General features: G+C 71.3%; 53 protein-coding genes (1 of these 53 running past the window's edge). 34 read left to right on the top strand and 19 right to left on the bottom strand.

All coding sequences use genetic code 11. The features are described 5' to 3' along the window. On the bottom strand, positions 1-958 hold the 5' portion of the coding sequence (locus ABZ642_RS35995) for a phosphatidylglycerol lysyltransferase domain-containing protein (RefSeq protein WP_360492225.1). It extends 854 nt beyond the left edge of the window; only the first 958 of its 1,812 coding nucleotides appear in the window; the start codon lies at positions 956-958; its stop codon lies beyond the left edge, outside the window. Positions 959-1,182: 224 nt separating this feature from the next. On the opposite strand from ABZ642_RS35995, the gene ABZ642_RS35990 reads away from it, so the two are divergent. Together ABZ642_RS35990 and ABZ642_RS35985 are read left to right on the top strand one after the other, a co-directional pair. Then, positions 1,183-2,310 (top strand): alpha/beta hydrolase-fold protein, encoded by a 1,128-nt coding sequence (locus ABZ642_RS35990; protein ID WP_360492222.1) that lies wholly within the window; start codon positions 1,183-1,185, stop codon positions 2,308-2,310. A 97-nt stretch (positions 2,311-2,407) separates the two neighbouring features. Then, positions 2,408-3,586 carry a hypothetical protein gene (locus ABZ642_RS35985; RefSeq protein ID WP_360492219.1) on the top strand — a complete coding sequence of 393 codons (1,179 nt, stop codon included), beginning with the start codon at positions 2,408-2,410 and terminating at the stop codon, positions 3,584-3,586. A 130-nt stretch (positions 3,587-3,716) separates the two neighbouring features. Here the strand turns inward: ABZ642_RS35985 and ABZ642_RS35980 are convergent, their stop codons facing one another. Both ABZ642_RS35980 and ABZ642_RS35975 read right to left on the bottom strand, forming a co-directional pair. Then, entirely contained in the window at positions 3,717-5,045 is a 1,329-nt protein-coding gene (locus tag ABZ642_RS35980; protein ID WP_360492216.1) for a PH domain-containing protein, read from the bottom strand. Then, positions 5,042-5,545, bottom strand: coding sequence for a PH domain-containing protein (locus ABZ642_RS35975; RefSeq protein ID WP_360492213.1), 504 nt, complete (start codon positions 5,543-5,545; stop codon positions 5,042-5,044). Before ABZ642_RS35975 ends, ABZ642_RS35980 begins: the two co-directional genes overlap by 4 nt. A 31-nt stretch (positions 5,546-5,576) precedes the next feature. Between ABZ642_RS35975 and ABZ642_RS35970 the strand changes: the two genes are divergently transcribed. After that, positions 5,577-6,728, top strand: a complete 1,152-nt coding sequence (locus tag ABZ642_RS35970) for an NADH-quinone oxidoreductase subunit D (protein WP_360492210.1) — start codon at positions 5,577-5,579, stop codon at positions 6,726-6,728. Between the two features lie 106 nt (positions 6,729-6,834). Here the strand turns inward: ABZ642_RS35970 and ABZ642_RS35965 are convergent, their stop codons facing one another. After that, entirely contained in the window at positions 6,835-7,857 is a 1,023-nt protein-coding gene (locus ABZ642_RS35965; RefSeq protein WP_360492207.1) for an SAM-dependent methyltransferase, read from the bottom strand. A gap of 118 nt (positions 7,858-7,975) precedes the next feature. On the opposite strand from ABZ642_RS35965, the gene ABZ642_RS35960 reads away from it, so the two are divergent. Next, a complete protein-coding gene (locus ABZ642_RS35960) occupies positions 7,976-9,181 on the top strand; it encodes a sensor histidine kinase (protein WP_360492204.1) in 1,206 nt (401 codons plus the stop codon). An 88-nt stretch (positions 9,182-9,269) separates the two neighbouring features. Continuing rightward, on the top strand, positions 9,270-9,944 hold the full coding sequence (locus tag ABZ642_RS35955; protein WP_351712146.1) for a response regulator transcription factor: 675 nt from the start codon (positions 9,270-9,272) through the stop codon (positions 9,942-9,944). A gap of 53 nt (positions 9,945-9,997) precedes the next feature. Here the strand turns inward: ABZ642_RS35955 and ABZ642_RS35950 are convergent, their stop codons facing one another. Both ABZ642_RS35950 and ABZ642_RS35945 read right to left on the bottom strand, forming a co-directional pair. Continuing rightward, positions 9,998-11,098 (bottom strand): DUF5937 family protein, encoded by a 1,101-nt coding sequence (locus tag ABZ642_RS35950; protein WP_360492201.1) that lies wholly within the window; start codon positions 11,096-11,098, stop codon positions 9,998-10,000. Between the two features lie 402 nt (positions 11,099-11,500). Beyond that, positions 11,501-12,694: a beta-eliminating lyase-related protein gene (locus ABZ642_RS35945; protein ID WP_360492197.1), complete on the bottom strand. Its 1,194-nt coding sequence runs from the start codon at positions 12,692-12,694 to the stop codon at positions 11,501-11,503. 185 nt (positions 12,695-12,879) lie between these two features. Between ABZ642_RS35945 and ABZ642_RS35940 the strand changes: the two genes are divergently transcribed. The 10 genes from ABZ642_RS35940 to ABZ642_RS35895 all read left to right on the top strand — a co-directional run bounded on the left by ABZ642_RS35940 (position 12,880) and on the right by ABZ642_RS35895 (position 21,143). Then, positions 12,880-13,818, top strand: coding sequence for a DUF2520 domain-containing protein (locus tag ABZ642_RS35940; protein ID WP_351748853.1), 939 nt, complete (start codon positions 12,880-12,882; stop codon positions 13,816-13,818). After that, positions 13,815-14,816 (top strand): pantoate--beta-alanine ligase, encoded by a 1,002-nt coding sequence (panC, locus tag ABZ642_RS35935; protein WP_360492194.1) that lies wholly within the window; start codon positions 13,815-13,817, stop codon positions 14,814-14,816. The genes ABZ642_RS35940 and panC overlap by 4 nt, the downstream gene beginning before the upstream one ends. After that, positions 14,813-16,534, top strand: coding sequence for an L-aspartate oxidase (locus tag ABZ642_RS35930; RefSeq protein WP_360492191.1), 1,722 nt, complete (start codon positions 14,813-14,815; stop codon positions 16,532-16,534). Before panC ends, ABZ642_RS35930 begins: the two co-directional genes overlap by 4 nt. A gap of 5 nt (positions 16,535-16,539) precedes the next feature. Continuing rightward, complete coding sequence (gene nadC, locus ABZ642_RS35925) at positions 16,540-17,526, top strand: carboxylating nicotinate-nucleotide diphosphorylase (protein ID WP_360492188.1); 987 nt, start codon at positions 16,540-16,542, stop codon at positions 17,524-17,526. A 4-nt stretch (positions 17,527-17,530) separates the two neighbouring features. Continuing rightward, on the top strand, positions 17,531-18,328 hold the full coding sequence (locus ABZ642_RS35920; RefSeq protein WP_089099902.1) for a type III pantothenate kinase: 798 nt from the start codon (positions 17,531-17,533) through the stop codon (positions 18,326-18,328). Between the two features lie 140 nt (positions 18,329-18,468). Next, complete coding sequence (locus ABZ642_RS35915; protein ID WP_360492418.1) at positions 18,469-19,071, top strand: hypothetical protein; 603 nt, start codon at positions 18,469-18,471, stop codon at positions 19,069-19,071. Between the two features lie 118 nt (positions 19,072-19,189). After that, a complete protein-coding gene (locus ABZ642_RS35910) occupies positions 19,190-19,381 on the top strand; it encodes a hypothetical protein (protein ID WP_360492184.1) in 192 nt (63 codons plus the stop codon). A gap of 145 nt (positions 19,382-19,526) precedes the next feature. Next, a complete protein-coding gene (locus ABZ642_RS35905) occupies positions 19,527-19,985 on the top strand; it encodes a BlaI/MecI/CopY family transcriptional regulator (RefSeq protein WP_360492181.1) in 459 nt (152 codons plus the stop codon). A gap of 9 nt (positions 19,986-19,994) precedes the next feature. Beyond that, positions 19,995-20,528 carry an amino-acid N-acetyltransferase gene (locus ABZ642_RS35900; protein WP_360492178.1) on the top strand — a complete coding sequence of 178 codons (534 nt, stop codon included), beginning with the start codon at positions 19,995-19,997 and terminating at the stop codon, positions 20,526-20,528. A 279-nt stretch (positions 20,529-20,807) separates the two neighbouring features. Further along, on the top strand, positions 20,808-21,143 hold the full coding sequence (locus ABZ642_RS35895) for an Lsr2 family protein (RefSeq protein ID WP_351317758.1): 336 nt from the start codon (positions 20,808-20,810) through the stop codon (positions 21,141-21,143). Here ABZ642_RS35895 and ABZ642_RS35890 read toward each other — a convergent pair. Further along, the gene (locus tag ABZ642_RS35890; protein WP_360492175.1) at positions 21,122-21,904 is read right to left on the bottom strand and encodes an SCO3374 family protein; all 783 of its coding nucleotides are present in this window, start codon (positions 21,902-21,904) and stop codon (positions 21,122-21,124) included. The genes ABZ642_RS35895 and ABZ642_RS35890 overlap by 22 nt on opposite strands. 430 nt (positions 21,905-22,334) lie before the next feature. Between ABZ642_RS35890 and ABZ642_RS35885 the strand changes: the two genes are divergently transcribed. Then, positions 22,335-24,860 (top strand): ATP-dependent Clp protease ATP-binding subunit, encoded by a 2,526-nt coding sequence (locus ABZ642_RS35885; protein ID WP_217559641.1) that lies wholly within the window; start codon positions 22,335-22,337, stop codon positions 24,858-24,860. Between the two features lie 109 nt (positions 24,861-24,969). On the opposite strand, the gene ABZ642_RS35880 is transcribed toward ABZ642_RS35885, so the two are convergent. Continuing rightward, entirely contained in the window at positions 24,970-25,584 is a 615-nt protein-coding gene (locus ABZ642_RS35880) for an HAD family acid phosphatase (protein WP_360492170.1), read from the bottom strand. A gap of 445 nt (positions 25,585-26,029) precedes the next feature. On the opposite strand from ABZ642_RS35880, the gene ABZ642_RS35875 reads away from it, so the two are divergent. Continuing rightward, a complete protein-coding gene (locus ABZ642_RS35875) occupies positions 26,030-26,581 on the top strand; it encodes a M23 family metallopeptidase (RefSeq protein ID WP_360492167.1) in 552 nt (183 codons plus the stop codon). Positions 26,582-26,594: 13 nt separating this feature from the next. Here the strand turns inward: ABZ642_RS35875 and ABZ642_RS35870 are convergent, their stop codons facing one another. Continuing rightward, positions 26,595-27,194, bottom strand: coding sequence for a TetR/AcrR family transcriptional regulator (locus ABZ642_RS35870; RefSeq protein ID WP_360492164.1), 600 nt, complete (start codon positions 27,192-27,194; stop codon positions 26,595-26,597). Between the two features lie 159 nt (positions 27,195-27,353). Here ABZ642_RS35870 and ABZ642_RS35865 point away from each other — a divergent pair, with 159 nt between their 5' ends. The 4 genes from ABZ642_RS35865 to ABZ642_RS35850 all read left to right on the top strand — a co-directional run bounded on the left by ABZ642_RS35865 (position 27,354) and on the right by ABZ642_RS35850 (position 30,947). Next, positions 27,354-28,958, top strand: a complete 1,605-nt coding sequence (locus ABZ642_RS35865) for an MDR family MFS transporter (protein ID WP_360492161.1) — start codon at positions 27,354-27,356, stop codon at positions 28,956-28,958. 218 nt (positions 28,959-29,176) lie between these two features. Next, positions 29,177-29,611, top strand: a complete 435-nt coding sequence (locus ABZ642_RS35860) for a helix-turn-helix transcriptional regulator (protein ID WP_360492158.1) — start codon at positions 29,177-29,179, stop codon at positions 29,609-29,611. Positions 29,612-29,655: 44 nt separating this feature from the next. Continuing rightward, entirely contained in the window at positions 29,656-30,087 is a 432-nt protein-coding gene (locus ABZ642_RS35855; protein WP_360492155.1) for a VOC family protein, read from the top strand. A gap of 2 nt (positions 30,088-30,089) precedes the next feature. Continuing rightward, positions 30,090-30,947, top strand: a complete 858-nt coding sequence (locus tag ABZ642_RS35850) for a class I SAM-dependent methyltransferase (RefSeq protein ID WP_360492152.1) — start codon at positions 30,090-30,092, stop codon at positions 30,945-30,947. Between the two features lie 52 nt (positions 30,948-30,999). Here the strand turns inward: ABZ642_RS35850 and cseC are convergent, their stop codons facing one another. The 5 genes from cseC to ABZ642_RS35825 all read right to left on the bottom strand — a co-directional run bounded on the left by cseC (position 31,000) and on the right by ABZ642_RS35825 (position 35,451). After that, positions 31,000-32,367: a two-component system sensor histidine kinase CseC gene (gene cseC, locus ABZ642_RS35845; RefSeq protein ID WP_360492149.1), complete on the bottom strand. Its 1,368-nt coding sequence runs from the start codon at positions 32,365-32,367 to the stop codon at positions 31,000-31,002. Between the two features lie 11 nt (positions 32,368-32,378). Continuing rightward, positions 32,379-33,083 carry a two-component system response regulator CseB gene (cseB, locus tag ABZ642_RS35840; RefSeq protein ID WP_360492146.1) on the bottom strand — a complete coding sequence of 235 codons (705 nt, stop codon included), beginning with the start codon at positions 33,081-33,083 and terminating at the stop codon, positions 32,379-32,381. Positions 33,084-33,112: 29 nt separating this feature from the next. Next, the gene (locus tag ABZ642_RS35835; RefSeq protein ID WP_360492143.1) at positions 33,113-33,781 is read right to left on the bottom strand and encodes a hypothetical protein; all 669 of its coding nucleotides are present in this window, start codon (positions 33,779-33,781) and stop codon (positions 33,113-33,115) included. Beyond that, entirely contained in the window at positions 33,769-34,308 is a 540-nt protein-coding gene (locus ABZ642_RS35830; RefSeq protein WP_360492140.1) for a SigE family RNA polymerase sigma factor, read from the bottom strand. The genes ABZ642_RS35835 and ABZ642_RS35830 overlap by 13 nt, the downstream gene beginning before the upstream one ends. A gap of 267 nt (positions 34,309-34,575) precedes the next feature. Then, positions 34,576-35,451, bottom strand: coding sequence for an A/G-specific adenine glycosylase (locus tag ABZ642_RS35825; RefSeq protein WP_360492137.1), 876 nt, complete (start codon positions 35,449-35,451; stop codon positions 34,576-34,578). A gap of 267 nt (positions 35,452-35,718) precedes the next feature. Between ABZ642_RS35825 and ABZ642_RS35820 the strand changes: the two genes are divergently transcribed. After that, entirely contained in the window at positions 35,719-36,564 is an 846-nt protein-coding gene (locus ABZ642_RS35820) for a hypothetical protein (RefSeq protein ID WP_360492134.1), read from the top strand. A 188-nt stretch (positions 36,565-36,752) separates the two neighbouring features. Here the strand turns inward: ABZ642_RS35820 and disA are convergent, their stop codons facing one another. Then, positions 36,753-37,877: a DNA integrity scanning diadenylate cyclase DisA gene (gene disA, locus ABZ642_RS35815; protein ID WP_360492131.1), complete on the bottom strand. Its 1,125-nt coding sequence runs from the start codon at positions 37,875-37,877 to the stop codon at positions 36,753-36,755. A gap of 80 nt (positions 37,878-37,957) precedes the next feature. Next, positions 37,958-39,367 carry a DNA repair protein RadA gene (gene radA, locus ABZ642_RS35810; RefSeq protein WP_360492128.1) on the bottom strand — a complete coding sequence of 470 codons (1,410 nt, stop codon included), beginning with the start codon at positions 39,365-39,367 and terminating at the stop codon, positions 37,958-37,960. A 207-nt stretch (positions 39,368-39,574) separates the two neighbouring features. Between radA and ABZ642_RS35805 the strand changes: the two genes are divergently transcribed. Further along, positions 39,575-41,260 carry a hypothetical protein gene (locus ABZ642_RS35805; protein WP_360492125.1) on the top strand — a complete coding sequence of 562 codons (1,686 nt, stop codon included), beginning with the start codon at positions 39,575-39,577 and terminating at the stop codon, positions 41,258-41,260. A gap of 110 nt (positions 41,261-41,370) precedes the next feature. Here the strand turns inward: ABZ642_RS35805 and ABZ642_RS35800 are convergent, their stop codons facing one another. Next, positions 41,371-42,228: a hypothetical protein gene (locus ABZ642_RS35800; protein ID WP_360492122.1), complete on the bottom strand. Its 858-nt coding sequence runs from the start codon at positions 42,226-42,228 to the stop codon at positions 41,371-41,373. An 83-nt stretch (positions 42,229-42,311) separates the two neighbouring features. On the opposite strand from ABZ642_RS35800, the gene ABZ642_RS35795 reads away from it, so the two are divergent. The 4 genes from ABZ642_RS35795 (at position 42,312) to ilvD (ending at position 46,798) form a co-directional block, all read left to right on the top strand. Then, on the top strand, positions 42,312-43,244 hold the full coding sequence (locus tag ABZ642_RS35795) for a Ppx/GppA phosphatase family protein (protein ID WP_360492119.1): 933 nt from the start codon (positions 42,312-42,314) through the stop codon (positions 43,242-43,244). A 131-nt stretch (positions 43,245-43,375) separates the two neighbouring features. Continuing rightward, on the top strand, positions 43,376-44,206 hold the full coding sequence (locus ABZ642_RS35790) for a sugar phosphate isomerase/epimerase (protein ID WP_360492116.1): 831 nt from the start codon (positions 43,376-43,378) through the stop codon (positions 44,204-44,206). Further along, entirely contained in the window at positions 44,203-44,835 is a 633-nt protein-coding gene (locus ABZ642_RS35785; RefSeq protein ID WP_360492113.1) for a TetR family transcriptional regulator, read from the top strand. The genes ABZ642_RS35790 and ABZ642_RS35785 overlap by 4 nt, the downstream gene beginning before the upstream one ends. Before the next feature lie 109 nt (positions 44,836-44,944). Then, on the top strand, positions 44,945-46,798 hold the full coding sequence (ilvD, locus tag ABZ642_RS35780; RefSeq protein ID WP_360492110.1) for a dihydroxy-acid dehydratase: 1,854 nt from the start codon (positions 44,945-44,947) through the stop codon (positions 46,796-46,798). Between the two features lie 70 nt (positions 46,799-46,868). Here ilvD and ABZ642_RS35775 read toward each other — a convergent pair whose 3' ends face one another. Then, positions 46,869-48,986, bottom strand: a complete 2,118-nt coding sequence (locus ABZ642_RS35775) for a serine/threonine-protein kinase (protein ID WP_360492108.1) — start codon at positions 48,984-48,986, stop codon at positions 46,869-46,871. Positions 48,987-49,167: 181 nt separating this feature from the next. On the opposite strand from ABZ642_RS35775, the gene ABZ642_RS35770 reads away from it, so the two are divergent. From ABZ642_RS35770 to proC, 7 genes are all read left to right on the top strand, one after another. Next, entirely contained in the window at positions 49,168-49,488 is a 321-nt protein-coding gene (locus ABZ642_RS35770) for an SH3 domain-containing protein (RefSeq protein ID WP_360492105.1), read from the top strand. Positions 49,489-49,564: 76 nt separating this feature from the next. Then, positions 49,565-49,855: an SH3 domain-containing protein gene (locus tag ABZ642_RS35765; protein ID WP_360492102.1), complete on the top strand. Its 291-nt coding sequence runs from the start codon at positions 49,565-49,567 to the stop codon at positions 49,853-49,855. 51 nt (positions 49,856-49,906) lie between these two features. Continuing rightward, complete coding sequence (locus tag ABZ642_RS35760; protein ID WP_360492099.1) at positions 49,907-50,413, top strand: EamA/RhaT family transporter; 507 nt, start codon at positions 49,907-49,909, stop codon at positions 50,411-50,413. A gap of 163 nt (positions 50,414-50,576) precedes the next feature. Continuing rightward, positions 50,577-51,377: a class I SAM-dependent methyltransferase gene (locus tag ABZ642_RS35755; protein WP_360492096.1), complete on the top strand. Its 801-nt coding sequence runs from the start codon at positions 50,577-50,579 to the stop codon at positions 51,375-51,377. Between the two features lie 326 nt (positions 51,378-51,703). Further along, positions 51,704-52,519 carry an ABC transporter ATP-binding protein gene (locus ABZ642_RS35750; RefSeq protein ID WP_360492093.1) on the top strand — a complete coding sequence of 272 codons (816 nt, stop codon included), beginning with the start codon at positions 51,704-51,706 and terminating at the stop codon, positions 52,517-52,519. Next, positions 52,516-53,313 (top strand): ABC transporter permease, encoded by a 798-nt coding sequence (locus ABZ642_RS35745; RefSeq protein WP_360492090.1) that lies wholly within the window; start codon positions 52,516-52,518, stop codon positions 53,311-53,313. Before ABZ642_RS35750 ends, ABZ642_RS35745 begins: the two co-directional genes overlap by 4 nt. A gap of 68 nt (positions 53,314-53,381) precedes the next feature. Then, positions 53,382-54,194: a pyrroline-5-carboxylate reductase gene (gene proC / locus ABZ642_RS35740; RefSeq protein ID WP_360492087.1), complete on the top strand. Its 813-nt coding sequence runs from the start codon at positions 53,382-53,384 to the stop codon at positions 54,192-54,194. Between the two features lie 87 nt (positions 54,195-54,281). On the opposite strand, the gene trpS is transcribed toward proC, so the two are convergent. Next, on the bottom strand, positions 54,282-55,328 hold the full coding sequence (gene trpS / locus ABZ642_RS35735; protein WP_360492084.1) for a tryptophan--tRNA ligase: 1,047 nt from the start codon (positions 55,326-55,328) through the stop codon (positions 54,282-54,284). Positions 55,329-55,865 lie beyond the last annotated feature (537 nt).

The following is a 55,865-nucleotide window of genomic DNA, read 5'->3' as shown; positions in this document are numbered from 1 at the left end:
CGGCGGGGGTCCAGGAGTGGGCCTTGGCCTCGTCCATGAAGCGTTCGATGGCGCCGGGCCAGGCCTCGACGTCGCCGATCGGGTCGCCGCTGGCGAGCATCACGCCGGAGACGACGCGGTACGTCACCGCCGCCTTGCCGCTGGGCGAGAAGACGACCGCCTTGTCGCGGCGGAGCGCGAAGTGGCCGAGGGAGTCACGCGCGCCGTGTTTCTCCAGGAGGGCGCGCAGGCCGGCCTCGTCCTCCTCGGTGAGGTGGGCGGCGGGGTGCTCGGGGCGGAAGGCGAGGTAGATGGTGGTGACCGCGGTGATCAGGCCGAGGGCGCCGAGCGAGAAGGCGACCGTCCAGGAGGTGGACCCCTCGTAGTCGACGGGGCCCTCGAAGCCGAACAGGCCGTACAGGACGTGGGTGATGCGGTCGGCCAGGCTCGGGTCGCCGATCGTGCGCTTCGGGTGAGCGCTGACGACGACCAGCCCGAGCGCCAGCGAACCGGCGCTCATGAGCACGAAGTTCGCGAGCGCCCGCCACCGGCTGCGCGGGTCGGGCAGCGCCTTGAACTCGCTCCGGTGGAGCACCAGGGGCACGAACAGTGCCAGTGAGATCAGGGCTCCGATGACCGAGTGCCGGTACACGAACTGCGACATGGCGCCGGCCGGCAGGAGCACGACCGCGGCCCGCCACGCCCGGCGCTTGCGCCGCTTGAGCCCGTGCGCGAGCAGCAGCAACAGCACGCCGACGCTGAGCGAGAGCGCGGCGGCGAACGGCCCCAGCGACCCGGGCAACACCTCGGCCATGGCGTGCATACGGCTGTGCCGGAAGCGCGGGAACACACCCGCTGCGATGTCCAGGACACCTACGACCGCGCACGCCCTGCCGACCAGAGCGGGGACCGCCTCAGGGCGCGGACCACGGACTATGCGCCGCGCCCGGCTTGATCGGCTCGGAACCCGGCCCGACATTTCCCCATCTATCCTGACAGACATCGCATCCCGTAGTTCTGCGAGAGACCTTGAATCCGGGCCCGATTCGGGCATCCGGCGACATTGCGCCCTCTAGGACGGTGTCTTGGGGGGAGAGGTTCACTCCCCATCGGAAAGCCGGGTCAAAGGCCAAGGAAAGTCCGGGGCAAGCCTCGCTGAAAGCGGCGGTCGTCACGGGGGAAAGCGCAGGCAGGAAGCACCTCATGGGACTTACGAGCGATAAAACGCTGGCATTGGCGATCCTGTTCGCCGCACTGCTGTTCGTCGGCACGGTGTGGCTGTGGCCCCGGCTGGCCCGGCGGAACTGGCGGGCCGTCAGTGGCCGCGTCGGCCTTCTGCTGGCCACTCAGACGGTGCTCTTCGCATGCCTCGGGATAGCGGCCAACCAGGCTTTCGGTTTCTATGCCAGCTGGGCCGACCTGTTCGGCAGGGAGACGGACCAGGGTGTCGTCGTCGACCACGTGGCGGGCGGCGCCGGCGGCGGCCCGCTCCAGGTGGTCGCCACCTCCCGCGTGCAAGGCGCCGGCGGTTCGCAGCCGCAGTCGGCCGGTCAGATCCAGCAGGTCGACATCGTCGGCCGTACGACCCACATCGCCACGCCCGCCTACGTGTACCTGCCGCCGGAGTACTTCCAGCCGCAGTACCGCACCCGTACGTTCCCGGCGGCGGTCGTCCTCACCGGCTACCCGGGCACCGCGCGGGCGCTCGTCGACAAGCTGCACTACCCGCGTACGGCACAGCAACTGGCCAAGGACGGGCGGATGCAGCCGATGATCCTGGTGATGCTGCGGCCCACGGTCGCACCGCCCCGGGACACCGAGTGCGTGGACGTCCCGGGGGGCCCGCGGACCGAGAGCTTCTTCGCCAAGGACCTGCCCGACGCCGTGACCGCGCACTACCGGGTCGGCAGGAAGCCCGGAAGCTGGGGGATCGTCGGCGACTCGACCGGCGGCTACTGCGCGCTCAAGCTCGCGATGCACCACCCCGGCGTGTACGCGGCCGGCGCGGGCCTGTCCGCCTACTACAAGGCGCCCGTCGACCCCACGACCGGTGATCTCTTCCAGGGCGACGGAGAACTCCGCGACCACGCGAACCTGTGGTGGCTCCTCGGGCACGCACCCGCTCCTGACACGTCCCTGCTGGTCACCAGCAGCAGAATCGGAGAGACCAATTACAAGGACACGCTGAAATTCATCGCGCGCGTGCAGGCCACGAACCTGACCCGGATCTCGTCGATCATCCTCGACAGCGGCGGCCACAACTTCAACACCTGGCGCCGCGAGATCCCCGCGACGCTCCAGTGGATCAGCAGCCGACTGAGCGACCGCTGAGCGCGGCCCCTGGCAATGCCGTGCGAAGACTTTGTCGTCGCCGTGTTTTTACGGCCCGGGGCACCATGATTCGCCTACGCGCGGTAAGTTTCTGGCCATGCCACGTGGACGTCACCGTCATTCCCCGCCTTTGCACAGGCTGTTGCCTCCTTCGGCGATCGCCGGTGTCTCCCTCGTCTGCGCTCTGGGCCCCTGGTTGTTCTCCCAACCGACGGTGCTGCGCATGCTCGCCGCGATAGCCGCGGCGACCGCGGCCGTCGGTGCCGCGGTCATGCGCCGCTGGGACAGCGAGGCGGGCAAGCAGGTGGCCGACCTGTCACGCGCGCGTGCGAGTGACGAGTGGCGCCACGAGGAGCGGATCGCCGAGCTGGAGACCGACCTCGAGGAGTCGCGGGAGCTGCGCGCCAAGCTTGAGCAGCGGCTGCGCGCGAAGCGGTCGGAGCTCGCGGGACTGCGCAACGAGCACGCGTCCCTGCTGCGCCGCTACGCCACGGCCGAGACCGAGCGCGCGAGCGCCCTGGAGGGCCGCCGCCTGCTGGAGATCGAGGCCACCGCGCCGTCGAACGCGCTGCCGCCCGCCCGGACCGCCGAAGAGGCGGAAGAGCCCGCGGCGGCCGTCGAGGAGCTGGAGGTCGAGGAGACGACCCCGGCGGTCTTCTCGCCGGAGGGTTCCAAGCTGTTCCTGCGGGCCAAGGTGGCATTGGCCCGCTTCGACGAGGGCGACGCACCGGCGGTCGAGGCCGACGCCGACGCCGAGGGCGCGACGGAGACGGCCGCCGCACCCGAGGCGCCGAAGGGCGAGTCCGCACCGGAGGACGAGGAACAGGGGCAGCCCGAGGCGGTCGACGGGCACACGCGCGCGGCCGCCGTCACCACTGCCGAGCCGGCGGACACCACCCCGGCGCCGACGGAGGAGGACGCCCGCACCACGCCGGCACCGTCCGCCAACTCCGTGAAGCCGTCCGGGCACTTCACCGTGCCGACCGCGGTGGCCGTGCTGCCGGCCGCGCCCATCCCGCGTCCGCTGGTCACCGGCGGGTTCGACTTCTTCGGCACCCAGAAGGGCTCGGCCCCAGGCGGGCTGGACGCCATGCACAACGAGGACCTCGCGGACGTCGTCGGCCAGGAGGCGCTCGCGCTCCACAAGGCCGAGTCCGAGGCCGAGTTCAAGCCCGCCGACCCGGAGACCCGGGGCGTCGGCCAGGTCATCGACCTGACCGCGCACGACGAGACCGAGCAGATCAACCTCGGGGGCCTGCGCAGCGCCGCCTCCTGACCGCCGCGACACCGCCGCGGAAGCCGCGCCGATACCGAGCCCGATCCTGAGCCGGGGCACCCGCCGGGTGCCCCGGCTCAGGCGTTTTCCGGGCCGTCCGCGGGCCTCCCCGCCACCTCGGGCACCCTGCTCAGGCCATCCAGCGGTCCGGGCGCGCCGACCGGCGGCCCGTCCGGGACCGCTCGGCCTGCTCCCGCAGCAGCGACGCGGCCGCCTCCGCGTCCCGCAGGCGGGCCGTCACGGTCTTGTCGGCCCCCGTGTCCACATGGACGTCGGCGAGCCGCCACAGCCGCTCCCAGGGCCCCTGCGTCAGCCGTACGCTCTGGACCTTGGCGTGCGGGACCAGCGCCAGGCGCCGGCGCAGCAGCCCGTGCCGCGCGGCGAACACCGTCTCCGTGACCGCGAGCCCGTACCCGCGCCACCACAACGGCACGCACCAGCGGGCCCGCCGGGGCGGCCGGGGCAGCTCACCGGGCACCGTCACTCCGGGCAGCACGCGCGCGACGACCGACTCGGCGACCGCGCGCGGCGCGACCGGCACCAGCACCGAGTTCGCCGACCCGGCCACGTCCAGTTCCACCCGCACCCAGCGCAGCGGCCGCCACAGCAGTGGCTCCACGATCCGCACGGTCTGCACCCGCCCCGGCGGCACCGTCTCGTGCGTGCGGTCGAGCAGCCCGTGGTCGATGCGCAGCCCGTCCGGGGACTCCCCGACCGTCCAGTCGTACTCCCCGACGAACCTCCCCACACTGGTCGTGGCCGCCGCGCCGAGCAGCGGCAGGGCGGTGGCGAGGACCGTCCACACGCTGTGGGTGGCCAGCCACAGCAGCGGTGGTACGACGAGGGCGGCGGCCAGGGAGCCCCAGGTGGCGCCCGTCAGCACGAGGGAGAGCGCGAGCTTGCCCGGGGGCACGCGCATCAGCTCGTGCGCCGGCGCCTCGCCGACTTCGCGCGCCGTCTCGGGCGCGAATCCGGCGGCGCGCGCCAGCAGCTCCGCGCGGAGTGCGCGCGCCTCGCCCTGCCCCAGGAAGGCCAGCTCGTCCTTCTTGTCGGTGCCCACGACGTCGATGCGCAACTTGGCGACGCCCGCCACCCGAGCGAGCAGCGGCTGGGTCACGTCGACGGCCTGGATCCGCTCCAGCCGGATGTGCGCGGTGCGCCGGAAGAACAGCCCGGTGCGTATCCGCAGTTCGCTGTCGGTAACCGCGAAGTAGGTGAACCACCAGCTCAGGAAGCCGTATAGCGCGCCCGCCGTGACCAGGACGGCGAGTCCGGCCAGGAGCATGGTCGTGGTCAGCTTCGTCAGCTGTTCCTGGGCCTGGTTCGGGTCGTGCACCGCCCAGCCGGTGAGCACCGCGACCGGCGCCCACGCCCGCCGGAACGGGGTCACGGGGTGCAGCCGCCGCTCGCCCACGGTCTTGCCGGGGCGTATGGCGCCGTCGACGCCGGGCGCGGTCACAGGCCCGCCGATCGGGCTTCGCCGAGCTCGGTGAGCCGGTCGCGCAGCCGTTCCGCCTCGGCCGGGTCGAGGCCGGGGATGGCCGCGTCGGTGGCCGCGGCGGCGGTGTGCAGCTGCACGCTCGCCAGGCCGAAGTAACGCTCGACGGGTCCCGAGGTCACCTCCACCAGCTGCATGCGCCCGTACGGCACCACGGTCTCCTCGCGCCACAGCACACCGCGGCTGATCAGCAGGTCGTCGGCGCGCTCGGCGTACCGCCAGGAACGCCAGTTGCGGCCGATCAGCACCCAGCCCCAGGCCATCACGGCCAGCGGCAGCAGCGCGAAGGCCGCCCACACCGGACCCGCGAGCAGACCCGGCAGCAGGCCCACGGCGAGGGCGAGCAGCCCCAGCCACACCACCAGCAGCAGTCGGCGCATCCGCAGCAGGCCGGGCGGCAGCCCCGTCCACACCGGCTCGGTCTCTGTCGCCCCGGCGCCGGCCGGGCTCCCCGTCTCCATGAGGTCAGCGTACGTACGAGAGACTGGGTTCATGACTCCTACGACGGAGACCACGGTCGGCATCGGCGGCGCCGCGGAGAGTACCGACATGGTGCTCAACATCGGCCCCCAGCACCCTTCCACGCACGGCGTGCTGCGGCTGAAGCTCGTACTGGACGGCGAGCGGATCCTCTCCGCCGAGCCGGTGATCGGCTATATGCACCGCGGCGCGGAGAAGCTCTTCGAGGCGCGCGACTACCGGCAGATCATCATGCTCGCCAACCGCCACGACTGGCTGTCCGCCTTCTCGAACGAGCTGGGCGTGGTCCTCGCCGTCGAGCGCATGCTCGGCATGGAGGTGCCCGTCCGCGCGGTGTGGACGCGCACCCTGCTCGCCGAGCTGAACCGGGTGCTCAACCATCTGATGTTCCTCGGCTCCTACCCGCTGGAGCTGGGCGGGATCACCCCGGTCTTCCACGCGTTCCGCGAGCGCGAGGAGCTCCAGAACGTCATGGAGGAGGTCTCCGGTGGGCGCATGCACTACATGTTCAACCGTGTCGGCGGCCTCAAGGAGGACCTCCCGGCCGACTGGACCGTACGCGCGCGTGCCGCCGTTTCCGCCGTGCGCTCGCGTATGGACGTCTTCGACGGCCTGGTCCTCGGCAACGAGATCTTCCGCGGGCGCACCCGGGGTGTGGGCGTCCTCGCGCCGGAGGCCGTGCACGCCTACGGCGTGAGCGGGCCCATCGCGCGTGCCTCGGGAGTCGACTTCGACCTGCGCCGCGACGAGCCCTACCTGGCCTACGGAGAGCTCCAGGACACCCTCCGGGTGGTCACCCGGACCGAGGGCGACTGCCTGGCCCGCTTCGAGTGCCTCCTGGAGCAGACCCACAACGCCCTGGACCTGGCCGACGCCTGCCTGGACCGGGTCCGCGAGCTGCCGCCGGGGCCTATCAACCAGCGGCTCCCCAAGGTTCTCAAGGCACCCGAGGGCCACACCTACGCCTGGACCGAGAACCCCCTCGGCATCAACGGCTACTACCTCGTCAGCAAGGGCGAGAAGACCCCGTACCGGCTGAAGCTGCGCTCGGCGTCGTTCAACAACATCCAGGCGCTGATGGAGCTGCTGCCGGGGACGCTGGTGGCGGACATGGTCGCGATTCTGGGGTCGATGTTCTTCGTGGTGGGGGACATCGACAAGTAGGGCGCGGGCGCAAGGGGCGTGCGGCATGGGGTTGTGCGCGCCGGGCGGGAGCGTGCGGCGTGCAAGGCGTGCGGCATGGGGGCCTGCGCGGCGCGCCGGACGCGCGTCAGAGCAGCGGGTTCTCGATGCCGACCGGCTGCAGCAGCCAGCCGAAGTCGCCGAGGCCGCCGGAGGCGGTGAGCTCGGCGGCCTCGCCGGCGCTCGCGAGGGCGCGTACGTAGGCGGTGGGGTGGGTGGAGGCGAGCGTGAGCGGGGGGCGTGCGCCGAGGAGGCCCAGAGCGCGCAGGGCGTCGCGTTGTGTGCGGAAGAGCGCTTCGGGGAGGGCGTACGCCGGGTCGAGCGCCGTGCACGCGTCCAGCGCGACGTGCGCCGTGATGTCGCACGACCCGTCCGGGACGGGCGCCGTCGCGCGCCCCTCGCGGAAGCCGGTGAGCGTGCCGAACGGGGGGCGCGTGTCCACGGTGTGCGCGTAGTCCACGGCCACCGCGAGCCCCTCCCGCACGCAGGTGACGGCGTCCGCCCACGCCCGGTCCCGGGGCAGCCCGATCTCCGCGCGCAGCCCCGGCTCGGCGCCCAGCGGCCACCATCGCGCGAGCCACTCCGCGTCCGCGCCCGAGACCCGCTCTCCTAGCAGCTCGGTGCCGTCCCGCCGGACGTGCACCAGCCGGGGCACACCGGCCGAGTCCACCTCGGCGACGTCGACCGGGACGTTGTCGAGCCATTCGTTGGCGAAGAGCAGGCCGGTGATCGTGCGCGGCAGTTCGGTCAGCCAGGTGATGCGGTCGGGCAGGCCGGGCGGCCGGTCGGCGACCTCGACGGCACAGGCACGCGTGCGTGCCGCCACGTCGGCGGGCAGCGCGGCGAGCACGCCGGTGACCAGCTCGCCCCGGCCGGCGCCCATGTCGACGAAGTCCAGCGTCCCGGGGCGCCCCAGGGCCTCGTCGACCCGGCACAGCAACTCGGCCACGGCCTCGGCGAACAGCCGAGACGCGTGGACCGACGTACGGAAGTGGCCGGCCGGTCCCTCCGGGCGGCGGTAGAAGCCGCCAGGGCCGTACAGGGCCGCCTCGGTGGCCGCACGCCAGCCCCGGACGTCGTCTGCCGTCTCTCGCGTCGCCTCATCCGTCACCGGGCCAGACTAGGCGCACAGGTGATCACCTTCTCCACCTTGCGGAGTACGTGTGCGGAACAGGGATCGGCCCTCCGGTTGACCCCTGCACCTATCACGCTTCCCTACTCTGGGTTACGTGCAGCGCCTCTATGACTTCCTCCGCAGGAACCCGACATGGGTCGACAGCTTCTGGGCCGTCGTCCTGTTCGGGGTTTCCTGCGTGAGCGTCGTGAATCTCAGCGGGGCGCGAGACCACCACGGTTCGACCGCCGCCATGCTGGCCGTTTCCGTCGTCATGGGGGTGGTGGTCGCACTGCGCCGCCGGTTCCCGGAGCCGATGCTGCTGCTGGCCGCGGCGACCGGCCTGGCCCAGCTGATCCTGGACGTCGAGACGACGGTCGCCAACTTCGCCATGCTGGTGATCGTCTGCACGGTCGCCGCGGTCGGCGAGCGCTGGGCGTCCCGGTTCGCCCTCTACGTGGGACTGTGCGCGGCGCCGCTGGCGCAGATCCGGTGGCCGCAGGACAGGACCAGTCTCATCGGGCACCTGGCCATCGTGGTGTTCCAGACGGTGCCGTTCGTGCTCGCCTGGGTGCTCGGCGACTCCATGCGCACCCGCCGCGCCTACTTCGCACAGCTGGAGGAGCGCGCCGCCCGGCTCGAGAAGGAGCGGGAGGCGCAGGCCAAGGTCGCGGTCGCGGCCGAGCGGGCCCGGATCGCGCGCGAACTGCACGACGTGGTCGCGCACAACGTGTCGGTGATGGTGGTCCAGGCCGACGGCGCCGCCTATGTCCTCGACGCCGCCCCCGACCAGGCCAAGAAGGCCCTGGAGACGATCTCCTCCACCGGGCGCCAGGCCCTCGCCGAGATGCGCCGCCTGCTGGGCGTGCTGCGCACGGGCGAGCACAAGGAGGTCGGCGAGTACGTTCCGCAGCCCGACGTCGAGCAGATCGACGAGCTCATCGAGCAGTGCCGCAGCTCCGGTCTGCCCGTCGACTTCAAGGTCGAGGGCACCCCGCGCCCGCTGCCCAGCGGCGTCGAGCTGACGGCGTACCGGATCGTGCAGGAGGCGCTCACCAACACCCGCAAGCACGGCGGGCCCAACACGGGCGCCAGCGTGCGGCTGGTCTACTTCGACGACGGGCTCGGCCTGCTGGTCGAGGACGACGGCAAGGGCGCCCCGCACGAGATGTACGAGGAGGGCGGCGCCGACGGCCAGGGGCACGGTCTGATCGGCATGCGTGAGCGGGTCGGTATGGTCGGCGGCACGCTCGACGCGGGGCCCCGTCCCGGCGGAGGATTCCGCATCAGTGCTCTGCTGCCGCTCAAACCGGCGCACTGACACAGACGCACGCCCCCGGTTGACACCTGTCACGCCCCCCGGAGAAATCCCCGCAGTAAACCGACGAACGGAAACGGAAGAGGACCCGATGACGATCCGCGTGATGCTCGTCGACGACCAGGTGCTGCTGCGCACCGGGTTCCGGATGGTGCTCGCGGCCCAGCCGGACATGGAGGTCGTCGCGGAGGCGGGCGACGGCGTCGAGGCCCTCCAGGTGCTGAAGTCCTCCGATGTGGACGTCGTCCTGATGGACGTGCGCATGCCCAAGCTGGACGGGGTGGAGACCACCCGCCGCATCTGCTCGGAGCCCGACCCGCCCAAGGTGCTCATCCTGACCACCTTCGACCTCGACGAGTACGCCTTCTCGGGGCTGAAGGCGGGCGCCTCCGGCTTCATGCTCAAGGACGTGCCGCCGGGCGAGCTGCTGGCCGCGATCCGCTCGGTGCACAGCGGCGACGCCGTCGTCGCGCCCTCCACCACCCGGCGGCTCCTCGACCGCTTCGCACCGATGCTGCCCTCCGCCGGCAAGGAGTCCCAGCACCAGGAGCTGAACCGGCTCACCGACCGCGAGCGCGAGGTCATGGTGCTGGTCGCGCAGGGCCTGTCGAACGGCGAGATCGCGAGCCGGCTGGTGCTCTCCGAGGCCACCGTGAAGACCCATGTGGGCCGCATCCTGACCAAGCTCGGTCTGCGCGACCGGGTCCAGGTGGTCGTGCTCGCCTACGAGACCGGGCTGGTCCGCGCGGGCGGCGGCCACGGCTGACCCACTCCCGCGCGGCTGACGTACGGCCCGCGCGTGACGTACGGCCCGCGCGGCTAGCGGAGTATCCCTTCCAGGAAGTCGCTGCCGAGGCGGGCTACGACCGTGACGTCCAGCTGGTGCAGCACGTACCGGCCGCGGCGGCGCGTGGTGACCAGGCCCGCCTTCTTGAGGACGCCGAGGTGCCGGGAGACCTCGGGTGCCGACAGGCCGTGCACCTGCGCCAGTTCGCTGGTGGTGTACGCGCTGCGCGCCAGGTACCGGCACAGCCGCATCCGGACGGGATGGGACAGCGCCGCCATCCGCAGCGTGAGCGCCTCCACCGACGCGGGGGAGGCCAGCTCCGGCGAGCCGACCGGGTAGTGCAGCACCGGCTGCCAGCCGTAGCGGTGCAGGACCATCAGATGGGGCCAGCCCAGGCTCGTGGGCACCAGCAGGAGGCCGTCGGCGTCGACCACGGCATGGCCGTCGGTGAGCTTGTCCACGGTGATCCGCGCGCCCGCCTCGTCGAGCGTCACGACCGGCGAGACCGCGGCCAGCGCCTCGGCCAGTCCCTTGCGGCGCAGCAGCTCCGTCTTGTGCCGGGCGTCGGCCGCCAGCTGGTGGCGCAGCCGCGACCAGGCCTCGTCGAAGAACGCCTCGGCGCAGTCCTCCAGGAACCGGCGCAGCCACGCGCGCACACTCGGCGGATCGTCGAGCAGCCGCTGCGCGAACCGGACCTGCTGCGGACCGCGCGAGGCGGCCACCTCCAGCGCCCTGCGGCGCCCGACCGGATCCGACAGAAGGGCCGGTGCCTGCGTGTCGTAGGAGAGCACGCAGGTGAACTCCAGGGCCGCGTCCACGAACTGTTCGTCCGTCAGCTTGTCCAGCTGGCCGAGCTCCTCGGCCAGCGTGCCGCCCGGGACGGCGCCGGGAACGGCCGCGTACGGCAGGAACAGGTCGGAGAACGTCGACCGCCACAGAAAGTCCGCCTCGCACATGCGGTCGGCCAGATGCGGCTCCATGCGGGCGGTCACGCCGGTCACCCAGCCCTGGAGGCCGGGATGGTGCCCCGGCTCCGACAGCGCGTGCAGCGCCATGCCGAGCTCGGCCAGGGGCGAGGGCACCACGGCGACCCTCTCCGGCCGCAGCCCCGCGATGTCGATACGTACGCTCATGTCCCCATCGTGCACCCCGCCACCGACAACGCCTCCCCCGATTGACGGGCGCCGTCAATCGACACGACGGCGGCGCGGCGGGCGCGCGAGGCTCGGGAGCCATGAGCAGCGTTCAGCAGTACTTCCTCGACACGTACCGTGCTCAGCAGCACGGGGAGCCCGCGCCGCCCGCGCCCGGCGCGCACGATGTGCGCGTGGCGCGCGCAGCGCTCGACTACCGGCGGTTCCGTGCGGTTGTCGCGGGACGGCCGGCGCGAGGGCGAATCCGGGGCGCCGTGGTGCGGTGGGTGCGCCCGCGCGCGTCGTAGGAGGCGGGCGCCGGTCGCCCACCGGGGTGCCGGGCAGCGCTCGGCGGAGCGTGCGCGCCGGTGGGGGGGGGTGAACGCACGGTTCCCCGCGCCCCTAACGCGGCGCCGTGGGCAACCGGCGCACGAATTCCGCGACCGCCGCCCTCACCTCCTCCGCCGTCCACTCCAGGCCGGCCTCCGCCACCGTCACCTCGGTCATGGACAGGCCCGGGCCCTTCGTCTCCCAGAAGCCGGCGAAGAGGTACGTGCCGGTCTCCTCGGCCTGCCGCGCCGCCGTCTCCAGCAGGACATCGGCGTCGTACGGCAGCCAGACCTGGAACTCGTGGGTGTGCGGCTCCTCGGGGTGTACGCGCGTCCACGCGAGCCCCGCCTCGGCGAAACCCTCGCGCAGGGCAGCGGCGACCACGCGCGCGTGGCGGACGTAGTCCGGGAGGCGGGGCAGTTCACGCTCCAGGCCGATCAGGGCCGTGAGCGCCGTCGGGAACTGCTGGAAGACCATGCCGCCGTAGCGGTGGCGCCAGGTCTTCGCCTCCTCGACCAGAGGTTTCGGGCCGGCCAGTGCGGCGCCGCCGATGCCGCCGAGGGACTTGTAGAACGAGACGTAGACGCTGTCCGCGAGGTCCGCGATCTCGTGCAGGGGGCGCCCGAAGCGGACGGTGCACTCCCAAAGGCGCGCGCCGTCGAAGTGCACCACCGCGTCGCGCTCCCGCGCCGCCACCACGACCTCGGTGAGCTCCTCCCAGGTGGGCAGCACGTAGCCGGCGTCCCTGAGGGGCAGTTCCAGCATCAGCGCCCCGAAGGGCTCCTCGAAGTCGCGTATCTCCTGGGCGGTGGGGAGCCGGGGCTCGCCCGTGACGCGGACCGTGCGCAGGCCGGCGACCTCGCGGAAGGCGTTGCGTTCGTGGACCTCGGGGTGGGCGAGGGCGTGCAGGGCGACCGTGGGGTTGCCGGTCCGGGCCGCCCAGCAGCGCAGGGCCACCTGCTGGGCCATCGTGCCGGTCGGGAAGAACGCGGCGGCCTCCGTGCCCAGCAGGGTCGCGACCCGCTCCTCCAGGGCCGCGACGATCCCGTTGCCGTAGACGTCCCCCGGTTCGTCCAGGTCGTACACGTCGGGGGCCGCTTCGTGGAGCCGCGCGAGCCGTTCGCGCAGCGACGCGCGCGGGCCCACGCGCGCGAGGAGGCGATCGGCCTTCCGGTAGGCGGCCGTGCGCCGCTCTCGCATCCGCTGTTCCGCCGACCGGGGTTCGTCCGGCTGCTCGTCCTGGGGCGTCGTCGCCGTATCGCTCATGCCGTGGATGATGCCTTGGCGCCGGGACTAAGGGCCTCGCATTTTCCGTACGGGGGCCGTCGCGGGCGGTGTGACCGGTCACCCACAGCCTGTGGACAGCCAACTGGGCCCGAACCCGATAGCGTTAACATGACGAGAAATCGTCCGGTACCCAGAGCGGACTGGAACGGGAAGGCCACGGTCGCGTGAGTACAGTCCAACAGCCAGACCCCAGTGACCGCCCCGCGCGGCTCACCGTCGGCGTCGTCGGCGCCGGTCGGGTGGGGCCCGCGCTCGCCGCGTCCCTGCAGCTCGCCGGGCACCGCCCGGTGGCCGTCTCCGGGGTCTCCGACGCCTCCCGGCGGCGCGCCGAGGCGATGCTGCCCGACATCCCGCTGGTGCCCCCCGCCGAGGTCCTCCAGCGCGCCGACCTGGTGCTCCTGACCGTCCCCGACGACGCCCTGCCCGGCCTGGTCGCCGGCCTCGCCGAGACCGGCGCGGTACGGCCGGGCCAGCTGCTCGTACACACCTCCGGGCGATACGGCGCCAAGGTCCTGGACCCCGCCCTGCGCGCGGGCGCGCTGCCGCTGGCCCTGCACCCGGCGATGACCTTCACCGGGACACCGGTGGACGTGCAGCGGCTCGCGGGCTGCTCGTTCGGGGTGACCGCGCCCGAGGAGCTGCGGCTGGCCGCCGAGGCCCTCGTGATCGAGATGGGCGGCGAGCCGGAGTGGATCTCCGAGGAGAACCGCCCGCTCTACCACGCGGCCCTCGCCCTCGGCGCCAACCACCTGGTCACCCTGGTCGCCCAGTCCATGGAGCTGCTCCGCACGGCCGGTGTCGAGGCCCCGGACCGGATGCTCGGCCCGCTGCTCGGCGCCGCCCTGGACAACGCCCTGCGCTCCGGCGACGCGGCGCTGACCGGGCCGGTCGCGCGCGGGGACGCGGGCACCGTCGCCGCGCACGTCACGGAGCTGCGCCGACACGCCCCGCAGGCCGTCGACGGCTATCTGGCGATGGCCCGCGCCACGGCCGACCGGGCGCTCGCCCAGGGCCTGCTGAAGCCGGAACTCGCCGAGGACCTCCTCGGTGTCCTCGCCGGCGGCACGAACGGCACCCACGGCACCGAGGGGAACACCCGATGAGCACCACCCTGCTGCGCACCGCCGACGAACTGCACGCGCGCGTGCGACACGGCCGCCGCGCCGTCGTGATGACCATGGGCGCCCTGCACGAGGGCCACGCCACGCTGATCCGCAGCGCCCGCGAGGTCGCCGGCCCGAACGGCGAGGTCGTCGTCACGGTCTTCGTCAACCCGCTGCAGTTCGGGGCCGGCGAGGACCTGGACCGCTACCCGCGCACCCTGGACGCCGACCTGAAGATCGCCGAACAGGCGGGCGCGGACGCCGTGTTCGCCCCGTCGGTCGAGGAGGTCTACCCGGGCGGCCAGCCCCAGGTGCGGGTCACCGCGGGTCCGATGGGCACACTCCTGGAGGGCGCCTCGCGGCCCGGGCACTTCGACGGCGTCCTCACCGTCGTGGCCAAGCTGCTGCACCTCACCCGCCCCGACGCGGCCCTGTTCGGGCAGAAGGACGCCCAGCAGCTGGCCGTGATCCGGCGCATGGTGCGGGACCTGAACTTCGGCATCGAGATCGTCGGGGTACCGACGGTGCGCGAGGCCGACGGGCTCGCGCTCTCCAGCCGCAACCGCTATCTGTCGGCCGACGAGCGGCGCACGGCGCTCACGCTGTCGCGCGCGCTGTTCGCCGGGCGCGACCGGCACGCGGCGCAGGAGGCGTTGCGTGCGCGGGCGCGCGAGGTGCCGTCCACGCGGGCGCGCGCCGAGGCGCTCAGCGCCATAGGGGAGTCCCGCGCGGCGGCCGACGCGCACGCCGTGGCCAAGGCCGTGCCGAACGCCGCCGCCGCGGTGCGCGCCGCCGCGCGGACGGTCCTGGACGAGGCCGTCCACTACGACCCGCCGCTCGCACTGGACTATCTCGCCCTGGTCGACCCCGCCGACTTCACCGAGATCGACGACGACTTCACAGGAGAGGCCGTCCTCGCCGTCGCCGCCCGGGTCGGGACGACCCGGCTGATCGACAACATCCCGCTCACCTTCGCCGCTCCCGGAGCCGCCTCGTGACCAGCACAGGCATACGACTGCACGCGCCCGCCCCCGGGTGGTCCATCGACGCGGATGTGGTGGTCGTCGGGTCCGGTGTCGCCGGCCTGACCGCCGCCCTGCGCTGCGAGGCCGCCGGACTGACCACGGTCGTCGTCACCAAGGCACTCCTCGACGACGGCTCCACCCGCTGGGCCCAGGGCGGCGTCGCGGCCGCCCTGGGCGACGGCGACACCCCCGAACAGCACCTGGACGACACCCTGGTCGCGGGCGCGGGCATGTGCGACGAGGGGGCCGTACGGATCCTCGTCACCGAGGGCCCCGACGCCGTACGGCGGCTGATCTCGACCGGGGCCCACTTCGACACCGACGCGGACGGCGACATCGACCTCACGCGCGAGGGCGGCCACCACCGGCGCCGGATCGCGCACGCGGGCGGGGACGCGACCGGCGCGGAGATCTCGCGCGCGCTGGTCGAAGCGGCTCGTGCGCGGGGCGTGCGGATGATCGAGAACGCGCTGGTGCTCGACCTGCTCACCGACGCCGAAGGGCGCACGGCGGGCGTGACCCTGCACGTGATGGGCGAGGGCCAGCACGACGGCGTGGGCGCCGTGCACGCCCCCGCGGTCGTCCTCGCCACCGGCGGCATGGGTCAGGTCTTCTCCGCGACCACCAACCCGTCGGTGTCCACCGGAGACGGCGTGGCGCTCGCGCTGCGCGCCGGCGCGGAGGTCTCCGACCTCGAATTCGTCCAGTTCCACCCGACCGTGCTGTTCCTCGGCGCCGACGCGGAGGGCCAGCAGCCGCTGGTCTCCGAGGCGGTGCGCGGAGAGGGCGCGCACCTGGTCGACGCGGACGGCGTGCGCTTCATGGTCGGCCAGCACGAGCTGGCCGAACTGGCGCCCCGGGACATCGTCGCCAAGGGCATCCTGCGGCGCATGCAGGAGCAGGACGCGGAGCACATGTTCCTGGACGCCCGGCACTTCGGCGCCGACATGTGGGAGCACCGTTTCCCGACGATCCTGGCCGCCTGCAGGGCGCACGGCATCGACCCGGTCACCGAGCCCATCCCGATAGCGCCGGCCGCACACCACGCCTCCGGGGGCGTGCGCACCGACGCGCGCGGGCGCACGACCGTGCGCGGGCTCTACGCGTGCGGCGAGGTCGCGTGCACCGGCGTGCACGGCGCGAACCGGCTGGCGTCCAACTCCCTCCTGGAGGGCCTGGTCTACGCCGAGCGCATCGCCGCCGACATCACCGCGCGGCACGCGGAGAACCGCTTCCACGCGAGCGTGCCCGTCCCGGTCCCGCACCCCGACAAGCCCGCACACCCGCTGCAGGCCCCCGAGGCCCGGTTCGCGATCCAGCGGATCATGACCGAGGGCGCCGGCGTCCTGCGCTCCGAGGAATCCCTGGCCAGGGCCGCCGAGCAGCTCCAGCGCCTGCACACCGAGGCCCGTGACGCCCTCGCCGAGAACGGCAAGACCGCCGAGCCCGGCGTCGACACCTGGGAGGCCACCAACCTCCTGTGCGTCGCGCGGGTGCTCGTCGAGGCGGCCCGGCGCCGCCAGGAGACCCGCGGCTGCCACTGGCGCGAGGACCACGCCGACCGCGACGACACCGTGTGGCGCCGCCACATCGTCGTACGGCTGAATCCGGACCGCTCGCTGGCCGTGAGCACCACCGACACCGCAGACTTCCCCCCGACCCGGCCGCACCAGCCATCCCAGGAGCAGTGACAGACGTGAGCACCAACGACCTTCCCCTCGCCAACGGCGGCGGCTGCGGCGACGGCTGTGCCTGTGGCGCCGAGGGCGACGAGGGGTCCGCAGAATACGTAGTGTGCGGGCTCGACCCCGCGCTCGCCGCACTCCTCGCCGCCGCGGGACTCGACCCCGTGGAGGTCGAGGACATCGCCAACGTGGCCGTCCAGGAGGACCTGGACAACGGCGTGGACGTGACGACCGTCGCGACGATTCCCGAGGAGGCCGTGGCGACCGCCGACTTCGTCGCGCGCGAGGCGGGCGTCGTGGCCGGCCTGCGGGTCGCCGAGGCCGTGGTCTCCGTGGTCTGCACGGACGAGTTCGAGGTCGAGCGGCACGTCGAGGACGGCGACCGGGTCGAGGCCGGACAGCCGCTGCTGTCGATCACCACCCGCACCCGCGACCTGCTCACCGCCGAGCGCAGCGCGCTCAACATCCTGAACCGCCTCTCCGGCATCGCGACCGCCACGCGCGCGTGGGCGGACGCGCTGGAGGGCACGACCACGCGCGTGCGGGACACCCGGAAGACCACGCCGGGGCTGCGCTCCCTGGAGAAGTTCGCGGTGCGCTGCGGCGGTGGCGTCAACCACCGGATGTCGCTCTCCGACGCGGCCCTGGTCAAGGACAACCACGTGGTCGCCGCCGGCGGCGTCGAGCAGGCCTTCAAGGCCGTCCGCGAGGCCTTCCCGGACCTGGCGATCGAGGTCGAGGTCGACACCCTGCACCAGCTGCGCGAGGCCGTCGACGCGGGCGCCGACCTGATCCTGCTGGACAACTTCACGCCGGGGGAGTGCGAGGAGGCCGTGGCGATCGTGCACGGACGCGCGCTCCTGGAGGCGTCCGGGCGGCTCACCCTGGAGAACGCGCGGGCGTACGCCGACACCGGCGTGGACTTCCTGGCCGTCGGTGCCCTCACCCACTCCTCGCCGATCCTGGACATCGGCCTGGATCTGCGCGAGGCGGAGTGACCCCATGCTGCTCACGATCGACGTCGGCAACACGCACACCGTCCTCGGGCTCTTCGACGGCGAGGACATCGTCGAGCACTGGCGCATCTCCACGGACGCGCGCCGTACCGCCGACGAGCTGGCGGTGCTCCTCCAGGGCCTGATGGGCATGCACCCGCTGCTCGGCGACGAACTCGGTGACGGTATCGACGGCATCGCGATCTGCGCGACCGTGCCGTCCGTGCTGCACGAGCTGCGCGAGGTCACCCGGCGGTACTACGGCGATGTGCCGGCGGTGCTGGTGGAACCGGGGGTGAAGACCGGGGTGCCGATCCTCACCGACAACCCCAAGGAGGTCGGCGCGGACCGGATCATCAACGCGGTCGCCGCCGTCGAGCTGTTCGGCGGCCCGGCGATCGTCGTCGACTTCGGTACGGCGACGACCTTCGACGCGGTGTCCGCGCGCGGGGAGTACGTCGGCGGTGTGATCGCGCCCGGTATCGAGATCTCCGTGGAGGCGCTGGGCGTCAAGGGCGCGCAGCTGCGGAAGATCGAGGTGGCCAGGCCGCGGAGCGTGATCGGCAAGAACACCGTGGAGGCCATGCAGGCGGGCATCGTGTACGGCTTCGCCGGGCAGGTCGACGGGGTGGTCGGCCGGATGGCGCGGGAGCTGGCGGACGATCCGGACGACGTGACGGTGATCGCGACGGGTGGGCTGGCGCCGATGGTGCTGGGCGAGTCCTCGGTGATCGACGAGCACGAGCCGTGGCTGACGCTGGTGGGGCTGCGCCTGGTGTACGAGCGGAACGTCTCGCGGATGTGAGGTGGCGGGGCGGGCGCGTCGGCCCCCTCCGGCGGCCAGGTGGGTGGCCCTGAGGCGCCACACCCCGCCCCCTATGTCGAGTTTGTCTGATTTACGCGTATCTTCGGTCCATGCCCACGCCATACGGATCCCGCGGCGGCATGGCGTTCGGTGCGGAGGAGCTGCGTGTGCTCCGCCGTGCTGTCGCCCTCGCCCTTCACCCCGATCCCGCCTCCGCCGAGGACATCAAGGACTGTCATCGGCTCGCCGAGTCGTTCGACGAGGCGATGCGCGAGGGGGCCCGGTTGCGTGCCTTCCTGGTGGCCGATCTGGTCCGGTACCGCGCGGCCCTGCCCGGGACCGTCGCCGGTTATCTCACCCTCCTGGAGGAGGCGCTGGGTGCCGGACATCGGCCCACCCCGGACGACCTCGCCGCGCTGCGGGCGCTGCGCGGGAACCCCGGCGCCGCCGCGCTGCTCGACCGTTGCCAGGGGCTCGCGGAGCGCGATGTGCGGGCCCGGCTCGCGCAGGGCGCCCGCAAGGTGCCCGCACCGGCCGTTCCGGCCTCCAGGGTCCGCCTGACGGCTCTGCCGGGCGGTGTGGCCAAGGAGCCGGAGAAGAAGCCGCAGGAGAGGCCCGCCGAGCGGCCCGCCCCGCGGCCCGCGGCCCCCGAGCCCGTCTCGCCGAAGCGGCCCATTCCGACCCCGGGCGAGGTCTTCCCCCGGCGTCGGCCCACCCCGCCGCAGCAGCTCGCCGCCGGCTGACCGGGACGCCCGGCGGCACACCGCCGAAGCGGCGGGGAAAACGGCAGCTCGCGCGCGTTGCGCGACACTTCACCCACCCCGCACCTTTCGCCCGGTCCCCCGTGGCTACCCTGGACGCATGGACTACGTCTCCGCGCTCCTGCCCCCGGTCGTCATGGCCGTCTTCTTCATCGGTCTGGTCCGGGTGATCGTGAAGACCCAGGGCGGCGCCGCCAAGGCCAAGGAGGACGCCGCCGTGGACGCCGCCCTCGCGCGCGCGGCGCGCGGGGAGGGCAACCCGAAGGTCTCCGCCCCGAGCCGCGACGCCTGATCGCGGACCCCGCCTCCCCGGCGTACGACTCGCCGCACGGTCACAGCCGTGCCTTCCGGGTCGTACGCCCTTTTTGTTCGCTTTTGTTGGCGAAAGTGCACGTCCGGCACGCCATTGGCTGGATCTCCCACTATTGTTCTGAGCTGTGCCTCGCCCATTGGGAGAACTCGAAGACGCGGTCATGACGCGGGTGTGGAAGTGGAACCGCCCGGTGACCGTTCGAGAAGTCCTGGAAGACCTCCAGCAGGAACGGTCCATCGCGTACACCACGGTGATGACCGTTTTGGACAATCTCCATCAGAAGGGCTGGGTGAGGCGGGAGGCCGAAGGGCGCGCCTATCGATATGAGGCCGTCTCCACACGGGCCGCCTACGCCGCCGCCCTCATGAACGACGCGTGGTCCCAGAGCGACAACCCGGCCGCCGCTCTCGTCGCCTTCTTCGGGATGATGAGCGACGAACAGCGCCAGGCCCTGCGGGACGCCGTACGGATGGTGCAGGGTCCGGATACGCCGGAACAGCAGGAAGAACGCGAAGACCGGGAAGCCCCCGAAGCCCCGCAAGAGGAGAACCCCGGCTCCATGGTGGACCGCGGCGGGCGATAGCGTCCGCTCATGTCAGCGATGCGCCCCGAAGTCACCGCAAAAGCCATCACCGTCCGGCGGGCCCGGACCGGCGATGTCCCGGCGGTGCGCCGACTCCTTGACGCGTACGTCCGTGACCGCATCCTCCTCGACAAAGCCACGGTGATGCTTTACGAGGACATCCAGGAGTTCTGGGTCGCGGAACGCGACGACAACGCCGAGGTGGTCGGCTGCGGCGCACTGCACGTGATGTGGGAAGACCTCGCCGAAGTGCGCACTCTCGCGGTGAAGCCGGGCCTCAAGGGCGCCGGTGTCGGTCATCAGTTGCTGGAGAAGTTGCTGGAGACCGCGCGTTGGCTCGGTGTTCGCCGAGTTTTCTGTCTGACCTTCGAAGTCGAGTTCTTCGGCAAGCGCGGCTTCGTGGAGATCGGCGAGACACCCGTGGACACCGATGTCTACGCGGAGCTGTTGCGCTCCTATGACGAGGGTGTCGCCGAGTTCCTCGGACTCGAACGAGTGAAACCGAACACCTTGGGCAACAGCCGGATGCTTCTGCATCTGTGATCGCCCGGCGGGATCGGGGCGGACAAGAGGCATCGGGGCAGAGTTGGGTGGGAGATCGGGCCCCAATTCCGGGTACCTCGCCTTGCCCCGGTGCCCTATGTCCGAAACGCGCATGTTTCCGGGCCGGAGCAGGCCCCTCGGTCTCTCCCAGGGGTTTGTGTTTTTCCCGCAAAAGCGGTTTGCTTTCCGACGTACTGCAGTACTGCATATAACAGGGGGCGGCGAAACGGCGGGCGCCGCAGACCCCCGGCCCTGAAGTTATCGATGAAAGGAAATCCGGTGGCACAGAAGGTTCAGGTCCTTCTTGTCGACGACCTCGACGGCGGCGAGGCGGACGAGACCGTGACGTTCGCGCTGGACGGCAAGACGTACGAGATCGATCTCACGACTGCCAATGCGGACAAGCTGCGCGGCCTTCTCGACCCCTATGTCAAGGGTGGTCGTCGTACCGGTGGCCGTGCGTCGGGCGGACGTGGAAAGGCCCGTGCGGCTGCCGGCGGCAGCCAGGACACCGCGCAGATCCGCGCGTGGGCAAAGGAGAACGGTTACGAGGTCAACGACCGCGGCCGTGTTCCGGCGACGATTCGCCAGGCCTACGAGGACGCCAACGCCTGACGGTCCTCCGGCCCGTGGCTCGCGCGCCACAACCGGACCCGGTGGCATTCGGTGGCCACCGTGTCCACCAGCCTTACGAGATCGGGGGCGGCTCCGACGCCCCCCACGGCCGACCTCGTCGACAGCGTCGGCATGCTCGGCAGCGAGGCCTCGACCTCGCACCCCGACTCGGGGGGCCGCAACCAGAAGGCGGCCCCCTGCACGGGTTCCGAACGTTGCGGGGGATCCGACGGTTCGGCGGGGCCTTCGGTGGCTCGGGCGGCTTCGGGAAGCGATCGGGTCCCGGTGGAGACCGGCTCGGGCCGTACCGGAGCGTCCATCCGGCCGTGCGCGCCCAGTGCCCGCAGATCCAGGGCCAGCGCGCCCCACTCCAGCCAGTCCAGCAGCCCCGGCAGCTCCTCCGCGCTGCCCGCGGCCACCAGTAGCCGCATCCGGTCGCCCTGGAGCGCCACCGGAGAGCCCGGCCCCAGATGCCTGAGCGCCTTCGCGCCCGCCTGAGCCGGTACGTCCAGCACGTCGAAACGCACGCCCGTGACCAGCCGCAGCGGCTTTCCGGGCGCTTCGGGCACTGTCACCCAGCCCAGTTCGTTCTCGTACCAGTGCCGGAGCCGGGCCGCCCGCCCGTCCGGCCCGACGGCGCGGCCGGAACCCGGTGCGAGGGCGCAACCGGAACCGGACGCGGCGGCGGAACCGACATCGAAACCGAGCGGACGACGGGGGTGAGAGACCGTTGAAGCGGCCAGAGGGACCGTGCCAGCCATGCCTGGTGCAACCGTCGCGAACCCGCCCAAGTTACGCTGGGTGTGCGTGTGAATGCGCCGAGTGCCGGAAGAGGGGACCTTCGGGGGTCCGGAGAGACGCAAGGTTGTTCGCCCGTAGCGGAGGGACCGGGGGCATACGGCATGGACTGTCAGTCCGGGCGGGTAAGACATCCCTAGTGGGAGGGGGCGACACGCAGGCGAGGCCGCCTCACGTTCGCCATCGGCGTACTGGAGGAAGGGGTAACTGCCTGGCCTGCGGGAACATCGTCTCGCACCATCGGGTTGGAGCATATGTCGGCGTTCGGGGTCAGGAGGCCATCGACGGTGTCGGCAGTTGGAATGAGCGGTCCCCGCTTGCGGGACTAAGCTGCGGAAGGACAGAGAGGGGAAGTTCCCCCCACTGCCTGACCGCTCTGAGGAGCGATTAACGATGTTCGAGAGGTTCACCGACCGCGCGCGGCGGGTTGTCGTCCTGGCTCAGGAAGAAGCCCGGATGCTCAACCACAACTACATCGGCACCGAGCACATCCTCCTGGGCCTGATCCACGAGGGTGAGGGTGTCGCCGCCAAGGCCCTTGAGAGCCTCGGGATTTCGCTCGAGGCGGTCCGCCAGCAGGTGGAGGAGATCATCGGCCAGGGCCAGCAGGCCCCGTCCGGGCACATCCCCTTCACCCCCCGTGCCAAGAAGGTCCTGGAGCTGTCGCTCCGCGAGGCCCTTCAGCTGGGCCACAACTACATCGGCACGGAGCACATCCTGCTCGGCCTGATCCGTGAGGGCGAGGGCGTCGCCGCCCAGGTCCTGGTCAAGCTGGGCGCAGATCTCAACCGGGTGCGGCAGCAGGTCATCCAGCTGCTCTCCGGTTACCAGGGCAAGGAGACCGCCACCGCCGGCGGGCCTGCCGAGGGCACCCCCTCGACGTCCCTGGTCCTCGACCAGTTCGGCCGGAACCTCACCCAGGCCGCTCGTGAGTCCAAGCTCGACCCGGTCATCGGGCGCGAGAAGGAGATCGAGCGGGTCATGCAGGTGCTGTCCCGCCGTACCAAGAACAACCCGGTCCTGATCGGTGAGCCCGGCGTCGGCAAGACCGCCGTCGTCGAGGGCCTCGCCCAGGCCATCGTCAAGGGCGAGGTGCCCGAGACCCTCAAGGACAAGCACCTCTACACCCTGGACCTCGGCGCCCTGGTCGCCGGCTCCCGCTACCGCGGTGACTTCGAGGAGCGCCTGAAGAAGGTGCTCAAGGAGATCCGCACCCGCGGTGACATCATCCTGTTCATCGACGAGCTGCACACGCTGGTCGGTGCGGGTGCCGCCGAGGGCGCCATCGACGCGGCTTCGATCCTGAAGCCGATGCTGGCCCGCGGTGAGCTGCAGACCATCGGCGCCACCACCCTGGACGAGTACCGCAAGCACCTGGAGAAGGACGCGGCCCTGGAGCGCCGCTTCCAGCCCATCCAGGTCGCCGAGCCGTCCCTGCCGCACACGATCGAGATCCTCAAGGGTCTGCGTGACCGGTACGAGGCCCACCACCGGGTCTCCATCACGGACGAGGCGCTGGTCCAGGCGGCCACCCTGGCCGACCGCTACATCTCGGACCGCTTCCTGCCGGACAAGGCGATCGACCTGATCGACGAGGCCGGCTCCCGGATGCGCATCCGCCGGATGACCGCTCCGCCGGACCTGCGCGAGTTCGACGAGAAGATCGCCGCTGTCCGCCGGGACAAGGAGTCCGCGATCGACTCGCAGGACTTCGAGAAGGCCGCCTCCCTCCGCGACAAGGAGAAGCAGCTCCTGGCCGCCAAGGCCAAGCGGGAGAAGGAGTGGAAGGCCGGCGACATGGACGTCGTCGCCGAGGTCGACGGCGAGCTGATCGCCGAGGTGCTGGCCACGGCCACGGGCATCCCGGTCTTCAAGCTCACCGAGGAGGAGTCCTCGCGTCTGCTGCGCATGGAGGACGAGCTCCACAAGCGGGTCATCGGCCAGGTCGACGCCGTCAAGGCGCTGTCGAAGGCGATCCGCCGTACGCGTGCCGGTCTGAAGGACCCGAAGCGCCCCGGTGGCTCGTTCATCTTCGCCGGCCCGTCCGGTGTCGGTAAGACCGAGCTGTCCAAGGCCCTCGCCGAGTTCCTCTTCGGTGACGAGGACGCGCTGATCTCCCTCGACATGTCGGAGTTCAGCGAGAAGCACACGGTGTCGCGTCTCTTCGGTTCGCCCCCCGGTTACGTGGGCTACGAAGAGGGCGGCCAGCTGACCGAGAAGGTCCGCCGCAAGCCGTTCTCCGTCGTCCTCTTCGACGAGGTCGAGAAGGCCCACCCGGACATCTTCAACAGCCTGCTGCAGATCCTGGAGGACGGTCGTCTGACCGACTCCCAGGGCCGGGTCGTGGACTTCAAGAACACGGTCATCATCATGACGACCAACCTCGGCACCCGGGACATCTCCAAGGGCTTCAACCTGGGCTTCGCGGCCACGGGTGACACGAAGTCCAACTACGAGCGCATGAAGAACAAGGTGTCGGACGAGCTCAAGCAGCACTTCCGTCCCGAGTTCCTCAACCGTGTCGACGACGTGGTCGTCTTCCCGCAGCTCACGCAGGAGGACATCCTGCGGATCGTCGACCTGATGGTCGGCAAGGTGGACGAGCGCCTCAAGGACCGGGACATGGGCATCGAGCTCTCCCAGTCCGCCAAGGAGCTGCTGTCCAAGAAGGGCTACGACCCGGTGCTGGGCGCGCGTCCGCTGCGTCGCACGATCCAGCGCGAGATCGAGGACACGCTCTCCGAGAAGATCCTCTTCGGCGAGCTGCGCCCCGGTCACATCGTGGTCGTGGACACCGAGGGCGAGGGCGACGCCAAGACCTTCACCTTCCGCGGTGAGGAGAAGTCGGCGCTCCCCGACGTCCCGCCGATCGAGCAGGCGGCCGGCGGAGCCGGTCCGAACCTGAGCAAGGAGGCGTAACCCTTCCGGGTTCGCCGAGAAAAGGGGCCGGTGCTTCTCGAAGCACCGGCCCCTTTCGCATGCCGTCGCGCGGGACGCCGTTCGGGACGCAGCGCGGGACGGAGCGCGACTACGACAGCTGGCCGTTGTAGTCCGGCAGCTTGTACGTCTTCTCCGCGTGGCCGCCCGAGAGGTCGGTGGCGCTGTTGCCGATGTTCGCGATGATCGTGTAGCCGTTGTTCTCGATGTCGACCCGCTGGGCGGTCTTGTAGGCGGCGACGTCCTTGAAGAGGTCGAAGAGGCCGCGGACGTACAGGCCGGAGACGTCGTAGCCGTCGTGTTCGAGGTTGTACTCGGTCGGCAGGTAGATGATGCCCGGGCGGGCCGTGACGAAGAACAGGGAGACGCCGTGCTCCTGGGCGTACCGGGCGACGTTCAGGACCGGCTTGTTGGCCGGCTGGGGGAAGCTGAAGCCGAAGTCGGTCTCCAGGGTGGTGTTGTCGATGTCGAAGACGATCGCCTGCCGCTCGCCCGGCTTGGCGGCGGCGATGCGCTGCTTCAGGTAGGGCAGGGCCTGGTCCATCACAGACTGGCAGTCACTCTGCCAGGTGGCGTAGTCGACCGTGGTGGAGCTGCTCTCCGTCGCGGCCTCGGTCGCGGCCTGGGCCGGCGCGGCCATCCCGGCGAGCGCGGCCACGGAGACGGCGGTGACGGACATGCGGCGGGTCCAGGTGCCTGTGGTCATCGGTGGGGGTGTCCTCTCACGTCCACGGCTGTGTCAGGGGCATGATGAGTGGAGGATATGGCGCGGAGGCATCCGTGGGGTTACTTATCGGTAGGTCCGGCGAGGTGTGGGTCACATCCCGAAGGCTTCGAGGCTCGGTCGCCGGTGACATAGCGCACGGGCGAAATGCCTGTTACTAGCCGGGATAGTGGGGCCTGGGTGGTGAGGGGAAAGGAGTTTTTGCCCCGCGTCGCCACCGGACCGGGACAGCGGTGCCCCGGCTGTCCGACCAGGGGTGCTCTGTCAAGAAAGGGTCAACTTTACGTATAGGTACTAGGTGATTTCGTAGATAGTGGCATTTGAGTGGTGCGCGGCTTTCGGGTTACCAAGAGATGCCCCGTCCGGCGGCTGTCAGTGTCAGCCGGTGCCGGAGGGGGGTCCCCGTTGTCTACTCCACGAGGTTCCGATGTCCCTGCGCGCCACTCTCCGTGCCCCCCGTACGTCCTCGCTCCGCAAGCGCGCCGCCGTTCTGGCCGCCGGTGTCGGAGTCACGGCCGTGGTGGGGTCGGGGGTCGCGTCGGCCGCCACCTCCAGTGCCGCCGCCTGGATCGACCCGGTGAAGAAGTACACCCTCTCCGCGAGCTTCGACCAGGCCGGCGGCCTGTGGGCGGCCAAGCACAGCGGTCAGGACTTCGCGGTGCCGACCGGTACCCAGGTCGTCGCCGCGCACGGCGGCACCGTCGTCAAGGTCGGCGGCAACGGCGCCGGTGACGGTCCCGCGTACGGCAACGCCATCGTCATCAAGCACGCCGGCGGCCAGTACTCGCAGTACGCGCACCTGTCCCGCGTCGACGTCAGGGTCGGCCAGATCGTCAGGACCGGCCAGCACATCGCGCTCTCCGGCAGCACCGGCAACTCCACCGGGCCGCACCTGCACTTCGAGATCCGTACGACCCCGAACTACGGCTCCGCCGTGAACCCGGTCGCCTTCCTCCGCGCCAAGGGCGTGACCGTCTGAGGCGCGTGATCGTCTAAGCGGGGCGATCCGAACCCTGGTGGGCCTGGGTCACCAGGTCCAGGGCGACCTCCAGAACGGCTTCCTGCTTCTTCTGGGGGTCGCCTTCCAGGTCCTGCATGACGAACATGCCCGCGTGCAGCGTGAACATCGCGCTGATGCAGCGGACCTGGTCGGTCAGGGGTGCGTCCGGGTCGACGAAGATGCCGCGCAGGTCGCGCATCCGGTCCTTGAAGGTGTCGCCGATCCGCAGTTCCCGCACGGTCGCCTGGTTCTCCTGCATGAAGCGGAACAGCGGTCCGGCCTCGCCGAGTGCCCGGCTGTAACGCCGTACGATCTCCAGCTTGACCGCCAGGGTGTGCGGCTGGCCCGTGCCCCACTCGATCAGGTCCTGGATCGGCTGTGTCAGGTCCTCGAAGACGCTGACCAGGATCTCTTCCTTGGTCTTGAAGTGGTAGTACAGGGCCGCCTTGGTCACGTCGAGGCGCTCGGCGATCTCCCGCAGGGAGGTCTTCTCGTAGCCCTGCTCGGCGAAGAGTTCGAGGGCCACGTCCTGGATGCGCTGTCGGGTGTTGCCCCGGCGCTGCTGCTTGGTGCCGTCCATGGTGACGCCCATCCTCTTACTCCTCGCACTCCCGCGAAAACTCGCCCTGTCGGATACCGACGCCCGGTCCGGTAACTTACTTGACGACCGGCTAGTGACAGGTTTACCTTTCCAGTGTACTGAACTAGCCGGGCGGCAAGTAAGTAGCTGCCGCCAGGGGGAGTGGGAGAGATGGCGGACATCCAGGCGGCCGAGACCGGCCAGGAGTCACCGGGGGCACCGGTCGCGGCGGATGCGTCGGCGAAACAGCCCAGGAGCGTGCGGGTCGTGATCCTCGCGCTCATGATCGCGATGATGCTCGCGATGCTCGACAACATGATCGTGGGCACGGCGATGCCGACGATCGTGGGTGACCTGGGCGGCCTCGAACATCTGTCGTGGGTCGTCACCGCGTACACCCTCGCCACCGCGGCGGCCACCCCGCTCTGGGGCAAGCTCGGTGACATGTACGGGCGCAAGGGCGCCTTCCTGACCTCCATAGTCATCTTCCTGATCGGCTCCGCGCTCAGCGGCATGGCCCAGAACATGGGCGAGCTGATCGGGTTCCGGGCCGTTCAGGGGCTCGGTGCCGGTGGTCTGATGGTCGGCGTCATGGCGATCATCGGTGACCTCGTGCCGCCCCGTGAGCGTGGCAAGTACCAGGGCATGATGGCCGGCGTCATGGCGCTCGCGATGATCGGCGGCCCGCTGGTCGGCGGCACCATCACCGACAACTGGGGCTGGCGCTGGGCCTTCTACATCAACCTGCCGCTCGGCGTGGTCGCGCTGGCCGCCGTCACCGCCGTACTGCACCTGCCGAAGAAGCGGAGCAAGGCGCGCATCGACTACCTCGGCGCCGGTCTGCTGACCCTCGGCATCACCTCGATCGTGCTGGTCACCACCTGGGGCGGCTCCGAGTACGCCTGGACGTCCGCGCGGATCATGGAACTGATCGCCATCGGCGTCGTCTCGCTGATCGGGTTCGTCTTCTGGCAGACCAAGGCCGCCGAGCCGGTCCTGCCGCTGCACATCTTCCGCAGCCGCAACTTCACCCTGATGTCGGTCATCGGCTTCATCGTGGGCTTCGTGATGTTCGGCGCCACGCTGTTCCTGCCGCTGTACCAGCAGTCCGTGCAGGGCGCGTCCGCGACCAACTCCGGTCTGCTGCTGCTTCCGATGCTCGGCGCGATGCTGGTGACCTCGATGGTCGCCGGACGGGTCACCACCAACACCGGCCGCTACAAGATCTTCCCCCTCGCGGGCGGGGTGCTGCTGGCCGTCGGGCTGTACCTGCTGTCCACGATGGACACCGACACCACCCGGTTCATCTCGGGTGTGTACATGGCCGTCGTCGGCCTCGGCATGGGCTGCCTGATGCAGATCACCATGCTGGTCGCGCAGAACAGCGTGGAGATGAAGGACATGGGCGTCGCGTCCTCGTCCACCACCCTGTTCCGTACGCTCGGCTCCTCCTTCGGTGTCGCCATCATGGGCGCGATCTTCAACGCCCGGGTCAAGGACGAGATGGCGGCGCGGGCCGGGGGGCTGGGCTCCAAGGTCACCGAGCAGTCGGCCTCGCTGGACGCGGCAAGCCTGGCGAAGCTGCCGGCCGCGGTGCGCGAGGCGTACCAGCACGCGGTGTCGGCCGGTACGCACTCGGCGTTCCTGCTCGGTGCCGTGATCGCCGTGACGGTCGTGGTGGCGGCGGTGTTCGTCAAGGAGGTGCCGCTGCGGGGCGGTGCCCAGAAGGCGGGTTCCGACGAGGCGGCACCGCTGCCCGTGGTCGAGGCCGTCTGACAAACGCCTGCGGGTGGTTCCGGGGACCGAGCGTCTCCGGGGCCACCCGCTTTCGGCTGCCCTCACGGGATCGGCGCGCGGCTGTCTCCTCGGCACGGGTGCGCGGCTGTCTCCTCGATATGGGTGCGCGGCTGTCTTCTCGGTACGGGCGCGCGGCCGTCTCCTCGATATGGGCGCGCGGCCAAGTTGTCCTCCTGGCGTCGCCTTAGCATCGACGCATGGACAGACTGCGTCGGCTGCGCCTCGCCAAGGACGCCATGGACCGGGACTGGGCCGATCCGGACCTGGACCTCGACGCGGTCGCCGGGCACGCCGGGTACTCGCGGTATCACTTCGTCCGCGCCTTCAAGGAGGCGTACGGCGAGACGCCCGGCCAGTACCTGACACACCGCAGGATCGAACGGGCCCAGGAGATGCTCCGCGGCGCGAACCTCACCGTCACCGAGATCTGCCTGCTGGTCGGCTTCAGCAGCCTCGGTACGTTCTCCAGCCGCTTCAAGGCACGTACCGGACTCAGCCCCACCGAGTACCGGACCGAGCACGTCGGCAGCGGCGCCTCCCTCATCCCCGGCTGCTACGCCATGCTCTGGGCCGGCGGCTTCCGGAACAGGAGCGCAACTTCCGAGAAGCGCCCCGCCGACCCGCCCGCCTAACGTGACGGACAGGAACAGCGACCGTCCGGCAGGAGAGCACAGCCATGATCCAGGGCCTGGCCATCACCACCGTGTGGACCTTCGACCAGCAGCGCACCAAGGCCTTCTTCACCGAGAAGCTCGGCTTCGAGGTACGCGACGACATCGCCATGGGTGACATGCACTGGGTCACCGTCGGCGCCAAGGGCCAGCCCGGTGTCGAACTCGCCCTGATGCGCGTGGACGGGCCGGGGCTCGACCCCGAGTCCGCGGCGGCGCTGCGCACGCTGGTCGCCAAGGGCGCCCTGGGCGCGGGGGCGTTCCGCACCGACGACTGCCGGGGAGACTACGAGACCTTCCGGGCGCGGGGCGTCGAGTTCGTCCAGGAGCCCAAGGAACGGCCGTACGGCATCGAGGCGATCTTCCGCGACGACAACGGCAACTGGTACTCGCTGACCGAGCGCAGCGAGGAACTCGACTTCTCCAAGGAGTTCTGACCGTGGCCGTGCCGGAGGCACCCGATCACACCGCCGTTCGCGTCGCCCTGTGGCGGGCACTGCATCTGCGCGCCGACCCGCCGCCTTACGTGATCGAGGACGAGGCCGGGCTGCGGCTCGCCGGACCGGTGGCCGGGGACGACTGGCGGGCTCGGCCGGACATGGACGCCGAGGCCACCCGGCGGACCCGGGCGTCCATCGTGGCCAGGGCCCGGTTCGTCGAGGACCTGGTGCTGACGGCGGCCGGGCACGGGGTGGACCAGTACGTGGTGCTGGGCGCCGGTCTGGACACCTTCGCCCAGCGCCGCGCGTCCGACGCGGTGGCCGCCGGGCTGCGGGTGTTCGAGGCCGACCGGGCCGGAGCCGTGGCGTGGAAGCGGCGGCGGCTGACCGAGCTGGGGTACGGCGTGCCCGGCTGGCTGCGGCTGGTGCCGGTGGACTTCGAGGGGGACTGGTGGGGGCGGCTGGTGGACGCCGGTCTCGATCCGGGGCGGCCGGCGGTGGTCGCCTCCGCCGGGGTCACCATGTACCTCACCGAGGACGCCGTGGCCGCCACCCTCCGCCGTATCGCCGGGCTGGCCCCCGGGTCGACGCTGGTCACGACGTTCCTGCGGCCGATCGAGGACGTCGAGCCGGACCAGCGGGAGCAGTTGCGGGTGGCGCAGCGGGGCGCGCGGGCCTCCGGCACGCCCTTCCTGAGCTTCTATCCACCCGAGCGGATCGCGGCCCTGGCCAGGGAGGCCGGTTTCCGCGAGACCCGGCACGTGCCCGCGGAGGAGCTGGCCCAGCGCTACTTCGCGGACCGGACCGACGACCTGCGCCCGTCCCGTGGCGAGGAACTCCTCGTGGCCATGACCTGAGCCGGCCACGCCCCTGAGCCTCAGCGGCTCAGGCACTCAGTCGCTCAGTGGTTCAACGGCTCGCCTGTGTCGGCCCCGGCAGCATCGGGTAGCTCCCCGTGGCTGTCGGGGCGTGCTCCGGCAGCCACAGCACGGCCACCGCGCCCTCCGCCGGAAGGTGCGGGGGCGCGCCCGCCGGGCGGATGTTGCGGAAGGTCAGGCGGGCGCCCAGGACGCGGGCCTGGCCGGCCGCGATGGTCAGGCCCAGGCCGTGGCCCTGCCCCGCGCGGTCCTCGCTGCCGGTGCGGAAGCGGCTCGGGCCCTCCGCGAGCAGTTTCTCGGGGAAGCCGGGGCCGTGGTCGCGGACCCGGATGACCCGGCCCTCGACGGTCACCTCGATGGGCGGCCTGCCGTGCCGGGCCGCGTTGGCGAGCAGGTTGAACAGCACCCGCTCCAGGCGGCGCGGATCGGTGGTGACCTCCGACTCGTGCACCACCCGCACCTCGATCGCCGGGTCCTTCGCGGTCACCCGCCGGGCGACGAACTCGCCCAGCATGATGTCCTGCAGCTCGGCCCGCTCGGAGGCGCTGTCGAGCCGGGCCACCTCCAGTACGTCCTCGACGAGGGTGCGCATCGCCTTCGCCCGGTCCAGGACCAGCTCGGTCGGGCGGCCGGGCGGCAGCAGTTCGGCCGCCGTGAGCAGCCCGGTCACCGGCGTCCGCAGCTCGTGCGCGATGTCGGCCGTCACCCGCCGTTCGGCCTCAAGCCGCTGCTGCAACGCGTCCGCCATGGCGTCCACCGCGCGCGCCAGGTCGTCGGTCTCGTCCCGTACGACCCCGCCGATCGCCTCCCGCACCCGCACGTCCGGCTCGCCCTGGGCGACCTGGTTGGCCGCGGCCGCCGCCTTGCGCAGCCGCCGCGAGAGCTGCCCGCCGATCAGCACGCCGAGCGCGCTGCCGCCGAGCACGACCGCGATGGAGCCGATGACCAGGGCCTGGTCGAGGTCCTTGAGCACATCGCTGCTCCGGTTCGGGAAGGTGCCGTGCAGGGACAGCACCCGCCCGTCCTTGGCCTGTACCGCCGCCCAGATGTCCGGCGCGCCGCTGCCCGGGTCGATGACGTCGGTCGCCCGGCGTCCCGCGTCGACCCGCTCGCGCAGCGCCGGCGGCAGCTCGGGGTCGTTGACCTTGACGTCCGGGAAGTTCGCCCGCCCGTACAGCTCGTAGTTGCGCTGCGCGATCTGCAGCCGTTCGTTGGCCAGGTCGCGCGCGTTGTCCAGCATCGAGACCCGGGCGGCGTTGTGCACCACCAGGCTCAGTGCGATCGCGACGAGCGCGCCGACCAGCGCGATCGCCGCGCTGAGCTTCCACCGGAGCCCGGTGCGCAGACTCGGACCTCGGTGCCGGATGGATCTCTGGATGGATCTGATGAGCCCCCGCATGACCGCCCCGCTCAGGCCTTCAGCTTGTAACCGAAACCACGGACCGTCTCGATCCGGTCCTGGCCGATCTTCGTCCGCAGCCGCTGCACATGGACGTCGACGACCCGGGTGTCTCCGCCCCAGCCGTAGTCCCAGACGCGTTCCAGCAGCTTGTCGCGGGAGAGTACGGTCCCCGGTGTCGAGGAGAACTCCAGGAGCAGCCGCATCTCGGTCGGGGTGAGCGCGACCGGCTGGCCGGCCCGGCGCACCTCCATGCCCTCGGTGTCGATCTCCAGCTCGCCGAAGGTGAGAGGGAGGCCGGTGACCGCGGCCGCGTCCTCGTGCGGCCGGTCGCCGCCGCTCGCGTGCCCGAAGCGCCGCAGCACGGCGCGGATCCGGGCGACCAGCACCGCGCCGTCGAACGGCTTGGTGACGTAGTCGTCGGCGCCCGCCTCCAGTCCCAGCACCACGTCGATGGAGTCGGCGCGCGCCGACAGCATGATCACCGGCACCGTGGACTCGTCGCGGATGCGCCGGCACAGGCTCACCCCGTCCAGGCCCGGCACCATCACGTCCAGCAGGGCGATGTCGGGCCGGTCGGCGCGGAACGCCTCCAGGCCGGACAGCCCGTCGGGCATGGCGGTGACCGCGAAGCCGTCCCGCTCCAGGGCGAGCTGGGTGGCCTCGCGGATGACGTCGTCGTCCTCGACGAACAGGACGTGGGTCTGGTCTGCCATCCCTGCTCTCTCGTGTGGTCGGTGTGGGGTCAGCCGGCGGGGGACGGGACCGGCGTGGCGTCCCCGCTGCCGGTCGCGTTGCCGTAGTCGGTGTGGTGGAAGTCCTCCTGGACGAAGCGTCCCGCGGCCCAGCTGTAGGTGATCACGTTCTCACCGGAGGGGCTCGACACCGGGTCGCCCTTCTCGTAGACCTGTTTGGTCACGCTCAGGTCGCCCCGGTCGATCTCCGCGTAGACCGGGGACTCCTCGGCCTTGAACACATTCTTGTACGTGCCGCTCTCCTCGCGGTACACGTACGCCCCCACCCCGACCGCGTCTCCGCAGGTCAGCACGTTCACGACGATGTCCTCGGCCGGGCCGCCGGTCAGATCGCCGTAGGTGACGTCGACCGGGTACTCGTCGCCCGCGCACGGCTTCAGGTCCCGTTTCACGGTGGCCGAGACCGCCGGATCGGCCTTCACCAGGGCGACCGCGTCGACCTTGGCATACGTCTGGGACGGGTTGGGTGAGGGGACGGCGGCGGCCGGGGCCTTCTCCGCCGAGTCGGCGTGTGCCGGACCCTCGTCCCGGGCGCCGGTGCCGCCGGTACCGCAGGCGGCGGCGAAAAGGGCGAGGGCGGCGAGCACGGCCGCCGCCGTGGTCACCGCCTGTGCACTCGCCGGGCCCCGGCTGGGCCCTGTGCCGGTCAGGCCGCGCAACGCTCCCGCTCCTCACGCTCCAGCGCGCGTGCGTCGAGATCGCGTGACTCCAGCTCCTCGCGGAGCCGGGCGAGCGCCCGGTGCAGCGTGCTCTTGACCGTTCCGGCCGACATGCCGAGGGCGGCGGCCGTCTCCTCCGTGGACATCTGCTCCCAGTGTCGCAGCACCACGACACTGCGCTGCTTCGGTGCCAGAACCTTCATGATGTCCATGAGGAGCGCGCGGTCCGCGTGCTGCTCGGTGGAGTCCTCCACGCAGGCGTCGGGCAGCTGCTCGGTCGGGACCTCCTCCAGCTTCCGGGCCCGCCACCACTCGGTCCGCGTGTTGATCATGACCCGGCGCAGGTAGGCGTCCGCGAGCCGCTTGTCCTCGATGGTCTCCCAGCGGCCGTACGTCCGTACCAGCGCGGTCTGGAGCAGGTCCTGGGCGTCCGTCGGGTCCGGGACCAGCCGGCGGGCACTGCGCAGCAGCGCGTCCTGCCGAGTGCGGACGTACTCCTCGAATCCGAGCACCTCGCCCTGCGCCATGATCAACCGCCTCCCGATCCCCGTTTTCCCCGGCCCTGTGCCTGAGTTCCTGCCGTCCCGCAGTCCTGGCGGGCACAGAAACGAAGCTACGGACCTGTTGTCACGGGGCTGTGCGGAGCAGCCTGCGGGTAGCAATCGGCTGTCCGTCGGTTGTGTAACGGATGTAGGTGCGGGGTAAGCGGGCGCAACCTTATGGCAGGTTATGTGTTGATTTGCCCTGCCGGTGGGGTCGTAACACTGCCTCTTCTGCTGTGATGTGGCTGTACGTCAGCCCAGCGGAAGCCGGTACAGGCCGTCCGCGAGCGGCTCCACCAGCCCGTCCGAGACCAGCCCGTCCAGCGCGCGGGCCCGCTGCACCGGCTCGTGCCACACCCGGTCGAGCGTCGCCTGCGGCACGGGGGCGTACGCCTCGCGCAGCACGGCCAGCAGCTTGCCGCGCACCTGCCGGTCGGTACCGGCGTACGTCTGCCCGCGCCGGGGCGGCCCCTCGTGCTCCGGCTTGCCGGCCAGCCGCCAGGCGCACTCCCCGGCGATCGGGCAGCGCGGGCACCCCTCGTTCTTCGCCGTGCACACCAGCGCACCGAGCTCCATGGAGGCGGCGGCCCAGCGGGCGGCGGTCCGCTCGTCCTCGGGCAGCAGCTCACGTGCGAGCCTGCGCTCGGCGGCGGTGGTGGCGTTCGGCGGGTACTGCACACCGGTCACGGCCCGCGCGAACACCCGCCGCACATTGGTGTCGAGCACGGCGTGCCGCTGCCCGTACGCGAAGGAGGCGACGGCCGCGGCGGTGTACTCGCCGATGCCGGGCAGCGCGAGCAGTTGCGCGTGATCCGTCGGTACGTCGCCGTCGTGCCGTTCCGCTATGGCGACGGCGGCGCCGTGCAGCCGCAGGGCGCGGCGCGGGTAGCCGAGCCGGCCCCAGGCGCGCACCGCCTCGCCGGGCGCCTCGGCGGCGAGGTCGGCGGGGCGCGGCCAGCGGGCCAGCCACTGCTCGTAGACGGGCAGCACCCGGCTGACCGGGGTCTGCTGCAACATGAACTCGCTGACCATCACACCCCACGGACCCGCCTCCGGGCGGCGCCAGGGGAGGTCACGGGCATGGGCGTCGAACCAGGCGATCACGGGGGCATGGAGCTTCTCAGTCATGGCCCTTCCGATCCTGCCACGTCCGGCCACGGCTGGGTTGGACGTGGTTCGCGGCGGGGCCGGGCGGCGGCCGGTCCGGGGCGTGTCCTTGCGGCGCCTGTCCTCGGGAGCCGTCCTGCGGAACCGCCCCGCGGCCCCCTCCTGCGCGCCTGTCACGCGAAGAAGGGTTGTGCCGAAGGAAGTTGCCGAAATGATGATCCGGAAAAGTTGAGGTTTGAGCGGCGGGTGGGGCGAGGAAGTGCACGGATCTCTCGTACAGTTTGCGCCGTGGGATCTCTGCGCAATCCGGTCGGGCCGCTTCCCTCCTCCATCTACTGGCGACGGAGGGTCGTCATGGTGTCCGTGGTCGCCGTGCTGGCGCTGCTGATCACCTGGATCGTCACGTCGAGTGGCGGGGGCGGCAAGAAGGGCGCCGACGGGGCGGACGGCAAGAATCCCGCGTCCACGATCACGCCGGGGCCGTCCGGCAGCGGGCCGGCGATCAGCCAGGCGCCGGGCGGGCGGGACGAGTCGAGCGGGGGCGGCGGCGCGTCGTCCGGCACGGGCAGCGGTTCCGGTTCCAGTTCCGGTTCCGGCGGCGGGAGTTCGCACGGGTCGGGTGGCGGCTCGGCGTCCGGTTCCGGCGGATCCTCGGGGGCCTCGTCGGGCTCGGGTGACGTCACCTCGGGCTCCGGCGGTACGGTCGCCTCGCTGCCGGGCGCCTCCACCCTCCCCGACTGCACCGCCTCGGCGGTGTCGTTGAGCCTGAAGAGCCTGCACAACTCCTACTCGCCGGAGCAGACGCCGACCTTCGAACTCACGGCGAAGAACACGTCGTCCAGTGACTGCAAGGTCGATCTCGGGCCGAAGAACGCGGTGTTGACGATCACGCCGGCCAGTGCGGACGACAGTTACTGGTCGTCGGCGGACTGCCCGAGGTCGGCGGGGACCCTGTGGTACCGCGTGCCGGCGGGCGACAGCATCACGTACACCCTGAAGTGGGACCGCAAGCCGAGCGCTCCCCAGTGCGCGACGCCTTCGGCGGGATCGGCCGGCTCAGGCACGTACCTGCTGGAAGCCGCCACCCCGGGCTTCACAAAGGCCCAGGCGTCCTTCGTACTGGCGGCGGATTAGCCGAGGCCGGGGGTTTCGCTCACCGGCGCCCGCAGGGTGCCTCCCCCAGAGGGGGTACCCCCCAGCGCCCACCCGTGCCGCCCCGGCGGCACGACTGCCCGCAGCTACGACGGGCCCCGTAAGGGGCGCGGGGAACCGCGCGGTCGGCCCGCACCGGCCGGCAGCCGAAATACCGGCCCCCCGCGGCGCTACACGTACCGTTCGAGGATTGACGACTCCGCCAGCCTCGACAGGCCCTCCCGGACGCTGCGGGCGCGTGCCTCGCCGACCCCGTCGACGGTCTGGAGATCGTCGACGCTCGCGGCGAGCAGCTTCTGCAGGCCCCCGAAATGCTCCACCAACCGGTCGATGATCGCCCCGGGCAGCCGCGGAACCTTCGCCAGCAGGCGGAAGCCGCGCGGCGACACCGCCGAGTCCAGCGCCTCCGGGGACCCCGTGTAACCGAGCGCCCGCGCCACCGTCGACAGTTCCAGCAGCTCCGCGTGGCTCAGCGCGTCCAGCTCGGAGAGCGCCTCGTCGACCGTGCGGGAGCGCTTGGCCGTGGGCTCGGGGACGTAGTCCCGGACCACCAGCTCGCGCTCGGGCTCGACGCCCGCGATCAGCTCGTCCAGCTGGAGCGCGAGCAGCCGCCCGTCGGTGCCCAGTTCGACGACGTACTCGGCGATCTCCGTGGCGATACGGCGGACCATCTCCAGCCGCTGGGCGACGGCCGAGACGTCGCGGACCGTCACCAGGTCCTCGATCTCCAGCGCTGACAACGTTCCCGCGACCTCGTCCAGGCGGAGCTTGTACCGCTCCAGGGTCGCCAGCGCCTGGTTCGCACGGGAGAGGATCGCCGCCGAGTCCTCCAGGACACGGCGCTGCCCGTCGACGTAGAGCGCGATCAGCCGCATCGACTGGGATACCGAGACCACCGGGAAGCCGACCTGTTTGGAGACCCGGTCCGCCGTGCGGTGCCGCGTGCCCGTCTCCTCCGTGGGGATCGTCGCGTCCGGCACGAACTGGACGCCGGCCCGGAGGATCTTCGACAGGTCGGAGGAGATCACGATGCCGCCGTCGAGCTTGCACAGCTCGCGCAGCCGGGTCGCCGTGAACTCGACATCGAGGACGAAACCGCCCGTGCACATCGTCTCGACCGTCTTGTCGAAGCCGAGGACGATGAGCCCGCCGGTGTTGCCCCGGAGGACCCGCTCCAGGCCGTCGCGCATCGACGTGCCCGGAGCCACAGCGCTCAGCGAGGCGCGCATCAGGCCATCGGAACCGGCACTCCCACCGGACTTTCCGGGAGCCGCTGCCCGGTCGTTGGCTGCCACTGCACTCCTCCGGTCGCAGGTTCTTTGGCGCTCCCGCACCCGCACGCGGTTCGTACGGACGGGCGAGACCAGGGCAAAGTCTACCGGCGCTCCTCCGCCTTCCGTGGGGCCTCTCGGCGACGGGAGCGCGGCAGCACCCGCAGCGCGTCCCCCATGTCCGCGACTTCCAGGACCTTCATGCCCGCCGGGATCTTGCCGGGATCGCTCGGTACGAGTGCGTGCGTGAAGCCCAGGCGGTGCGCCTCCGAGAGCCTGCGCTGGACACCGGTGACCCGTCTGACCTCGCCCGCGAGGCCGACCTCGCCGATGGCGACCAGGTTCTTGGGGAGCGGGGTGTCGCTCGCGGCGGAGGCCAGGGCGAGGGCGATCGCCAGATCGGCCGCGGGCTCGGAGAGCTTCACGCCGCCCACGGTCGCGGAGTAGATGTCCCGCTTGCCGAGCGCGCTGATCCGCCCGCGCTGCTCCAGCACCGCCAGCATCATCGAGACCCGGGAGGTCTCCAGGCCGGAGGTGGTGCGGCGCGGGGAGGGGATCTGGGATTCCACGGTCAGCGCCTGGACCTCGGCGACCAGCGGGCGGCGACCCTCCAGGGTCACCGTCAGACAGGTACCCGGGACCGGTTCGTCGCGACGTGTCAGGAAAAGTCCGCTCGGGTCGGTGAGGCCCGTGATGCCCTCGTCGTGCAGTTCGAAGCAGCCGACCTCGTCGGTGGTGCCGTAGCGGTTCTTGACGCCCCGGACGAGCCGCAGGCGCGCGTGCCGGTCGCCCTCGAAGTGCAGCACGACGTCCACGAGGTGTTCGAGGAGACGGGGGCCCGCGATCGCGCCGTCCTTGGTGACATGGCCCACCAGGAGAGTCGACATGCCCCGGTCCTTGGAGGCGCGGATGAGCGCTCCGGCCACCTCCCGCACCTGGGCCATGCCGCCGGGTGCGCCGTCGATCTCGGGCGACGCGACCGTCTGCACGGAGTCCAGGATCAGCAGCGACGGCTTGACCGCGTCCAAGTGGCCGAGGACGGCGGCCAGATCGGTCTCGGCGGCGAGATAGAGGTGGTCGTCGATGGCGCCGATGCGGTCGGCGCGCAGCCGGACCTGGCTCGCGGACTCCTCGCCGGTGACGTAGAGCGTGCGGTGCTGGTCGCTGGCCGCCTTGGCCGCCACGTCGAGCAGGAGGGTGGACTTGCCGACGCCGGGCTCGCCGGCCAGCAGGACGACCGCGCCGGGGACCAGGCCGCCGCCGAGCACCCGGTCCAGCTCGGGCACGCCGGTCGTCCGCGCGGTGGCCTGGCGGCCGTCGACCTCGCCGATGGGCACCGCGGAGGTGGTGACCCGGCCCGGCGCCGTGGTGCGGACCGCGGGCGTGCCGTACTCCTCGACCGTCCCCCAGGCCTGGCACTCGGGGCAGCGGCCGAGCCACTTGGCCGTCTGCCAGCCGCACTCGGTGCAGCGGTACGACGGACGGTCTTTCGCGGTCTTGGTACGGGCAGCCATGCGGAAACCGTAGCTCCCGCCACTGACAACGGGGCCATGGTGACGTCCGAGACGGATGTGGGTGGACGGGTCCTGGCCATGCCCCATCGGGGGCGAGCCGCCGAATCTCGGGGCGGTGTCCCCTTATGAGGGATCGTTTCACCCGTACGGATTAAAAGTGCTCAAGGTGCAAGAAGGGACGTTACGCCGCCGCCTACGGTCGCACGGGTGATGAGCAGCAGCCCGGAAACCTCGACCCGCATGACCGGCGCGCACCGGGCGCACCGGGGGGCGCGCGCAGCGCGCGATCGTGCGGCGGCGCGTGCGCTGGCGCAACGGCCGTCGGCGCGCTACGAGCCGTACCTGGACGGGCTGTTCACGTACTGCCTCTCGGTGCTGTGCGACCACGACGCGGCCACCACCGCCCTCGGGGACGTCCTCGCCCTCGCCGAGCGGCGTGGCCAGCGCGTCCCGGAGGCCGCCGGGGACCGCAGGGCCTGGCTGTACGCGCTGGCCCGCTGGGCCTGTCTGCGCGGGCTTGCCGAGGCCAAGCAGAAACGTCAGGCCACCCATGCGGCGGGCCGGCACAGCGCCCCCGAGCCGCCGGCCGCCGTCGAGACCGAGGAGCATCGGCGCCGCGAACTCGCCCTGCTCGCCTGGCCCGAGGCCGCCGGCACCACCCCGGAGCAGCGCGAGGCACTCGAACTCGCCGTACGCCACCACCTGACCGCCCAAGAGGTCGCCGCCGTCCTCGGCATGGACCTGGCCGGCGCCCGTGAGCTGCTCGCCTCCGCCGCCTGCGAGGTGGAACGCACCCGCGCGGCGCTCGCCGTCGTCGAGACCGGCGGCTGCCCCAGCGTGTCCCACCTCACCGGCGACAGCCAGCTGGTGCTCAGCAGCGCCCTGCGCCGCGAGCTGGTCCGGCACGTCGACGACTGCCCGCGCTGCCGCCGTACCGCAGAACGCGCGGCCCCCGGGCGGTGGCCCGGCGCGATCACCACGCCCGCCGAGCTGCCCGTCCTGGAGGCGCCCCGCGCGGCCCTGCACATGGCGATGGCGCACCCCACGCGCGCGCGTGGCGCGGCCGTGCCGCGCTTCGACCGGCGCGGGTTCCCGATGGACCCCAAGGACCGCGCGGCCCGCCGCGACCGGCTACGCGCGCGTGCCGTCACGACGACCGTCGTCGCCACGGTGGTGGCGGCGCCGGTGCTGGCGCTGTGGGCCGCGTACCGGGGCTCGCCGGCGGGGGAGAGCCACGACGGCCCGTCCGCGACCGCGCGCGAGGCCACCGGACCCGACGCGCTGGGCGGCGACGAGGCCGGGGGCTACGAGAACGCCGGAAACGCCAGCACCAGACCCGGGCCGCGCATCGGGAAGGACGGCAAGGCCGACGTCTCGGTGGAGGTGGTCGGCGTCGTGGGCGGCGACCGGACGAAGGCCGGTGCGGGGCACCTAGCGGTGACGGCCGCGAACGACGGTGACACGACGCTGATCACGCTCGCGGCGGCCGGGGACGCGCCGATGCGGTGGTCGGTGTCCACCTCGGCGGGGTGGCTGTACTTCTCGCGGTCCTCCGGAACGCTCCGGCCGGGCGAGTCGTTCACGATCAAGGTGTACGTCGATCATCTGCGGGAGCCGGCCGGGCACTGGAGCGCGCGGGTGGCGGTGGCGCCGGCGGGGGCGGTGGTGTCGATCGACGGGTACGGGATGGCTCCGCCGGTGCGCAGGGGGCCGACCCCTCCGGGGCGGCCGACGCCGACGGCGACCGAGTCGTCGTCCCCCCAACCGACACCGCCGGTCAGCGAGCCGCCGACGTCGGCTTCGCCTACGCCGACCGCATCGGACAGCGCCAGTCCGACGGAGTCGGCTTCGCCGACGGAGAGCGAAAGTGCGGGAGCGTCGGCGAGTCCGTGAAGTGTGCGGCGCCATCGTGGTTGCTCGCACAGTTCCCCGCGCCCCTTTCGGGGCGCCGCAGTGGGTGTCGCTCGGCAGGACCGCCCCCCCGTGCCCCCGAAAAAATGGCCTCAGCTCACCGGATCCGCCGGATGCGGGGCCAGCAGTGGGAGCTGGGAAGCCAGGCGCTCCTCGCACAGTTCTGCCAGGCGGTCGTAGCCGGCCTTGCCCATCAGTTCGGTCAGTTCCGGGCGGTAGGAGACGTAGACCGGGTCGCCCGCGCCGTGTGCCGAGGTCGCCGACGTGCACCACCAGTGCAGGTCGTGGCCGCCCGGGCCCCAGCCCCTGCGGTCGTACTCGCCGATCGAGACCTGGAGGACGCGCGTGTCGTCGGGGCGGTCGATCCAGTCGTACGTGCGGCGGATCGGGAGCTGCCAGCAGACGTCCGGCTTGGTCTCCAGCGGCTCGCGGCCCTCCCGCAGCGCCAGGATGTGCAGCGAGCAGCCCGCGCCGCCCGCGAAACCGGGACGGTTCTGGAAGATGCACGAGCCGTTGAACGGACGGGTCTGGCGGGAGCCCTCGTCGTCCTCCGAGATCCAGCCGTTCCGCGTGCCTTCGTCGTGGTGCTGCCAGATGTCCGGCGTGAGCCTCGACACATGATCGGCGACCCGCTTCTCGTCGTCCTCGTCGGAGAAGTGCGCGCCCAGCGTGCAGCAGCCGTCGTCCGCGCGGCCCGCCTGGATGCCCTGGCAGCCGCTGCCGAAGATGCAGTTCCAGCGGGAGGTCAGCCATGTCAGATCGCAGCGGAACACCTGCTCGTCGTCCGCCGGATCCGGGAATTCCACCCATGCGCGCGCGAAGTCGAGGCCCTTCTCGTCCCCTGCCGGAGGCCGCGGTGACGTCTTCGACTTCTTCGGTGGCGTCGCCCGAGAAGAACCGTCGGCGGATTTGGCGCCCTTGTGGTCCTTCGTCTTTTTCGTCTTTGGCACCTGTACAGGGTATGTCGCCCGAGCCGGCTTCGGGGACGGCTCCGACGAGGGGATACCGGCCACCTGGCAGTAGCGTTCCGTACATGAGACTCGGTGTCCTCGACGTGGGATCCAACACGGTGCATCTGCTGGTGGTGGATGCTCACCCCGGCGCACGCCCGCTGCCCGCGCACTCGCACAAGGCGGAATTGCGCCTTGCCCAACTCCTCGACGGCAACGGCGCGATCGGTCCCGACGGGGTCGAGAAACTGATCGGTGTCGTCCATGAGGCCCTGCAGGCCGCCGAGGACAAGGGCGTCGAGGATCTGCTGCCGTTCGCCACCTCCGCCGTGCGCGAGGCCAGCAACGCCGATGACGTCCTCGCGCGCGTGAAGGCCGAGACCGGCGTCGAGCTCCAGGTCCTCACCGGTGCCGAGGAGGCCCGGCTGACCTTCCTCGCGGTACGCCGCTGGTTCGGCTGGTCCGCCGGAAAGCTGCTGGTCCTGGACATCGGGGGCGGCTCCCTGGAGATCGCGTACGGCATCGACGAGGAGCCGGACACGGCCGTCTCGCTGCCGCTCGGCGCCGGCCGCCTCACCGCCGGCTGGCTCCCCGGCGACCCGCCCGCCCCGGACGACATACGGGCACTGCGCCGCCATGTACGGGCCCAGATCGCGCGTACCGTCGGCGAGTTCAGCCGCTTCGGCGCCCCCGACCACGTGGTCGCCACCTCCAAGACCTTCAAGCAGCTGGCCCGTATCGCCGGCGCGGCCCGCTCCGCCGACGGCCTCTACGTCCAGCGCGAGCTCAAGCGCAGCTCCCTGGAGACCTGGGTCCCGCGGCTGGCGGCCATGAACACGGCCCAGCGCGGCGCACTCCCCGGAGTCTCCGAGGGCCGCTCGGGCCAGCTGGTGGCGGGCGCGCTGGTGGCGGAGGCCGCGATGGACCTGTTCGAGGTGGAGACGGTGGAGGTGTGCCCGTGGGCGCTCCGGGAGGGCGTGATCCTGCGGCGACTTGATCACATGGGTTCGGCGTAGGCACCCCCGCGGGAGGCGCGGGTGACACGCAACGGCGGGCAGGCGCCCGCCCGCACCGCCGACGCGACGATCGTCACACCGGCGAAGACGTGCCCCGCCTCCACCCAACCCCACCCCGTAACCTGTCCCTCGTGGCAAAACCAAGGGACGTCGTCCGCATCCCGGATGCGAAGGTCGCGCTCTCAACGGCCTCCGTCTATCCGGAGTCGACGGCGACGGCCTTCGAGATCGCCGCGCGCCTCGGCTACGACGGCGTCGAGGTCATGGTGTGGACCGACCCGGTCAGCCAGGACATCGAGGCCCTGCGCAGGCTGAGCGACTACCACCGCATCCCGATCCTCGCCGTCCACGCGCCCTGTCTGCTGATCACCCAGCGGGTCTGGTCCACCGACCCCTGGGTCAAGCTCCAGCGGGCCCGGGCCGCCGCCGAGAAGCTGGGCGCGAGCACGGTCGTGGTGCACCCGCCGTTCCGCTGGCAGCGTCAGTACGCCCGCGACTTCGTCGAGGGGATCTGGCGCATGGCGAACGAGACGGACGTCCGGTTCGCGGTGGAGAACATGTACCCCTGGCGCTATCGCGACCGCGAGATGCTGGCGTACGCCCCCGACTGGGACGTCACCAAGGACGACTACCGGCACTTCACGATCGACCTCAGCCATGCCTCGACCTCGCGCACGGACGCGCTCGCCATGCTCGACCGGATGGGCGGCCGGCTCGGCCATGTCCACCTCGCCGACGGCCGCGGCTCGGCCAAGGACGAGCACCTGGTGCCCGGCCGCGGCACCCAGCCCTGCGCCGAGCTCCTGGAGCGTCTCGCGTTCACCGGCTTCGACGGGCATGTCGTCATCGAGGTCAACACCCGGCGCGCGATGTCCGGCGCCGAGCGCGAGGCCGACCTCGCGGAGGCGCTGGCGTTCACCCGCCTGCACCTGGCCTCGGCGGTGAAGGTGCCCCGCCGGTGACCGGCGCCGAGACCGGAAGCGGTGAGACCGGTACCGGTACCCGTCGCCGCGGCCGCCCCCCGCGTACCGAGTCGGCGGACACCCGGGACCGTATCCTCGCCGCCGCCCGCGAGGAGTTCTCCGAACTCGGATACGACAAGACGTCCGTCCGCGGGATCGCCAAGACCGCCGGCGTCGACTCGGCCCTCGTGCACCACTACTTCGGCACCAAGGAGCAGGTCTTCGAGGCCGCCATCTCGGTCGTCTTCGCCCCCGCGCTGAACGCTCCCTCCGCGATCGCCGACGGCCCGGTGGACGGCGTCGGCGAGCGCCTGACCCGCTTCGTCTTCGGTATCTGGGAGAACCCCACCACCCGTACGCCCCTGCTGGCGATCCTCCGCTCGGCTGTGAACAACGAGACAGCCGCCGCCGTCTTCCGCCGGCTGATCGCCGCCCAGCTGCTGCGCCGTCTCGCCGAACAGCTGGACCTCCCGGACGCGCGGCTGCGCGCCGAGCTGGCGGCCGCGCAGCTGGTGGGGTGCGCGATGCTGCGGTACGTGATCAAGCTGGAGCCGTTGGCGTCGGCCGACCTGGAGCAGATCGTGGCGCGGGTGGCGCCGGTGGTGCAGGGGCATCTGACCGGGCCGTGAGGCCGGCGTCACGAGACACCCGTCCCGCATTCCGGACACCTCGTCCCGAGGCCTGGGCAACGGGCGTACGCTCGATAGCAGCCCTATCTGTCTGAAGGAGCGAGCCACGATGCCCGAGCTGAGGTCCCGCACAGTCACCCACGGCCGCAACATGGCGGGCGCCCGCGCCCTTATGCGCGCCTCCGGTGTACCGGGCGCGGACATCGGCCGCAAGCCGATCATCGCGGTCGCCAACAGCTTCACCGAGTTCGTGCCGGGTCACACCCACCTCCAGCCGGTCGGCCGGATCGTCAGCGAGGCGATCAAGGAGGCGGGCGGCATCCCGCGCGAGTTCAACACGATCGCCGTGGACGACGGCATCGCGATGGGCCACGGCGGCATGCTGTACTCCCTCCCGTCCCGCGACCTGATCGCGGACTCGGTCGAGTACATGGTCGAGGCGCACTGCGCCGACGCCCTGGTCTGCATCTCCAACTGCGACAAGATCACGCCGGGCATGCTGATGGCCGCGCTGCGGCTCAACATCCCCACGGTCTTCGTCTCCGGCGGTCCGATGGAGGCCGGCCGCGCCACCCTCGTCGACGGCACGGTCCGCACCCTCGACCTGATCGACGCGATGGTCGACGCGGCCAACGAGAGCATCTCCGACGAGGACGTCCTCAAGATCGAGGAGAACGCCTGTCCGACCTGCGGCTCCTGCTCCGGCATGTTCACCGCCAACTCGATGAACTGCCTGACCGAGGCCATCGGTCTCTCCCTCCCCGGCAACGGCTCGGTGCTGGCCACCCACACGGCCCGTAAGCAGCTGTACGTCGACGCGGCCCGCACGGTCATGGACATCACCCGCCGCTACTACGAGCAGGACGACGACACGGTCCTGCCCCTCAACATCGCGACCTTCGCCGCGTTCGAGAACGCCATGGCCCTGGACATCGCGATGGGCGGCTCCACCAACACGATCCTGCACCTGCTGGCCGCCGCCCAGGAGGCGGGCGTCTCCTTCGGCCTGGAGGAGATCAACGAGGTCTCGCGCCGGGTGCCCTGCCTGGCCAAGGTGGCCCCGAACGTCGCGAAGACCCGCACGTACTACATGGAGGACGTGCACCGGGCCGGCGGTATCCCCGCCCTCCTCGGCGAACTGCACCGCGGCGGTCTCCTCAACGAGGACGTCCACTCCGTGCACAGCCCGTCCCTGTCGGACTGGCTGAAGACCTGGGACGTGCGCGGCGGCTCCCCGTCCCCCGAGGCGGTGGAACTGTGGCACGCGGCCCCGGGCTGCGTCCGCTCCTCCGAGGCCTTCTCCCAGTCCGAGCGCTGGGAGGCCCTGGACGAGGACGCGGCGGAGGGCTGCATCCGCAGCGTCGAGCACGCGTACTCCAAGGACGGCGGCCTCGCGGTCCTCAAGGGCAACCTCGCCGTCGACGGCTGTGTGGTGAAGACGGCCGGCGTCGACGAGTCGATCTGGACCTTCGAGGGCCCGGCGGTCGTCTGCGAGTCGCAGGAAGAGGCCGTCGAGAAGATCCTCAACAAGCAGGTCACCCACGGCGACGTGGTCGTCATCCGCTACGAGGGTCCCAAGGGCGGCCCCGGCATGCAGGAGATGCTGTACCCGACGTCCTTCCTCAAGGGCCGCGGCCTCGGCAAGACCTGCGCGCTGATCACGGACGGCCGCTTCTCCGGCGGTACGTCGGGCCTGTCGATCGGCCACGCCTCGCCGGAGGCGGCCTCGGGCGGCACCATCGCCCTCGTCGAGAACGGCGACCGCATCCGCATCGACATCCCGAACCGCACGATCGAGCTCCTCGTCGACGACGCCGAGCTGGCCCGTCGCGAGCAGGCCCTGAACGGCGTGTACGCCCCGAAGAACCGCGACCGCAAGGTCTCGGCGGCCCTGCGGGCCTACGCGGCGATGGCCACCAGCGCGGACCGCGGCGCGGTGCGCGACGTGACGAAGCTGGGCTGACGCCGGGCATGTGACAGATGCGACAGGGGCCGCCTCCCACAAGGGGGGCGACCCCTTCCGTCGTATGTCATCACCAAGCGGCGGGATCCTCCGCGTCCACGGCGAAGACGGTGCCGTCGGGGGCGGAGGCGTAGACGTGGGCGGCGAGGATCAGGGGGGCGGGCACCGAGGTGGCTACGCCGCCCGAGGCGGTTCCGAAGCGGGGCGAGGTCTGTCCGGCGACCTTCCCGTCGTGCGTGTCCACGGCCATCAGCCGCCCGTCGGCGGCGGAGAAGTACACGTGCCGATCGTCGGCGACGGGCGCCGAGCCCCGGCTCACCGAAGTCTCCAGGTGCCATGTCCGCCTGCCTGCGTCCAGGTCGACGGCGTCCAGGGACCCGGTGGCGGCCAGCACATAGACCACGCCGTCGTGCACCCCGGCCTGTGCGTCCGAACGGGGAGCGGGCAGCTTGACCCGGCGGGTGGTTCCGGATCCCGGCGTGTAGCGGACCACCGCACTGGTGTCGCCGTACACCGGATCAGCGGCCAGCAGGAAGACCGCCCCGTCCTGCGCGCCGACCGGCCGCAGCAGACCATGCAAAGGCGTGTCCCACCGCACGTCTCCGGTGGCCGGGTCCACGGCGGTCACCTGGGTGCCGGCCCCGTCCGCGGACGAACTGGTCAGATACGCCGCCGACGGATCCGAGGGAAAGAAGTCGATCCGCGGTGTGCCATGACCCTCTGTCGGCCGGCTCCACTCGGTGGTGCCGGTCGCGCTGTCGACCCCGGTGACCGTGCCGTCCGCGCGCGCGAGCAGAAGCATGTCGCCCGCGTACTTCATGCCCCTGTTCTCGGGCAGCTCCCGCTGCCATCGGCTCCTGCCCGAGTCCGGATCGAGCGCCGTCACATGCCGGGCCTTGTCCGTGACGAGTTGCACGAGCCCGCCGGAGAGGACCGGGGGTCTGCTCCACTGGGCGTCGGCGACGGAGTGCCGCCAGAGCACGGCGCCCGTCACCGGGTCCAGGGCGAAGGCCACAGACGTCTCGGTGCAGAACAACTTCCCGTCACCGGTGGCACATTGGGGAGTGGCCGCGCCCTTGGTGACCGGGTTCGCCTGCCAGGCGGCGAAAGCGGTGGCAGTGGTTCCCGAGTTGCTCTCCCGCTGCTCCGGGCCGCTCCCGGCTCCCCACCGGACGAAGGCCGCGACCCCGCCCAGCGCGAGCACGACGGCACCCGTGGCCAAGGCGACCCGCCTGCTGAGGCGTGGCCTGCGCCGCCGCCCCGACTCCTTCTCCTTCGGCGGCTCCGGCATCGGCATGTCACTGCTGTCGCCGGTGACACCGGTCCGCTGTGCCGGTATGAACGCCTGCGTGTCGTACGACGCTGACAACGACCGCAGTTCCCGCATCATTTCGTCAGGTGTCGGCCGGTCCTCGGGCTCCTTGGCGAGACAGCGCAGCACCAGCGGAGCGAGTTCCTCCGGTACGTCGGTGAGGTCGGGCTCGTCATGCACGACCTGGTAGGCGACGACGTAAGGGCTGTCGGAGTCGAACGGCCCGCGCCCGGTCGCCGCGTGCACCAGCACCGACCCGAGCGCGAAGATGTCGGCGGCCGGCCCGACCTCACGCGGCCGCCGGAACTGCTCCGGCGCCATGAACGGCGGCGTGCCGATCAACTTGCCGGTCTCGGTCCGCAGTTCGCTGTCCTTCGGCCGGGAAATGCCGAAGTCGATGACCTTCGGACCGTCCTCGGCGAGCAGCACGTTGCTCGGCTTGAGATCCCGGTGCACCACCCCGACCCGGTGAATGTCGCGCAACGCCTCCGCGAGCCCCGCCATCAGCCGGCGCAACTGGGCAGGGGGCATGGGGCCGTTCCGCTTCACGTGCTCGGCCAGGGTCGGGCCGGGGATGAAGAGGGTGGCCATCCAGGGCCGTGCGGCCTCTGGATCGGCGTCCACGACGGACGCGGTGAATGCGCCGCTGACCTTGCGCGCGGCGGCCACCTCCTGCCGGAAACGGCCCCTGAACTCACGGTCCTTGGAAAACTCGGCGTGTACGACCTTCACGGCGAGCTTCAGCCCCGAGGTGCTGCGGGCGAGGTGCACCACGCCCATGCCGCCCGAACCCAGGCAGGATTCCAGGCGGTAGTGCCCGGCGTACTCGGGAAGTTCCGCTTCCGCGCCCGCTCCGGTGTTGCGCTGTGGCGTCATGGGATCACCCCCGTGCTGTTCTTCGCGGCGCGCGACGCACGGAGCCTAGTCGATGACGCGTGCGATACAGAGGCGGCTTGCTAGCCTCCGCGTGCGAGTTGCGCACATGTGTTTCGTGGCTCGATTCAGGGGAATCAACGGGACTCCATGGCACTCATGGGTCCGGTGGGGGGAGTTCTGCATGTCTGTTGATCACGCGCAGGAAGCCGAGAGCGGCGGCGAGGATGAGGCCGTCACGACGCTGACGGCGTCCGTGCGCTACTACTCGGTCGCCCCGGGCCTCCGCCTGAACGTCCGCAGCGGTCCCGGCACGAGTTACGACATCACGCGCGTCCTCCCCGAGGGCGCCAAGGTCCCGATCTACTGCCAGACGCCCGGTACGACGGTGTCCGGGTACTACGGCACGTCCAAGATCTGGGACAACATCAGCAACGGCGAGTTCGTATCAGACGCCTACGTCAACACCGGCAGCGACGGTTACGTGGCCGACCGCTGCTCCTGACCGGTCCAGGAGGACTGGGATGACATCCAGAAGACGCGCTTCCGTCCTTCTCGCAGGCTCCGCCGGAGCCTTTCTCATGATCATGGGGTCGGCCTCCGTCGCCAGCGCGGCCGCCACCGTGAACACATACTCCGTCGCCCCGGGCGTCCGTCTGAACGTCCGCAGCGGCCCGGGCACCAACTACAACATCACCCGCACCCTCCCCGAGGGAACGAAGGTCCCGATCTTCTGCCAGACGCCGGGTACGACGGTATCCGGGTACTACGGCACGTCGAACATCTGGGACAACGTCGACAACGGCGAGTTCGTCTCGGACACCTACGTCAACACCGGCAGCGACGGCTACGTGGCCGACCGCTGTGCCTGACCGGTCACCCCGACCCGGAGCCCGCGGGCCGTCCGGCGCCATAATCGTCCCGTGAGCGACGAACCAGGCACCCCGGACACCCCCGCGGGCTCCACCGGCGGACCCCGCCCCGAGCCCCTCCGTTTCTTCGGCACGTCCTGGGTCAACCATGACGACGGCTACACCGTCCGCCGCATCGGCGTGGGCGTGGGCTCACTCGCCGCCGCAGTCGCCTCCTGCCTGGTCCTGCGCCTCGCCTACGAGGGCGTGCAACTCGCCGACACCGGGTCCTTCGTCACGGTCCTGGTCGTCGCGATGTTCGCCATCTGCAGCGCCCTGGCCTTCCGGAACACCTGGGAGTCCTTCGGTAAGCGCCCCGACCCCGAACGCCAGGCCTCCCTGCGCGGCCTCCTCGCCATCGGCTTCGTCGGCTCCCTCCTCGCCTACTTCTTCCGGTCCCTGACGGAGGCCCCGGGCGAGAAACTCCACCGCACCGAGTACGACAACGCCGTCCAGGAACACGAACGCGGCACGACGCGCCGCTCGGGCAACCCGTCGAAGAAGAAGCGGAAACGCTGAGGCCGTCGGGCGGCTCAGCGCAGAAGGCGCGAAGCGACAGATCCGCTCGGCCGGCCGCCCCCCATCCTCACCTCGCCTCACCTTGCTCCACTCCACTTCACTCCGCCCCGCCCCGTCAGAAAACCTCTGTCGTCCCCCACCCCGCTCCCGGGACCATGGCCGTATGACCACAGGCCCGTCGCACCCCTCGCCCCCCGCCCCCTCCTCCCACGCAACCCGCGCCCACTCCTTCAACGCCGCCGCGGCCCAGTACGCCGCGAACCGCCCCTCCTACCCGCCGGCTCTCCTCGACGCCGTCGAGGAGGAGGCCGGCCGTTCCCTCGCCGGCGCCCGGGTGGTCGACGTCGGCGCGGGGACCGGCATCGCGACCGCCCTCCTGCATGCGCGCGGCGCCGACGTGGTCGCGGTGGAGCCGGGCGAGGGCATGGCGGCGCAGTTCCACGCCACACTCCCCGGCATCCCGGTCGTCCGCGGCAACGGCAACGCCCTCCCGCTCGCCGACGGCACCGCCGACTTCCTCACCTACGCCCAGGCCTGGCACTGGACCGACCCGGCCCACTCCGTGCCGGAGGCGCTCCGCGTACTGCGCCCCGGCGGCGCGCTGGCGCTGTGGTGGAACACCGACGCCCTGGACATCGACTGGATCGTCGGGCAGAACGAGCGGATGAGCCGCTTCTTCGGCGAGGACATCGCCACCGTGAAGCGCAAGGCGGCCGACCGCACGGATCTCGCCGACCCCAGCGGCCGCCTCCGCTTCGCCCGTCGCGCGGTCCGCTGGAGCCGCCGCATCCCCCTCGACACTCATCTCGCCAACATCGGCAGCCACTCGGCATTCCTGGTCACCCCCGCGGACCGCCGCACCGCCTTCCTCGCCGAGGAGCGCGCCCACCTCCTGAAGACCTTCCCGGAAGGGATCGTCGAGGAGACGTACGACGTCCTCCTTCTCGTCGCCCTCAACGCCTGAGCGATACGCACCACCGGCCGCCGCCCGATGCAGCCGCGGAGGCCGGTGGCGGCTCAGCCGTGTCCCCATCGCGGACCAGGCCGGATTCAGCGGGCGGAACCACCTCGGACGTACCCCTCGGGCACGACCAGCGGAGGCGACAGGCGTACCCCGCCCATCTGCCGGGATCCCGCCCGGTCAGCGGCACACCAGCGAGGGCGATCCACGGTCCGGTGGCCGCAGAGCGGACGCCTGGCGCCCGGCGCCCGGCCACGACAGTTCCACCGGTGCTGCTCCCCCCAACGCTCCCCTTGACGCCCCCTGGCGCGCCGAGGATTATTCATCACATGGTGAATTACTCGCCGGAGCCGACCGAGGCCCCCGGCAACTCCGCCCTGCCCCCCGCCGTCCAGGCCGCCGGACTCACCGCCGTCCGAGGCCCCCGAACCGTCCTGCGCGGCCTCGACTTCACCGTCCCGCGCGGCCAGATCACCGGCCTGCTCGGGCCTTCCGGATGCGGCAAATCGACCCTGATGCGTTCCATCGTCGGCAGCCAGGCCAAGGTCACCGGCACCCTGAACGTCCTCGGCAGCCCCGCCGGCCACCCCACCCTCCGGACCCGCATCGGCTACGTCACCCAAGCCCCCTCCGTCTACGACGACCTGACCATCCGCCAGAACCTCGACTACTTCGGCTCGATCCTCGACCCCACCCGCCCCGCCCCCGACCGCCGCGCCGACGTCGAACGCGTCCTCGGCGAAGTCGACCTCACCAGCCACGCCGACTCCCTCGCCGGCAACCTCTCCGGCGGCCAGCGCAGCCGCGTCTCCCTCGCCGTCGCCCTGCTCGGCACCCCCGAACTCCTCGTCCTCGACGAACCGACCGTCGGCCTCGACCCCGTCCTGCGCCGCGACCTCTGGCAGCTCTTCCACTCCATCACCGCGACCCGCGGCGCGACCCTCCTCATCTCCTCCCACGTCATGGACGAGGCCGAGCGCTGCCACCGCCTCCTCCTCATGCGCGAGGGCGAGATCCTCGCCGACGAGACCCCCGAGGCCCTCCGCGCCCGCACCGGCTCCGACACGGTCGAGGCGGCCTTCCTGCACCTCGTCGACGAAGCGGCCACCAAGTCCAAGTCCCGCACGAAGGAAACCGCACGATGACCACTCAGACGGCCACCGCCCGGACGGCGACCACCGCGACCGCACCCGTCAGCGCCCTGAACCTCTCCCGCACCACGGCCACCGCGGCCCGTGTCCTGCGCCAGCTCCGCCACGACCCCCGCACGATCGCGCTGCTGCTCCTCATCCCCTGCCTGATGCTGGTCCTGCTCCGCTACGTCTTCGACGGCAGCCCGCACACCTTCGACAACATCGGCGCCTCACTCCTCGGCATCTTCCCGCTCATCACGATGTTCCTGGTGACCTCCATCGCCACCCTCCGCGAACGCACCTCCGGCACCCTCGAACGCCTCCTCGCCATGCCGCTGGGCAAGGCCGACCTCATCGCCGGCTACGCGCTCGCCTTCGGCATCCTCGCGATCATCCAGTCGGCCCTCGCCACCGGCCTGGCCGTCTGGTTCCTGGGCCTCGACGTCACCGGCTCCCCCTGGCTCCTGCTCCTGGTCGCCCTGCTCGACGCCCTGCTCGGCACAGCCCTCGGTCTTTTCGTCTCGGCCTTCGCGGCCTCGGAATTCCAGGCGGTCCAGTTCATGCCCGCGGTGATCTTTCCTCAGCTCCTCCTCTGCGGCCTCTTCACACCCCGCTCCGAGATGCACCCTGCCCTCGAGGCCCTCTCCGACGTCCTCCCCATGTCCTACGCGGTCGACGGCATGAACCAGGTCCTCCACCACACCGACATGACCGCCACCTTCCTCAGGGACGTCCTGATCGTCGCCGGCTGCGCCCTGCTGGTGCTGACCCTGGGCGCGGCCACCCTCAGGCGACGGACGGCATAGCCGTCGCCGACGTCCGCCCAGCGGACAACCGCCCCCCGCCCGCCACTCCCGGTGCCAGACTGAACCGTATGAGTCAGAAAGTCGCAGTCCTCGGTACCGGCAAGATCGGCGAAGCCCTGCTCAGCGGAATGATCCGGGCCGGCTGGGCACCCGCCGACCTCCTGGTCACCGCCCGCCGCCCCGAACGGGCCGAAGAACTCCGCGCCCGCCACGGAGTCACCCCGGTCACCAACGCCGAGGCCGCGAAGACCGCCGACACCCTGATCCTCACGGTCAAGCCGCAGGACATGGGCGCCCTCCTCGACGAACTCGCGCCGCACATCCCCGCCGACCGCCTCGTCATCAGCGGCGCGGCGGGCATCCCCACCTCCTTCTTCGAGGAGCGCCTCGTCACCGGCACCCCGGTCGTCCGTGTCATGACGAACACCCCCGCCCTCGTCGACGAGGCGATGTCCGTCATCTCCGCCGGCAGCCACGCCACCGCCGCCCACCTCGCCACCGCCGAGGAGATCTTCGGTGCCGTCGGCAAGACCCTCCAGGTCCCCGAGTCCCAGCAGGACGCCTGCACCGCCCTGTCGGGCTCGGGCCCGGCGTACTTCTTCTACCTGGTCGAGGCCATGACCGATGCCGGCATCCTGCTCGGCCTGCCCCGCGACAAGGCCCATGACCTCATCGTCCAGTCCGCGATCGGCGCCGCCGTGATGCTCCGCGACAGCGGTGAACACCCCGTCAAGCTCCGCGAGAACGTCACCTCGCCCGCCGGCACCACCATCAACGCCATTCGCGAACTGGAGAACCACGGCGTACGGGCCGCCCTCATCGCCGCCCTCGAAGCCGCCCGCGACCGCAGCCGCGAGCTCGCCACCGGCAAGAAGGACTGAGGCGAGAAGGACCGAGGTAACAAGGACCGGGACAACAAGGACTGCGGCGAGAAGGACCGAGAGCCGCCACGAGGGACTGCCGTGCGGCTAGCGCGCCGCGTTCAACGCGGGCTGCACCGCGGCAGCTCCCGAGAAGGGGCCCGGCGGCAACAGCCCGATCGCCCGATAGGCGGTATCGACGATCGGCCGGGCGATCGCCCGAGCCTTCTCCGCTCCATGCCGCAGCACCTCCTCCACGTATCCCGGATCGACACACAACTCCTTGTGCCTGGCCCGCACGGGACTGAGCACGTCCAACACCGCCTCCGCGGTGGCCTGCTTCAGAGCGCCGTACGAATCGTGAACGGTTGCCAGTGACTCAGGGTTCCCGCCCGTGCACGCAGCGAGAATCTCCAGTAGATTCGCGACCCCGGGCTGCTCCTCCCGGTCGTAGACGACCTCCTGCCCACTGTCCGTCACGGCCCGCATGATCTTCTTCCGGATCACCTCCGGTTCGTCGAGCAGATAGACGATGCCCGCTCCGGAGTCGTCGCTCTTGCCCATCTTCGACGTCGGATCCTGGAGGTTCATCACCCGTGCCGCCACTTTCGGCACGGTCGCCTTCGGCACCACGAACGTGTGCCCGTACCGCTGGTTGAACCGCACCGCGAGATCCCGCGTCAGCTCCACGTGCTGTGCCTGGTCGTCCCCCACCGGCACCTCGTCCGCCCCGTACGCCAGGATGTCCGCCGCCATCAGCGCCGGATACGTCAGCAGGGACAGCCGCACACTCCGCCCGCGCACCGCCTCGCTCGCGACCTTCTCCTTGTACTGGATCATGCGCCGCATCTCCCCGTCGGTGGCCACGCACTCCATGAGGTACGACAGCCGGGTGTGCTCGTCGACATGACTCTGCACGAACACGGTGCACAGCTGCGGATCCAGGCCGGCCGCCAGCAACAGGGTCGCCGCCTGCCGGGTGAGCCGGCGCAACCGGGCCGGATCGTGGTCCACGGTCATCCCGTGCAGATCGACGATGCAGAACAAGGAGTCGGCCTGGTGCTGATCCACGGCAGCCCACTGCCGCATGGCCCCCAGGTAGTTCCCCAGTGTCAGGTGCCCGGTCGGCTTGATCCCGCTGAAGACCCGTGTCATTCCTTCTCCACCTCCTGGTCGGAGCCGCCGTCCCGAGCGGCCGACCCTCAGAGGTTCTGGAGGGAGATACACGAACGGCCGCCGAGGCGGCGGCCGTTGAATGCGTACGTGAACGCGGCCGCCGTCAGGCGGCCCACCACTGCTGGGTGCACGTACGCGTCGTCATGTCCTCCACCCTACGCTCCGGGGTGCCGTCCCACCGCGAGTTGACACACCCCAACCGGTTACGTAATGTTCTCCGAGTTGTCCGACGTGAGCGCCGACTCCGGTCGGTCCCCGGACAGCCATTCCGCAAGTACCTACCAGCAGTCGGCGATCCGTCGCCTTTTTGCTTCGGCATGCGTATGTGCGAAATGAAGGAATCCACGTTCGAAAGGACGCGGCCCCCGATTAGCTCGGAGGCCGGGAATCCGCTAAAGTCTCACTCGTCGGAACGGCCTACCAGCCGCGAAGACAACACCCGCTGACTGGGAATCAGACGCCGAAAGGATCTGATAGAGTCGGAACCGCCGGAAAGGGAAACGCGAGAGCGAGAAC

Origin of the sequence: Streptomyces sp. NPDC007157, from assembly GCF_040634235.1 — a bacterium.
Classification (GTDB): domain Bacteria; phylum Actinomycetota; class Actinomycetes; order Streptomycetales; family Streptomycetaceae; genus Streptomyces.
This window is presented reverse-complemented; position numbering and strand designations above follow the sequence as displayed.

What these genes read in the sequence shown, in the direction of transcription:
- ABZ642_RS35990 (WP_360492222.1), top strand. Translation starts at nt 1,183, where the DNA reads ATGGGACTTACGAGCGATAAAACGCTGGCATTGGCGATCCTGTTCGCC.
- ABZ642_RS35985 (WP_360492219.1), top strand. Translation starts at nt 2,408, where the DNA reads ATGCCACGTGGACGTCACCGTCATTCCCCGCCTTTGCACAGGCTGTTG.
- ABZ642_RS35975 (WP_360492213.1), bottom strand. Translation starts at nt 5,545, where the DNA reads ATGGAGACGGGGAGCCCGGCCGGCGCCGGGGCGACAGAGACCGAGCCG.
- ABZ642_RS35970 (WP_360492210.1), top strand. Translation starts at nt 5,577, where the DNA reads ATGACTCCTACGACGGAGACCACGGTCGGCATCGGCGGCGCCGCGGAG.
- ABZ642_RS35955 (WP_351712146.1), top strand. Translation starts at nt 9,270, where the DNA reads ATGACGATCCGCGTGATGCTCGTCGACGACCAGGTGCTGCTGCGCACC.
- ABZ642_RS35950 (WP_360492201.1), bottom strand. Translation starts at nt 11,098, where the DNA reads ATGAGCGTACGTATCGACATCGCGGGGCTGCGGCCGGAGAGGGTCGCC.
- ABZ642_RS35945 (WP_360492197.1), bottom strand. Translation starts at nt 12,694, where the DNA reads ATGAGCGATACGGCGACGACGCCCCAGGACGAGCAGCCGGACGAACCC.
- panC (WP_360492194.1), top strand. Translation starts at nt 13,815, where the DNA reads ATGAGCACCACCCTGCTGCGCACCGCCGACGAACTGCACGCGCGCGTG.
- ABZ642_RS35920 (WP_089099902.1), top strand. Translation starts at nt 17,531, where the DNA reads ATGCTGCTCACGATCGACGTCGGCAACACGCACACCGTCCTCGGGCTC.
- ABZ642_RS35915 (WP_360492418.1), top strand. Translation starts at nt 18,469, where the DNA reads ATGGCGTTCGGTGCGGAGGAGCTGCGTGTGCTCCGCCGTGCTGTCGCC.
- ABZ642_RS35910 (WP_360492184.1), top strand. Translation starts at nt 19,190, where the DNA reads ATGGACTACGTCTCCGCGCTCCTGCCCCCGGTCGTCATGGCCGTCTTC.
- ABZ642_RS35900 (WP_360492178.1), top strand. Translation starts at nt 19,995, where the DNA reads ATGTCAGCGATGCGCCCCGAAGTCACCGCAAAAGCCATCACCGTCCGG.
- ABZ642_RS35890 (WP_360492175.1), bottom strand. Translation starts at nt 21,904, where the DNA reads ATGGCTGGCACGGTCCCTCTGGCCGCTTCAACGGTCTCTCACCCCCGT.
- ABZ642_RS35885 (WP_217559641.1), top strand. Translation starts at nt 22,335, where the DNA reads ATGTTCGAGAGGTTCACCGACCGCGCGCGGCGGGTTGTCGTCCTGGCT.
- ABZ642_RS35880 (WP_360492170.1), bottom strand. Translation starts at nt 25,584, where the DNA reads ATGACCACAGGCACCTGGACCCGCCGCATGTCCGTCACCGCCGTCTCC.
- ABZ642_RS35875 (WP_360492167.1), top strand. Translation starts at nt 26,030, where the DNA reads ATGTCCCTGCGCGCCACTCTCCGTGCCCCCCGTACGTCCTCGCTCCGC.
- ABZ642_RS35870 (WP_360492164.1), bottom strand. Translation starts at nt 27,194, where the DNA reads ATGGGCGTCACCATGGACGGCACCAAGCAGCAGCGCCGGGGCAACACC.
- ABZ642_RS35865 (WP_360492161.1), top strand. Translation starts at nt 27,354, where the DNA reads ATGGCGGACATCCAGGCGGCCGAGACCGGCCAGGAGTCACCGGGGGCA.
- ABZ642_RS35860 (WP_360492158.1), top strand. Translation starts at nt 29,177, where the DNA reads ATGGACAGACTGCGTCGGCTGCGCCTCGCCAAGGACGCCATGGACCGG.
- ABZ642_RS35855 (WP_360492155.1), top strand. Translation starts at nt 29,656, where the DNA reads ATGATCCAGGGCCTGGCCATCACCACCGTGTGGACCTTCGACCAGCAG.
- cseC (WP_360492149.1), bottom strand. Translation starts at nt 32,367, where the DNA reads ATGCGGGGGCTCATCAGATCCATCCAGAGATCCATCCGGCACCGAGGT.
- cseB (WP_360492146.1), bottom strand. Translation starts at nt 33,083, where the DNA reads ATGGCAGACCAGACCCACGTCCTGTTCGTCGAGGACGACGACGTCATC.
- ABZ642_RS35830 (WP_360492140.1), bottom strand. Translation starts at nt 34,308, where the DNA reads ATGGCGCAGGGCGAGGTGCTCGGATTCGAGGAGTACGTCCGCACTCGG.
- ABZ642_RS35825 (WP_360492137.1), bottom strand. Translation starts at nt 35,451, where the DNA reads ATGACTGAGAAGCTCCATGCCCCCGTGATCGCCTGGTTCGACGCCCAT.
- radA (WP_360492128.1), bottom strand. Translation starts at nt 39,367, where the DNA reads ATGGCTGCCCGTACCAAGACCGCGAAAGACCGTCCGTCGTACCGCTGC.
- ABZ642_RS35795 (WP_360492119.1), top strand. Translation starts at nt 42,312, where the DNA reads ATGAGACTCGGTGTCCTCGACGTGGGATCCAACACGGTGCATCTGCTG.
- ilvD (WP_360492110.1), top strand. Translation starts at nt 44,945, where the DNA reads ATGCCCGAGCTGAGGTCCCGCACAGTCACCCACGGCCGCAACATGGCG.
- ABZ642_RS35775 (WP_360492108.1), bottom strand. Translation starts at nt 48,986, where the DNA reads ATGACGCCACAGCGCAACACCGGAGCGGGCGCGGAAGCGGAACTTCCC.
- ABZ642_RS35770 (WP_360492105.1), top strand. Translation starts at nt 49,168, where the DNA reads ATGTCTGTTGATCACGCGCAGGAAGCCGAGAGCGGCGGCGAGGATGAG.
- ABZ642_RS35765 (WP_360492102.1), top strand. Translation starts at nt 49,565, where the DNA reads ATGATCATGGGGTCGGCCTCCGTCGCCAGCGCGGCCGCCACCGTGAAC.
- ABZ642_RS35755 (WP_360492096.1), top strand. Translation starts at nt 50,577, where the DNA reads ATGACCACAGGCCCGTCGCACCCCTCGCCCCCCGCCCCCTCCTCCCAC.
- ABZ642_RS35750 (WP_360492093.1), top strand. Translation starts at nt 51,704, where the DNA reads ATGGTGAATTACTCGCCGGAGCCGACCGAGGCCCCCGGCAACTCCGCC.
- ABZ642_RS35745 (WP_360492090.1), top strand. Translation starts at nt 52,516, where the DNA reads ATGACCACTCAGACGGCCACCGCCCGGACGGCGACCACCGCGACCGCA.
- proC (WP_360492087.1), top strand. Translation starts at nt 53,382, where the DNA reads ATGAGTCAGAAAGTCGCAGTCCTCGGTACCGGCAAGATCGGCGAAGCC.
- trpS (WP_360492084.1), bottom strand. Translation starts at nt 55,328, where the DNA reads ATGACACGGGTCTTCAGCGGGATCAAGCCGACCGGGCACCTGACACTG.